This is a genomic window from Dokdonella immobilis, from assembly GCF_900115085.1.
GTDB classification, from domain to species: Bacteria; Pseudomonadota; Gammaproteobacteria; order Xanthomonadales; family Rhodanobacteraceae; genus Dokdonella; species Dokdonella immobilis.
In genome coordinates this window covers 1-57,318 of sequence record NZ_FOVF01000016.1, presented here as the reverse complement: position 1 = coordinate 57,318, position 57,318 = coordinate 1, and the positions used below count along the sequence as shown (strand labels likewise).

Annotated in this window: 51 protein-coding genes, 3 tRNA genes and 1 pseudogene (1 of these 55 only partly in view); 31 read left to right on the top strand and 24 right to left on the bottom strand. The window is 64.5% G+C overall.

Translation table 11 applies throughout. The features are described from left to right. Nucleotides 1-99, bottom strand: the 5' portion of a protein-coding gene (locus tag BM125_RS11785; RefSeq protein WP_092408185.1) for a Rid family detoxifying hydrolase. The gene continues 363 nt to the left of window position 1, outside the view; only the first 99 of its 462 coding nucleotides appear in the window; the start codon lies at nt 97-99; its stop codon lies beyond the left edge, outside the window. Nucleotides 100-157: 58 nt separating this feature from the next. Then, on the bottom strand, nt 158-3,538 hold the full coding sequence (locus tag BM125_RS11780; protein WP_092408183.1) for a mechanosensitive ion channel domain-containing protein: 3,381 nt from the start codon (nt 3,536-3,538) through the stop codon (nt 158-160). 436 nt (nt 3,539-3,974) lie between these two features. On the opposite strand from BM125_RS11780, the gene BM125_RS11775 reads away from it, so the two are divergent. Continuing rightward, nucleotides 3,975-4,319: a hypothetical protein gene (locus BM125_RS11775; protein ID WP_092408181.1), complete on the top strand. Its 345-nt coding sequence runs from the start codon at nt 3,975-3,977 to the stop codon at nt 4,317-4,319. A gap of 131 nt (nt 4,320-4,450) precedes the next feature. Next, a complete protein-coding gene (locus BM125_RS11770; protein WP_092408179.1) occupies nt 4,451-4,804 on the top strand; it encodes a YajD family HNH nuclease in 354 nt (117 codons plus the stop codon). Between the two features lie 141 nt (nt 4,805-4,945). Here BM125_RS11770 and BM125_RS11765 read toward each other — a convergent pair whose 3' ends face one another. From BM125_RS11765 to BM125_RS11745, 5 genes are all read right to left on the bottom strand, one after another. Then, nucleotides 4,946-5,851, bottom strand: a complete 906-nt coding sequence (locus BM125_RS11765) for an endonuclease/exonuclease/phosphatase family protein (protein ID WP_092408254.1) — start codon at nt 5,849-5,851, stop codon at nt 4,946-4,948. A 50-nt stretch (nt 5,852-5,901) separates the two neighbouring features. After that, a complete protein-coding gene (locus BM125_RS11760) occupies nt 5,902-6,624 on the bottom strand; it encodes a YebC/PmpR family DNA-binding transcriptional regulator (RefSeq protein WP_092408177.1) in 723 nt (240 codons plus the stop codon). 130 nt (nt 6,625-6,754) lie between these two features. Next, nucleotides 6,755-7,657 carry an acyltransferase gene (locus BM125_RS11755; RefSeq protein WP_092408175.1) on the bottom strand — a complete coding sequence of 301 codons (903 nt, stop codon included), beginning with the start codon at nt 7,655-7,657 and terminating at the stop codon, nt 6,755-6,757. 151 nt (nt 7,658-7,808) lie between these two features. Beyond that, nucleotides 7,809-8,606 (bottom strand): aminotransferase class IV, encoded by a 798-nt coding sequence (locus tag BM125_RS11750; protein ID WP_092408173.1) that lies wholly within the window; start codon nt 8,604-8,606, stop codon nt 7,809-7,811. 16 nt (nt 8,607-8,622) lie between these two features. Then, nucleotides 8,623-9,012, bottom strand: a complete 390-nt coding sequence (locus BM125_RS11745) for an MAPEG family protein (RefSeq protein ID WP_092408171.1) — start codon at nt 9,010-9,012, stop codon at nt 8,623-8,625. A 184-nt stretch (nt 9,013-9,196) separates the two neighbouring features. Here BM125_RS11745 and BM125_RS11740 point away from each other — a divergent pair, with 184 nt between their 5' ends. Together BM125_RS11740 and BM125_RS11735 are read left to right on the top strand one after the other, a co-directional pair. Further along, nucleotides 9,197-10,114 (top strand): DMT family transporter, encoded by a 918-nt coding sequence (locus tag BM125_RS11740; protein WP_245778902.1) that lies wholly within the window; start codon nt 9,197-9,199, stop codon nt 10,112-10,114. Between the two features lie 19 nt (nt 10,115-10,133). Then, nucleotides 10,134-10,592, top strand: coding sequence for a YaiI/YqxD family protein (locus tag BM125_RS11735; protein WP_092408169.1), 459 nt, complete (start codon nt 10,134-10,136; stop codon nt 10,590-10,592). Between the two features lie 10 nt (nt 10,593-10,602). On the opposite strand, the gene BM125_RS11730 is transcribed toward BM125_RS11735, so the two are convergent. Continuing rightward, on the bottom strand, nt 10,603-11,856 hold the full coding sequence (locus tag BM125_RS11730; RefSeq protein WP_092408167.1) for a threonine synthase: 1,254 nt from the start codon (nt 11,854-11,856) through the stop codon (nt 10,603-10,605). Next, a complete protein-coding gene (locus tag BM125_RS11725) occupies nt 11,856-12,260 on the bottom strand; it encodes a VOC family protein (RefSeq protein ID WP_092408165.1) in 405 nt (134 codons plus the stop codon). Before BM125_RS11725 ends, BM125_RS11730 begins: the two co-directional genes overlap by 1 nt. A gap of 267 nt (nt 12,261-12,527) precedes the next feature. Here BM125_RS11725 and BM125_RS11720 point away from each other — a divergent pair, with 267 nt between their 5' ends. The 5 genes from BM125_RS11720 (at nt 12,528) to BM125_RS11700 (ending at nt 16,964) form a co-directional block, all read left to right on the top strand. Next, entirely contained in the window at nt 12,528-12,878 is a 351-nt protein-coding gene (locus BM125_RS11720; RefSeq protein WP_092408163.1) for a helix-turn-helix transcriptional regulator, read from the top strand. Continuing rightward, nucleotides 12,875-14,200 (top strand): type II toxin-antitoxin system HipA family toxin, encoded by a 1,326-nt coding sequence (locus BM125_RS11715; RefSeq protein WP_092408161.1) that lies wholly within the window; start codon nt 12,875-12,877, stop codon nt 14,198-14,200. The genes BM125_RS11720 and BM125_RS11715 overlap by 4 nt, the downstream gene beginning before the upstream one ends. Nucleotides 14,201-14,324: 124 nt before the next feature. Beyond that, nucleotides 14,325-14,720 (top strand): MAPEG family protein, encoded by a 396-nt coding sequence (locus BM125_RS11710; RefSeq protein ID WP_092408159.1) that lies wholly within the window; start codon nt 14,325-14,327, stop codon nt 14,718-14,720. A gap of 131 nt (nt 14,721-14,851) precedes the next feature. Continuing rightward, nucleotides 14,852-16,168, top strand: coding sequence for an amidohydrolase family protein (locus BM125_RS11705; protein ID WP_092408157.1), 1,317 nt, complete (start codon nt 14,852-14,854; stop codon nt 16,166-16,168). A gap of 253 nt (nt 16,169-16,421) precedes the next feature. Further along, nucleotides 16,422-16,964, top strand: coding sequence for a DinB family protein (locus BM125_RS11700; RefSeq protein ID WP_092408155.1), 543 nt, complete (start codon nt 16,422-16,424; stop codon nt 16,962-16,964). 40 nt (nt 16,965-17,004) lie between these two features. On the opposite strand, the gene BM125_RS11695 is transcribed toward BM125_RS11700, so the two are convergent. Beyond that, complete coding sequence (locus BM125_RS11695) at nt 17,005-17,712, bottom strand: glutathione S-transferase N-terminal domain-containing protein (RefSeq protein WP_092408153.1); 708 nt, start codon at nt 17,710-17,712, stop codon at nt 17,005-17,007. A gap of 254 nt (nt 17,713-17,966) precedes the next feature. On the opposite strand from BM125_RS11695, the gene otsB reads away from it, so the two are divergent. The 7 genes from otsB to BM125_RS11655 all read left to right on the top strand — a co-directional run bounded on the left by otsB (nt 17,967) and on the right by BM125_RS11655 (nt 26,110). Further along, on the top strand, nt 17,967-18,746 hold the full coding sequence (otsB, locus tag BM125_RS11685) for a trehalose-phosphatase (RefSeq protein ID WP_092408149.1): 780 nt from the start codon (nt 17,967-17,969) through the stop codon (nt 18,744-18,746). Further along, complete coding sequence (locus BM125_RS11680; protein WP_092408147.1) at nt 18,743-20,530, top strand: glycoside hydrolase family 15 protein; 1,788 nt, start codon at nt 18,743-18,745, stop codon at nt 20,528-20,530. Before otsB ends, BM125_RS11680 begins: the two co-directional genes overlap by 4 nt. 40 nt (nt 20,531-20,570) lie before the next feature. Beyond that, nucleotides 20,571-21,938 carry an alpha,alpha-trehalose-phosphate synthase (UDP-forming) gene (locus BM125_RS11675; RefSeq protein ID WP_092408145.1) on the top strand — a complete coding sequence of 456 codons (1,368 nt, stop codon included), beginning with the start codon at nt 20,571-20,573 and terminating at the stop codon, nt 21,936-21,938. Between the two features lie 166 nt (nt 21,939-22,104). Next, nucleotides 22,105-22,896, top strand: coding sequence for an endonuclease/exonuclease/phosphatase family protein (locus BM125_RS11670; protein WP_092408143.1), 792 nt, complete (start codon nt 22,105-22,107; stop codon nt 22,894-22,896). After that, nucleotides 22,893-24,209, top strand: coding sequence for a cardiolipin synthase ClsB (gene clsB / locus BM125_RS11665; protein ID WP_092408141.1), 1,317 nt, complete (start codon nt 22,893-22,895; stop codon nt 24,207-24,209). Before BM125_RS11670 ends, clsB begins: the two co-directional genes overlap by 4 nt. Next, entirely contained in the window at nt 24,202-25,149 is a 948-nt protein-coding gene (locus BM125_RS11660; RefSeq protein ID WP_092408139.1) for a lysylphosphatidylglycerol synthase transmembrane domain-containing protein, read from the top strand. Before clsB ends, BM125_RS11660 begins: the two co-directional genes overlap by 8 nt. 49 nt (nt 25,150-25,198) lie before the next feature. Then, a complete protein-coding gene (locus BM125_RS11655; RefSeq protein ID WP_175498048.1) occupies nt 25,199-26,110 on the top strand; it encodes an alpha/beta fold hydrolase in 912 nt (303 codons plus the stop codon). Here BM125_RS11655 and BM125_RS11650 read toward each other — a convergent pair. From BM125_RS11650 to BM125_RS11635, 4 genes are all read right to left on the bottom strand, one after another. Beyond that, the gene (locus BM125_RS11650; protein ID WP_092408137.1) at nt 26,085-27,308 is read right to left on the bottom strand and encodes a hypothetical protein; all 1,224 of its coding nucleotides are present in this window, start codon (nt 27,306-27,308) and stop codon (nt 26,085-26,087) included. The two genes, BM125_RS11655 and BM125_RS11650, sit on opposite strands and share 26 nt — an antisense overlap. A 207-nt stretch (nt 27,309-27,515) precedes the next feature. Continuing rightward, on the bottom strand, nt 27,516-29,189 hold the full coding sequence (gene hutU, locus BM125_RS11645) for a urocanate hydratase (RefSeq protein ID WP_092408250.1): 1,674 nt from the start codon (nt 29,187-29,189) through the stop codon (nt 27,516-27,518). A 242-nt stretch (nt 29,190-29,431) separates the two neighbouring features. After that, nucleotides 29,432-30,199, bottom strand: coding sequence for a hypothetical protein (locus tag BM125_RS11640; protein ID WP_092408135.1), 768 nt, complete (start codon nt 30,197-30,199; stop codon nt 29,432-29,434). Continuing rightward, complete coding sequence (locus tag BM125_RS11635) at nt 30,196-31,023, bottom strand: DUF2167 domain-containing protein (RefSeq protein WP_092408133.1); 828 nt, start codon at nt 31,021-31,023, stop codon at nt 30,196-30,198. Before BM125_RS11635 ends, BM125_RS11640 begins: the two co-directional genes overlap by 4 nt. 526 nt (nt 31,024-31,549) lie before the next feature. Here BM125_RS11635 and BM125_RS11630 point away from each other — a divergent pair. Together BM125_RS11630 and BM125_RS11625 are read left to right on the top strand one after the other, a co-directional pair. Continuing rightward, a complete protein-coding gene (locus BM125_RS11630; RefSeq protein WP_092408131.1) occupies nt 31,550-32,605 on the top strand; it encodes a hypothetical protein in 1,056 nt (351 codons plus the stop codon). A gap of 109 nt (nt 32,606-32,714) precedes the next feature. Beyond that, nucleotides 32,715-33,998 carry an alkaline phosphatase family protein gene (locus tag BM125_RS11625; protein ID WP_092408129.1) on the top strand — a complete coding sequence of 428 codons (1,284 nt, stop codon included), beginning with the start codon at nt 32,715-32,717 and terminating at the stop codon, nt 33,996-33,998. Here BM125_RS11625 and BM125_RS11620 read toward each other — a convergent pair. Continuing rightward, nucleotides 33,976-35,409, bottom strand: a complete 1,434-nt coding sequence (locus BM125_RS11620) for a formimidoylglutamate deiminase (RefSeq protein WP_092408127.1) — start codon at nt 35,407-35,409, stop codon at nt 33,976-33,978. The genes BM125_RS11625 and BM125_RS11620 overlap by 23 nt on opposite strands. 131 nt (nt 35,410-35,540) lie before the next feature. Between BM125_RS11620 and hutI the strand changes: the two genes are divergently transcribed. Both hutI and BM125_RS11610 read left to right on the top strand, forming a co-directional pair. Then, complete coding sequence (gene hutI / locus BM125_RS11615) at nt 35,541-36,785, top strand: imidazolonepropionase (protein WP_092408125.1); 1,245 nt, start codon at nt 35,541-35,543, stop codon at nt 36,783-36,785. A gap of 5 nt (nt 36,786-36,790) precedes the next feature. Then, nucleotides 36,791-37,816, top strand: coding sequence for a patatin-like phospholipase family protein (locus BM125_RS11610; protein WP_092408124.1), 1,026 nt, complete (start codon nt 36,791-36,793; stop codon nt 37,814-37,816). A 73-nt stretch (nt 37,817-37,889) separates the two neighbouring features. On the opposite strand, the gene BM125_RS11605 is transcribed toward BM125_RS11610, so the two are convergent. The 6 genes from BM125_RS11605 to gltX all read right to left on the bottom strand — a co-directional run bounded on the left by BM125_RS11605 (nt 37,890) and on the right by gltX (nt 42,280). Further along, nucleotides 37,890-38,096, bottom strand: a complete 207-nt coding sequence (locus BM125_RS11605; RefSeq protein ID WP_092408122.1) for a 30S ribosomal protein THX — start codon at nt 38,094-38,096, stop codon at nt 37,890-37,892. Between the two features lie 74 nt (nt 38,097-38,170). Then, nucleotides 38,171-39,034: a cation diffusion facilitator family transporter gene (locus BM125_RS11600; RefSeq protein ID WP_092408121.1), complete on the bottom strand. Its 864-nt coding sequence runs from the start codon at nt 39,032-39,034 to the stop codon at nt 38,171-38,173. A 188-nt stretch (nt 39,035-39,222) separates the two neighbouring features. Beyond that, nucleotides 39,223-39,669 (bottom strand): MerC domain-containing protein, encoded by a 447-nt coding sequence (locus BM125_RS11595; protein WP_245778900.1) that lies wholly within the window; start codon nt 39,667-39,669, stop codon nt 39,223-39,225. A 257-nt stretch (nt 39,670-39,926) separates the two neighbouring features. After that, nucleotides 39,927-40,406 (bottom strand): transcriptional repressor, encoded by a 480-nt coding sequence (locus tag BM125_RS11590; protein ID WP_092408119.1) that lies wholly within the window; start codon nt 40,404-40,406, stop codon nt 39,927-39,929. Nucleotides 40,407-40,470: 64 nt separating this feature from the next. Continuing rightward, nucleotides 40,471-40,872, bottom strand: a complete 402-nt coding sequence (locus BM125_RS11585) for a hypothetical protein (RefSeq protein ID WP_092408117.1) — start codon at nt 40,870-40,872, stop codon at nt 40,471-40,473. Nucleotides 40,873-40,876: 4 nt separating this feature from the next. Continuing rightward, complete coding sequence (gene gltX / locus BM125_RS11580) at nt 40,877-42,280, bottom strand: glutamate--tRNA ligase (protein ID WP_092408116.1); 1,404 nt, start codon at nt 42,278-42,280, stop codon at nt 40,877-40,879. A 202-nt stretch (nt 42,281-42,482) separates the two neighbouring features. Between gltX and BM125_RS11575 the strand changes: the two genes are divergently transcribed. Continuing rightward, on the top strand, nt 42,483-44,495 hold the full coding sequence (locus BM125_RS11575) for a bifunctional 2',3'-cyclic-nucleotide 2'-phosphodiesterase/3'-nucleotidase (protein ID WP_092408114.1): 2,013 nt from the start codon (nt 42,483-42,485) through the stop codon (nt 44,493-44,495). A gap of 74 nt (nt 44,496-44,569) precedes the next feature. After that, nucleotides 44,570-46,135: a right-handed parallel beta-helix repeat-containing protein gene (locus tag BM125_RS11570; RefSeq protein WP_092408112.1), complete on the top strand. Its 1,566-nt coding sequence runs from the start codon at nt 44,570-44,572 to the stop codon at nt 46,133-46,135. 15 nt (nt 46,136-46,150) lie between these two features. Here the strand turns inward: BM125_RS11570 and BM125_RS11565 are convergent, their stop codons facing one another. After that, entirely contained in the window at nt 46,151-46,609 is a 459-nt protein-coding gene (locus BM125_RS11565) for a DUF4399 domain-containing protein (RefSeq protein ID WP_175498047.1), read from the bottom strand. Between the two features lie 208 nt (nt 46,610-46,817). Between BM125_RS11565 and BM125_RS11560 the strand changes: the two genes are divergently transcribed. The 3 genes from BM125_RS11560 to BM125_RS11550 all read left to right on the top strand — a co-directional run bounded on the left by BM125_RS11560 (nt 46,818) and on the right by BM125_RS11550 (nt 47,145). Further along, nucleotides 46,818-46,893, top strand: a tRNA-Ala gene (locus BM125_RS11560). Nucleotides 46,894-46,915: 22 nt separating this feature from the next. Next, nucleotides 46,916-46,991 (top strand) — tRNA-Glu (locus tag BM125_RS11555). 77 nt (nt 46,992-47,068) lie between these two features. Further along, nucleotides 47,069-47,145 (top strand) — tRNA-Asp (locus BM125_RS11550). 64 nt (nt 47,146-47,209) lie between these two features. Here BM125_RS11550 and BM125_RS11545 read toward each other — a convergent pair. Together BM125_RS11545 and ppsR are read right to left on the bottom strand one after the other, a co-directional pair. After that, nucleotides 47,210-47,704: a DUF1249 domain-containing protein gene (locus BM125_RS11545; protein WP_092408110.1), complete on the bottom strand. Its 495-nt coding sequence runs from the start codon at nt 47,702-47,704 to the stop codon at nt 47,210-47,212. Nucleotides 47,705-47,811: 107 nt separating this feature from the next. After that, nucleotides 47,812-48,627 (bottom strand): posphoenolpyruvate synthetase regulatory kinase/phosphorylase PpsR, encoded by an 816-nt coding sequence (gene ppsR, locus BM125_RS11540; protein ID WP_092408108.1) that lies wholly within the window; start codon nt 48,625-48,627, stop codon nt 47,812-47,814. Between the two features lie 867 nt (nt 48,628-49,494). Between ppsR and ppsA the strand changes: the two genes are divergently transcribed. From ppsA to BM125_RS19850, 6 genes and pseudogenes are all read left to right on the top strand, one after another. After that, nucleotides 49,495-51,867, top strand: a complete 2,373-nt coding sequence (gene ppsA, locus BM125_RS11535; protein WP_092408106.1) for a phosphoenolpyruvate synthase — start codon at nt 49,495-49,497, stop codon at nt 51,865-51,867. Nucleotides 51,868-51,877: 10 nt separating this feature from the next. After that, the gene (locus BM125_RS11530) at nt 51,878-53,068 is read left to right on the top strand and encodes a serine hydrolase domain-containing protein (protein ID WP_092408104.1); all 1,191 of its coding nucleotides are present in this window, start codon (nt 51,878-51,880) and stop codon (nt 53,066-53,068) included. Nucleotides 53,069-53,164: 96 nt separating this feature from the next. Beyond that, a pseudogene (locus BM125_RS11525) lies at nt 53,165-53,461 on the top strand (putative PEP-binding protein); the annotation flags it as partial. Nucleotides 53,462-53,657: 196 nt separating this feature from the next. Further along, a complete protein-coding gene (locus BM125_RS11520) occupies nt 53,658-54,812 on the top strand; it encodes a DUF262 domain-containing protein (protein WP_092408102.1) in 1,155 nt (384 codons plus the stop codon). Then, nucleotides 54,809-55,909, top strand: coding sequence for an AAA family ATPase (locus BM125_RS11515; RefSeq protein ID WP_092408100.1), 1,101 nt, complete (start codon nt 54,809-54,811; stop codon nt 55,907-55,909). Before BM125_RS11520 ends, BM125_RS11515 begins: the two co-directional genes overlap by 4 nt. Nucleotides 55,910-56,044: 135 nt before the next feature. Beyond that, entirely contained in the window at nt 56,045-56,821 is a 777-nt protein-coding gene (locus tag BM125_RS19850; RefSeq protein WP_139224972.1) for a hypothetical protein, read from the top strand. Nucleotides 56,822-57,318 lie beyond the last annotated feature (497 nt).

Here is a 57,318-nt window from a genome sequence, read left to right as displayed (position 1 = left end):
GGAATTGATGAATTCGACCTTGGGCTTGCCAGCGGCCTGGGCCAGCAAAGGCAGACACAACGCGGCGCTGATCAGGACATTTCGAAGCAGAGGATTCATGCGATTCTCCTGGCTGGATTGAAAACGGCGAGCCGCGTGCGGCGAGCGCGTAGCGGACTCATTCTTTCGCCCTTCCTGAATCTGACACCGTAGCCGATTCTTCAGGATCCGTCGCTGCGGCAGTGCCCTTCCCGATTGCGGAAAGCCCGTGCAGGTGCACATCGCGTTGCGGAAACGGAATCTCGATGCCGGCCTCCCTGAAGGCCTTGTCGATGGCCAGATGCAGATTGTTCACGGTCGACAGACGATGCTCGATGCGGCCGACGAACACGCGCAGCTCGAGATCCAGCGCACTGTCGCCGAAGCCGAGGAACAGCACGACCGGCGCTGGCGACTCCACGACCTGTTCATTGGCCTCGGCGACATCGAGCATCAGCTGCTGGGCACGGGCGACGTCGCTGCCGTAGGCGACCCCGACCTTGATCACGAGCCGGGTGATCTGGCTGGTCAGCGACCAGTTCTTGACCGTGCCGGTGATGAACGCCTTGTTCGGGACGAGTACTTCGAAGTTGTCCGGATCGGTGATCGTGATCGCGCGGATCTTTATCCTGGAGACCGTGCCGACCGTGTCGCCAATAGTGATCAGGTCGCCGACGCGGACCGGTCGTTCGAACAGGATGATGATACCCGATACGAAGTTGGCGACGATTTCCTGCAGGCCGAAACCGAGTCCGACACCGAGCGCGGCGATGATCCACTGCAGCTTGGACCAGTCCGCGCCGATATGACTGAAGGCGAACACGAGGCCGATCGCGAGAATGCCGTAGCGCGTGATCGTGACGTAGGCATAGCGCGTGCCGGCATCGATATCGAAGCGGTGCAGCACGACCACCTCGAGGAAACCGGGCAGGTTGCGCGCGGCGAAGAAGGTGAGCCCGAGCAGGACCACGCTCAGCAGCACATGTCCCAGGGTGATCGCGCCGACCACCTGGCCCGATGCGGTCGTGGTCACGCTCGACCAGAGCACGATGTCGTTGAAGATGCCGAGGGCTGGAATCAGGCCGCTCCAGATTCCCCACAGCAACAACACGAGCAGCACGATGCCGGCTGCGCGCAACAGTCCACGTGTCTGCTGGCTGACCGTGACCACATCGATGTCAGGATCATCCGGCAGTACCGGCGCACCTTCACCGCCGGTGTCCGCGGCGGCATCGGCCAGCGCTTCTTCCCGCTGCTTGATCCGGCGCGATTCGGCCTGCCGGTAGGCCGCCTGGCGGCCCGCCACGACGACTCCGCGCATGGCGATCTGGAACGCGATGACGATGGCCAGCAACACCCAGCCCGAGGTGATCATGCGGGCCTGCAGTTCGCCGGCACTGACCGAATAGCCGGCCATGGCGATGCCGGCCAGGATCAAGGGCGTCGCGACCAGGGCCCAGTACCAGAAATGCCGGGTCCGCCAGAGCAGACTGTTGCGGTCGAGGCTGGTCGTCATGGCGCCACCGCTGGGCCGGAACACGCGATGGGTGAAGACCGCCAGGGCCAGCGAAATGATCAGGACGCCGAGGCGCCCGAGTCCGTCGTTGAGGACCGGATCGCCACTGGTGTGTGCCACGCCGCTCAGCCCGACCGCGGGCACGAGCGCCAGGCTCACCACCCACAAGGCCTTGCCGAGGCGTCGCACCGCACGGGCATCCCAGCGGAAGTGGGCGATGAAGAGCCCGTGTTTCCGGCACATGTTGCGAAACAGGCCGAGAATGAACAGCACGATACCGATATTGATCAGCCCGGAACCCACCGCGCTGGCAAACGAGTTGGGATTGAACGGCTGGACGAACAGCAGGCCGGCACTGGCGAAGGCGAGCGGAACCGGAATGGCCAGCAGGATCGTGACCAGGAGCGTGCCGAGGGTCAGGCCGAAGCGGTCCGATCGGGTTCCAACCGGCTGCGCCAGCCATGCCAGACGATCGAGCAGGCGCCTGCGCAGGAACAGCAGGACCAACACCCCCATGCCCAGCATGATCGGCCTGACCGGCCGGCTCGACCACGACTCGCGCAGTGCCGGCCACAGCGTGGCGAGATTGCCGGCGGCCACGAGCTTGCCGAAGCCGGCCACGACCTGTTGTGCCCAGGCCTTGCCAATCGGTGTCGAACTCGGCAACCACAACAGACGCTGGTCGAGCATCGAACGCAGCTGGTTGCTGCGCTGCTGCAGCTCCGTCTCGAGCTGGTTCAGTTCGTCGAGTGCCTCGACCTGTCGTCCCTGGATCGCGCGCAGATCGGTCAATGCGTCGCGTCGCTGCCCGAGCAGCGCCCGGGTGGCGGCAATGACCTCGGGCGACTCGGCCAGGTCATGGGTGGCCAGGAATCGACTGACCGCCTCCGCGCCGGTACCGGCCTGGGCCAGTTGCTGCTCGCTGCGAAAGCGATCCACGCGCGCATCGATGATCGCACTCCTGCGCTCGGCGATGCGACGCTCCAGCGACGCCTGTCCCGGCAGCTTCTTGGCCACCTCACGCAGCAGGCGGCCGCATTCCTCGTCGATCCGTCCGAAGGCGAGGATCTGATCGGCGCTCTTGCGTGAGGTCGCGACTTCCTCGAGTTGCCCATAGAGCCGATCCTTGGTCGACCACAGCTTGCGCAGCTCGTTTGCAATCTCGAACATCGACTGGCGCAGCGCCCGATTTTCGTTGGCCAGTGCCATGACCGCCTCGGGCTTGCCGGCCATCTCGCGAACCACGGCGTCGGCGCGCTCGAGTTTGCTGTGCACCTCCTCCTGTTCACGCGCATCCATGCGCCGGCCGAGCTCGGACATGTCGGCCATGACGATGTCGAGCTCACGTCCGAGCAGACGTTGCTGCGCCGAGGCGATCGACTCGCGCGTCGGCAGGCTGAGGATTTCCTGTTCGGTCTTCTCGATGCGTGCCGAGAAGTCCTGGCGCACGGCATCGTCCTTGATCTGGTTCGAATCGACCAGCAATTGCGAGGCGTCGACTGGTAGCGGATCAGATCGCTTTTCGAGTTGCGCGCGAAGCTCGGACAGCTCCTGGCGCGCCTCGAGCTCGCGCGAGGCCATCGACCGCAGGGACTCGTCGAGCGCACGACGTTGCGTGCGCAAGGACACTGCCTTGATCTGCAGCGCGGCCATGCGCAGCGGTGCGGTAGCCGGATCGGTATCGTTCGCCTGCGCGCGAGGTCCGGATTCCTGCGGCCTGGCCAGTTCGGACTGCAGTTCAGCGATTTTTTCCGGTGCCTGCTTGAGCGCTTCGGCGTATTCGCCAGCCAGCTTGCGGGCCGCCTGCGCACTCTCGAGGCGAGCCAGCGCGGTCTGCAGGTTTTCGAGGGTCAATTGCTTGTCGCCAGCGACGATGTCGGTCCGCGTCTGCAAGGTGTCGATGCGGGCACGTATCGAATCCGCATCGAGGCCATTGGCGGTTGCGGCCCCCTCGGGAACCTGTGCATGGACTGACGGAAGCCCCAACAGCAGGGCGGTGCACATGCCAAGCGCCCGCCAGCGGAGCACCGTTGCAGCGACTGATCCCAATGAACGCCTCGCAGGTCGAAGGGCCACCACCGATTATGGGCGCTGGCCCTCGACAAGGCCATGCATGCGATCCCCGCGCAAGCCATGGATGCCTATTCCGCCCCGCGATCCACGACAGCGCGCTGCTGCTTGCGCAAACCTTGATCACGCCGAAAACAGCGCGCAGCCATTGTCAGAACCTGTCGCAGGTGCACCCGCATCGTGATGCATTCGGACGGACGGCGCAGTGATGCCGTGGCCAGCCATCAATCGGGGCTTGGCCCCGTTCTTGCTTCGCGCAGACGCCGGGCCCGGGCGATCTCGCGTGACCTTGATGAACGGTCGCCGAGCGTCCTGGCCCATCCAGCCCGTCCCTGCGACGGCGTCCCCAGCCCTGTACCACGAGGTATCAATGACCCTCTCCACCTGTTTCCGCACTTCCCTGCTTTGCGCAGCATTCGGTTTCACGGCCGTGCAGGCCAGCGCCGCCGACGAATGGCATTTCGTGGTCGCGAACAACACCCAATCCAGGATCGTCAACCTGCAGGTTTCCGAGGACAAGTCCGAATGGGGCGATTTTGATGTCGGCAGCGGCATCGGGCCGGGCAAGACCGCCACCATGATCTGGGACCACAGCACCGATGGCGAAGGATGCGTGCAGTGGATGCGTGCGGAGTTTGCCGATGGCAGCGTCAGCGAAGCCAGCAAGCAGAACTTCTGCGAAGATCTCGATTCGCCAATCGAGTTCGAGGAATAGGTTTGCCCGGGGCCTCCTGCGGCAACCGTTCATGGCGGCCCGCAGGGGGCCCTTCCTTCCCCACCAGGCTCCCGGCCATAGGCAGGCATCTGCAATCCTGAGACCATTCCGCTCCGGCCGCGGAGAGGAAGATGGACAGCAACAAGCTCGATCGCATCGTCGCAGACGCACGTCGCAACGCGGCCCAGCGCGATGCAGGCTACCGCGAACGCGCGTTGAAGATGTATCCATGGGTCTGTGGCCGCTGCGCGCGCGAATTCACCCGCGCCAACCTGCAGGAGCTGACCGTGCATCATCGCAACCACGATCACGATTTCAATCCGCCGGATGGCAGCAACTGGGAGCTGCTCTGCGTCTATTGCCACGACAACGAGCACTCACGCTACATCGACCATACCGGCGGCAGCGCATCGAGTGCGGAAACGCCCACGGCCGCGGCAACGAGCAATCCGTTTGCCGGACTCAAGGATCTGCTCAAGCGCTGAAAGTACGGGATTCGGGATTAGGGATTCGGGACTCGCAAAAGCTGAGAAGCGCCTCAGCCTGGATCAGCTCTTGGCTTTGGCTCTAACGAATCTCGAATCCCGAATCCCGGCTCCAACCAATCTCGAATCCCGGCTTCCAAGCTACTCGAGCGTCACCGCGACCGGGCAATGGTCCGAAGGATGCTGGTCCTCGGGCACACCATAGGTGAACTCCTCGAAGGAATCCTTGACCAGGCGCGCGGCGGCGGCCGGACTCATGACGATGTGGTCGATGAAGTCCGGATAGCGCGCGACGCAGGTGGCGCCGCGACCATTGGCCGCGTCGACCAACATGGCATCCGGCGGCAAGCCGTCGGTGAGCTGCTTCCAGAACAGGTCGTCGGGCAATGCCAGGCGACGGTTCCAGTCGCCGAGCATGACGAAATCGGTGCCCTCGTCATGGCGCGCGGCTATCCACTGCCGCAGCACCGGTACCTGGTCGAACAGCACCGGGCAAGGCTCACGTTCGGAGCCGGCCGAACAGCCGCTCTTCAAATGCAGGGCCAGCAGGCGCAGCGGCCGCGAGCCGGTCAAGGTGACATCGACACCCCAGCGCAAGTCGGGATTTCCCAGCCCCAGTTGGCTGAGATCCGGATGGCGCACGTAGCGGATTCCCTTGCGGATGGCGAAACCGGTGTTCTGGGTGCGAATGTGCGGACCGTCCGTGCTGTCGTGCCCGCAGAAACCGTTGCGACCGCTGTCCGGCCGCGTCGACATCACGATGTCATAGCGATCCGGCGCAAAGACCCGCTGCGCCGCAGCGAGGTTTTCGACTTCCTCGAACGCCACCACATCGGCGCCGAGCCGGGTCGCGTAGTCACGCAGGCCGGCATAGTCGGCGTCGTTGCGCGGGCGGCAACCAAGGCCATTGGCTTCAGCCAGGTGCTCGAGATTCCAGGTCGCGATCTTGAATGAACGCGCCAGATCGGATTGGCGCGTCGACTGCGGGGCGCACCCCGCCAGCAGGACCAGCAGACACAGACCCGCCCAACTCCATGCACACGCCATCGGATGCTTCCCGTGTTTGCTCGTCGGCGACGAATCCATCCCGACCTGCATCATGCCGATTCCGGCAAGGCGGCGTTATGGTAGACATGCTGCACATCATCGAGCTCATCGAGCCAGTCGAGCAGATCGGCCAGGGTTTCGGCGATCTCACCGGAAACCGCAACCCGGTTCGCCGGTCGCATGACGACCGCATCGCTGAGCGGCTCGAATCCGGCCGCGACCAGACCCTGCTTGACCGTCTCGAAACTCTCGGGCGCACAGAGGACGGTCGTGCGACCGTCTTCACTGACCACGTCGTCGGCTCCTGCTTCAAGCGCGGCCTCGAGCACCTTCTCCTCGCGCTCGGGCGTGGCCGTTTCGAAAACCAGTTCGCCGACCCGGGCAAACTGGAAGGCCACCGATCCGCTGGTGCCGAGGTTGCCGCCATGCTTGGACAGGGCATGGCGCACATCGGCCACGGTGCGCACCGAATTGTCGGTCATGGCATCGATGATCAGGGCGACACCACCCGGGCCATAGCCCTCGTAGCGCAGCTCCTCCATGCCGTCGGCGCCATCGGCGCCCGAGCCACGCTTGATCGCGCGTTCGATCGTGTCCTTGGTCATGTTGGCCGAAAGGGCCTTCTCGATGCCGATGCGCAGGCGCGCATTGGTTGCCGGGTCGCCGCCGTTGCGCGCCGCCACGGTGATCTCGCGGATCAGCTTGGTGAAAATCTTGCCGCGTTTCGCGTCCTCGGCGTTCTTGCGACCTTCGATGCTGGGGCCTCTGCCCATGGGAATACCTGCGCCTTTGATGGAGTCAGTTCGGCGGCTGCGCACGCGGGTGCGAGACGCCAGTCAAGCCGCCTATTCTATCAGGACCCGGGCCCGTGGCTGTCCGGTCCGCGTGGTCGATTTGCCCTGTTCATGCCTCGTCCGGCCGGGCCGCCAGGCTCATGGCCGTGTCCTTTTCCGTCCACAGTGCATTCAGCCACGCCTGGAAGCGCTCGCGAAAGACCGGGTCGTTTTCATAGTCGCCGCCGAGCAGGTCGGCCGGAATCGGAATTTCCCGGACCTGGACCCTGACCTCGCGAATGCGTCCGGCCAGCAGGTCGGCGATCCCGGGGCGACCGGCAGGATAGATCAGGGTGACATCGACGACCGCCTTCATCATGTCGCCCATCGCGTCGAGCACGAAGGCAATGCCACCGGCGCGTGGACTCAGCAGGTGGACGAAGGGCGAACCCTGGCGATCATGCTTGGCCTCGGTGAATCGCGTGCCTTCGACGAAGTTCATCACCGACACCGGCAGCTTGCGGTATTTCTCGCAGGCCCGTCGGGTCGATTCGATGTCCTTGCCGCGTAGCTCGGGATGCTGCGCGAGCTGTTCCCTCGAGTAGCGCTTCATGAACGGAAAGTCGAGCGCCCACCAGGCCAGGCCGAGGACCGGCACCCAGATCAACTGGCTTTTCAGGAAGAACTTGAGGAACGGAATGCGTCGGTTGAAGACCTGCTGCAGGACCGGGATATCGACCCAGCTCTGGTGGTTGCAGATCACCAGGTACCAGCCACGGCGCTGCAGCCCCTGCAGGCCTTCCACTTCGATGCGCACGCGGCCGAGGGTCGTCATGAGCCAGCTGTTGACCGCGATCCAGCTCTCGGCGATGCGCACGAGCAGGCGCGAAATGACATCCCTGAAGCCGGTGATCGGCACCAGCAGCTTGACCATCGCCAGCAGCAACAGCGGGGTGGCGTGAATCACGGTATTGACGGCGATCAGCGTCGCGCTGAAGGCAATCCGCGGCAGCGACAGCAGCGACGATGTCATGCGGTGGGAAACTGAATCGGAAGGCAGCCTCGCACACTAGCAGCGAAGCTCATCGCTTTGCACCTGCCAATGAGCGAGTATCGAAGGTCCTGCGGCGACCGGGCCACCGGCACGGCAGGCGCGGCCCAGTGGTCCGGCTCCGCAGCTGCCATCAGATCGGCTCCAGGGGCTGCGACAAATAGGCCGAACGCAAGCGTTGCGGCAAGTCCGCATCGATTTCGAAACCGTGCGCGTCGATGCTGGCAACCAGCGGACCGGTTAATCCGGTATTGACGATGAAGGCCGCACGGAAGCGGTCGAGCTCGGCCAACGCCACCGGCGTGGTCACGGATTCGAAGCCGACCTGGGCCAGCCCGGCCGAAAGAATCTGCCGGGTGATACCGGCCAGGGCCGGCGCACTCGGCCAGGTCACCCGGGACCCGTCCCAGAAGCCGATGTTCCAGGTCGAACCCTCGGACACCTCGCCTTCGCGCGTGCAGAACAGCACGTCGTCGAAGCCCTCGAGGCGGGCCTGGCGACGCTGATGCCAGAGATCGAAGGTGCCGACGTGCTTGATCCGGGGCAGCACGCGTTCGTGTACCCGGCTGCGAAGGCGCACGGGCGTGGTCGGCGGGGTGGCCGGCGCGCCGACCGCGACCAGGATGTCGACCTCGACCGGGCTTTCGAGTCGGCTGCGATCGAGCTGGCGCGAGAACACGGTGATGCGCACGGTCGCCGGCTGGTCACTGAGCAGGTGGCGCACGTGCGCGCGCACCCGGTCGAGATCCAGTTCCGTGCCGAACAGCTCGCGCGTCGCATTGGCGAGGCGCTGCAGGTGCAGGCGAAAGCCGCGCGCGCCGCCCTGCTGCACCTGCAGGGTGGTGAAATGACCGTAGTTGACCTGGGCCAACGAGGCCAGCGCCGGCGGATCCGGCTTGCCTCCGTTCAGTTCGATGCGTTGCGCCGACATGTGCGCGAAGCCTCGATCAGAACAGGGCCAGCAGCACCATCAGCAAGCCCGCCATCGACACGCCCCAGATCAGGGTCCGCAGGAACGGGATGCCGGCGGCGTATACGGGCAGATAGGCCAGGCGCGCCCAGAAATAGATCTGCGCGCCGAGCGCGGTCTGCGAACCGCTCTTTCCGGCGAGCAAAACCGCGATCACTGCGGCGGCAAAGAACACGAAGGTCTCGCGGAAATTGTGATTGGCACGTTCGAGCCGCCCGGCCACGCCGGTCAGCGGTTCCGGCACGCCATCGCGCGCGCTGGCATTCCATTTCAACCCGCGCTGCATCGTTCCCAAGGTCGCCCCGAGGAGGATGTGGAGGAGACCGAGCACGATGGACCAGGCCAGCATCTGCAGTTCTATCGACATGACGATCCCCCAAGGCGTGGAATCGGAGTGTGCCGAAATTCGGCCTCCCGCGCACGCCATGCCGGTCAATCGCAACGGTCGCTGTGGCATGCTTGCCGGCCCCGCCCGCCCCGTGCGAGGCCTCCGTCCAATCCACGCCGAGTCCGCCACCCTGAGTACTCTGTCCGCCACCACAAAGGCCCAGATGCAGATCCACTTCTGCGTCCTGCTCTGGGGCTTCACGCCGATTATCGGCAAGTTGATCTCATTGCCCGCCCTGCCCCTGGTCTGGTGGCGCATGCTGCTGGTCGTTGCCGTGCTGACGCTGATCCCGCGAGCCTGGCGCGGTCTGCGCAAAATGTCGCTGAAACTGGTCCTGGCCTATGCCGGCATCGGCGTGCTGGTCGCCCTGCATTGGCTGACCTTCTACGGCGCGATCAAGCTTTCGAACGCCTCGGTAGCAGCCACCTGCATCGCCCTGGCCACAGCCTTCACAGCGCTGATCGAACCCAAGCTTGCCCATCGCCGCTTTTCCCGGCGCGAGTTGGTGCTCGGCCTCTCGGTGTTGCCCGGCGTCGCCCTGGTTGTTGGCGGCGTGCCCGATTCGTTCCGGCTCGGCATCGTGGTCGGTGCGCTGTCGGCCCTGCTCGTCGCGATCTTCGGATCATTGAACAAGCGCCTGGTAGAGCATGGCGACGCCCTGACCGTCACCGGCATCGAACTCGGCGCTGGCACGCTGGCCCTGACCGTGCTCGCACCGGTCATGCCGTGGCTGTTCCCGGCCTTTGCCGGCTCCATATTCGAAGTGCCGGGTGGCCACGACCTGATCCTGCTGCTTTGCCTTTCGATCGCCTGCACCCTGCTACCCTTCGCCCTGTCGCTGGTCGCCCTGCGCCACATGACCGCTTTCAGCGCCCAGCTTGCGGTCAACCTCGAACCGGTCTATGCGATTGTGCTCGCGGCGGTCCTGTTCGGCGAACAGCGCGAACTGACGCCGCTGTTCTATCTCGGCGTGGTCATCATCCTCGGCGCCGTCTTCATCCATCCGCTGATCAATCGTGCGGGCGAGACCGTGCAGCCGGAAATCCTCGCCGTGGCGGAGGCCAAGAACATCCTTGAGTGAGCAGGCGCCAGCACCGGCGATGGCCCGGATCTGGGTCGATGCCGATGCCTGTCCGAACGTGATCAAGGAAATCCTCTTCCGCGCCGCCGAACGCGCCCGCCTGCCGGTCACCCTGGTCGCCAACCAGTGGATCCGGACGCCGCCTTCGCGATACATCCAGTCGATCCAGGTCGGCGCCGGCATCGATGTCGCCGACAGCGAGATCGTCCGCCGCGTCGGCCCGCTCGATCTCGTCGTCACTGCCGACATCCCGCTGGCCGCGCTGGTCCTCGAAAAGGGGGCCCTCGCGCTGAATCCGCGCGGCGAGCTGTATACCGCCGACACGATCGCCCAGCGCCTGTCGATGCGCAACTTCATGGACGAGCTGCGCGGCGCCGGAGTCAATACGGGCGGCCCGCCGACCCTGCATGCGCGCGATCGCCAAGCCTTTGCCAATCAGCTCGACCGCTGGATCGCGCGCCGCAGCGGAACATCCTGAGCAGGCCCGCTCAGTCCAGCAGGTGACGCAGGGCCGGCAGGTATTTCTCGGCCGACCCGGTATTGACGGCGATGACGCGCTCGTCGCGCCGGAGCAAGCCGCGCTCGAGCAACTCCGGCAGCGCGGCCAGGCAGGCGGCACCTTCCGGACTGATCCACCAGTGCGTCTCGTGCCAGACCCGATGCAGTTCGGCGGCGATGTCGGATTCAGCCACGGCAACTGCCGCGCCGCCGCTGGCCCGAATGATTTCGAGAACGCGGAAGTGACCGACTCCGGCGGGCACGTTGAGGCCGAAGGCCAGGGTGCCCTTGCCGACCTGCGCCGTAGTGTCTGCCAACCCGGCATCGAAGGCGCGCACCAGCGGCGGCATCGCATCGCTTTGCACGCAGATCATGCGCGGACGGCGGCTATCGATCAGGCCGAGGGCCTCGAGTTCCTGCCAGGCTTTCCACATGCCGAGTACACCGGTACCGCCGCCGGTTGGGTAGATGACCGCATCGGGAAGACTCCAGCGCATCGAGCCCGGCGCCGGTTCGGCCAGTTCGAGGCCGAGCGACTTCTTGCCCTCGATGCGCCAGCCCGGTTCCTGGAACGTCGCCACGGAAAAGTAGCCTTGTGGGATGTACTTTTCCTTGAGCAGGGCTCCGGCCTCGCGAATGGTTGGACCGGCGAGTTCGAGCAGGACCTGTTGCGGGTGGCGGTGCGCGGCCGCGGCGACGTTGCCGAGGATTGGCGCGGGCGTGTCGCCGGGCATTGCCACGACCACCGACAGCCCTGCCGCCAGCGCGTAATGGACCAGCGAATCGCCGGCATTGCCCTGGGTCGGCACCGCAAGCTTTTCGATGCCGAGCCGGCGCGCCTGGGCGACCACCATGGCCATGCCGCGGTCCTTGAAACTCTGGGTCGGGTTGGCGCCGAATCCGGCGTGGGCCTTGCCCTCCTCCTTGATCGCAAGTGCGAGTCCGGCCTTGCGGGCAACGGGATGGCGGGCGTAGTCGAGCAGCGGAGTCGCCCCTTCGCCGAGCGCGATGATGTGCGCGGCATCGACCGGATCGTCGATATCGAGCGCCATCAATGCACCGAAGCGCCAGATGTCCTTGCGCCGGGGCTTGTACCAGGATTGCCCGGGCCTTTCGGCGGCGAGTCGCTCGAGGTCGAGGACCATCTCGACCGGCCGCCCGTCCAGCGGATCCAGATTCATCGGCCGGTCGGCCGCATACTCGGCGCCCGACGCGATGCCCCGCAGGCAACGCACGAAGGCCATCAGGGCGTTCCCGCGGACTTCGGTTCGATCAGGTCCCAGCGATTGCCGTACAGGTCCTCGAAGACGACCACCGTGCCGTACTCCTCGTAGCGGGGCTCTTCGCAGAACTTCACCCGGTGTTCCTGCATGCGCGCGTAATCGCGGGCAAAATCGTCGGTGTGCAGGAACAGGAAGACGCGGCCGCCGGTCTGGTTGCCGATACGTGCCGCCTGTTCCGCATTGGCCGCGCGCGCCAGCAGCAGGCAGGCGCCATGCGAGCCGGTCGGCGCCATCCGGACCCAGCGCTTGCCCGGTTCGCGCGGCGTGTCCTCGAGCAGCTCGAAGCCGAGCACCCTCGCGTACCAGTCGATCGCCTCGTCATAGTCACGCACGACGAGGGCCATGGCATGGAACTGTTGGGTCATGGCTCGCTCCAGCGGATTCACGGACCCGACGCAGGGTACTCGATCGGACAGCCCGGTCGGGCACGAAGGGCTCCCATGGCACGCTCCGTCACGCATTGACCACCAATTATTTCGACATATTTCGCCATCTTTGGCTACTAAATGTGACTTTAACCATGTTATTCGTCGCTTTCTACGAATTGCCATGGCGGGATAAGAGGTGTATAAATCGTCACCATGGGCGAATTCCGATGATTCCGCCCATTGCTCTGTCCCAGGAGGTGACTCATGTCCTTCACCGCGAGCCTGTCGGATTCCCGTGTTCTCGAATCGATCGGAGAGCGAATCAGCCGTCACCGACTTGACCGCAACCTGACCCAGGCCGATCTGGCAACCGCTGCGGGTGTCTCCAAACGCACGATCGAGCGGCTCGAGGCTGGCGAATCCACCCAGCTCTCCAACTTCATCCGCATCCTGCGCGCCCTGGAGCTGCTGCCTGGCCTCGATGCGCTGATTCCCGCTGCCCCGCCGAGTCCGCTCGACCAGCTCAAGCTGCAGGGCCGGCAGCGTCAGCGCGCTTCCTCGGCACGTGAAACCCCGAACCCCGGCAAGAGCTGGTCATGGAATGACGAGCGATGACGACAGTCGCCGAGGTCAGGCTGTGGGGTCGATCGATCGGTGCAGTGTCGGTCGACGGTCCCGAGGCCACGGCCGCGTTCCAGTACACCCCGGGCTTCACCCGCAGCGGCATCGAAATTGCGCCGCTGATGATGCCATTGTCCGAGCTGGTGTATACGTTTCCGCATCTTGCCCGAATCTCGTTCCATGGTCTTCCGGGCCTGCTCGCCGACTCCCTGCCCGATCGCTTCGGCAACGCGCTGATCGATGCCTGGCTGGCGACCCAGGGACGCACGCCGGAAAGCTTCGATGCGGTCGAGCGACTCTGCTACATCGGCGCGCGCGGCATGGGTGCGCTGGAATTCGCGCCGGCCAGCGGCCCAAGGGCGAGAACCTCGCGGAAGGTGCAGATCGATGCCCTCGTCGAACTCGCCTCCGATGTGCTGACCCAGCGCGACCGCCTGCATCGTTCCTTCGCCGACGACGACAAGGCTGACGCCCTGCGCGACATCCTGCGCGTGGGCACCTCGGCCGGCGGCGCCCGGGCCAAGGCCGTGATCGCGTGGAATCCGGAAAACGACGAGGTGCGTTCCGGCCAGGTCGCGGCCGGTCCAGGCTTCGGCTACTGGATCCTCAAGTTCGACGGGGTCAGCGGCAACAAGGACAAGGAACTCGAGGATCCCAAGGGCTATGGTGCGATCGAATACGCCTATTCGCTGATGGCCCGCGCCGCCGGCATCGACATCAGCGAATGCCGGTTGCTCGAGGAGAATGGCCGCCGCCACTTCATGACCCGGCGCTTCGACCGACTCGAAGGAGGCGCCAAACTGCACATGCAATCACTGGCCGCCCTCGCCCACTACGATTTCAACCAGGCCGGCGCATACAGCTACGAGCAGGCCCTGCTGGCGATCCGGCAACTCGGCCTGCCGATGACGGCCACCGAAGAGCAGTTCCGGCGCATGGCCTTCAACATCGTCGCCCGCAACCAGGACGACCACGTCAAGAACATCGCCTTCCTGATGGACAAGGACGGACGCTGGTCGCTGTCGCCGGCCTTCGACGTGACCTACAGCTACAACCCCGCCGGGGTCTGGACATCGATGCACCAGATGTCGATGAACGGCAAGCGCGAGCACTTCGGAATCGAGGATTTCCGCGAATGCGCGCGCGGCGCATCGATGAAACGCGGTCGGGCCGAAGCGATCCTCGCCGACGTGATCGACGCCGTTCGCCGCTGGGACGAATTCGCCGGCGAGGCTGGAGTCCTCGATGCCTGGGGCGACACCATCCGCTCCAACCTCAGGCTCGGCATCCTCGATCGCCAGCAAAGCGACCACTGAAGAGGCTCGCGGCGAGGTCGGAACATCAGTCCACGCGCCAAGACGCGGTGTTTGCCGCTAACCTGTAGCGGAGCGCCGCCCGCCGTCCAACCGAACCGACTCAACTTCATCAGGAAGATCATCCATGGCCCTAGTCAACCTGCTCCTCATACTCGCCGTTGCCCAGTTCATCGTCTTTGCCATGCTGGTTGCTTCGGCCCGCGGCCGTTATGGCGTTTCCGCGCCGGCGACCACGGGACACGAGATGTTCGAGCGCTACTATCGGATCCACATGAATACGCTGGAAATGCTGATCGTGCTGATTCCGGCGGTCTGGATCGCCTCCACCTATTGGAATGCGTACTTCGTCGCCACCATGATCGCCATCTACCTGGTCGGGCGCATCCTCTACTTCCGCGCCTATCTGGCCAATCCGAAATCGCGCACGATCGGCTTCTCGGTCAGCTTCCTTCCCATCCTGGCCCTGCTGTTGGCCGGTGCCGGTGGCGCGATCTGGAGCATGCTGCAAACCGGCATCTAGTGTCGCGTGTCGTGTCCCGCAAATGGCACACACATCTCGCTGGGTCTTCGCCCCCGTGCCGGCATGGGCCCACTTGCACGCCACCCGGGCCCGCGCAAGACTCGTAACCAGTCGAATCCTGGAGCGCGCACGTGAACGGTTCATATGTCGTGGCATCCCTGGCGACCCTGCTGGCAGTCGCAACGCCAGCACCGGTCGTGGCCACCGAATATCTCGAGCTGGTCGATTTCCGTCTGATCGACGGCACCGGCGCCGCCGAACACCCCGTACAACGGCTGATCGCACGCGACGGTGTCATCGTCATGATCGATTCAACGGGGCAGGCGCCTACGCCGGAAGCCACCGCAACCTGGACCCGGATCGGCCTCGACGGTGCCTGGGTGATCCCGGGCCTGATCGACACGCACGTCCACGTTGCCAGATTCCCCGACGCTCACCGCGAAGCCGAGCGCTTCCTCCTGCGTGCGGTCAAGGCCGGAATCACCGGCGTCCGTGATCTCGGGGGCGACGCCCGCGCCCTGGCCGAAATCGAACGCGCCGGTGGGCGTGGCGAGCTGCTGGTGCCGAACCTGGTCTTCAGCGCCATGTTCGGCGGACCCGACATCTTCAAGCAGGGGCCGACTGCCGAATTGGCGCCCGATCGCCAACCCGGCGAGGCCGCCTGGGCGCATGTGGTTACCGAACAAAGCGATCTGCGCCAGATCATCGCCGAGGCCAAAGGCAGCGGAGCAACCAATGCCAAGATCTATGGCGACCTCTCACCCGAACTCGCCACTCGGCTGATTCGCGAAGCGACCCGCCAGGGCATGCTGAGTACCGCGCACGCCACCGTGTTTCCGGCACGACCGAGCGATCTCGTCGAGGCCGGCGTTGGCTCGCTCGCGCATGCGCCGTACCTGGTCTGGGAAGCGGTCGATGACGTGCCTGGCGACTACCAGATGCGCACCAAAGGACCTTGGAAAGCGGTGGCGCCCGACCATCCGCGCCTGCTTGCCCTGTACCGTAAAATGGCCGCGCGCGGTACCACCCTCGACGCCACGCTGTATGCCTACAAGGCCATGCAGTCCTACCCCGGGGTGCCGAAGATGGACTGGACCGAGACCGCGTTCGAGTGGGGCGCCCAGGCCACGCGCCTCGCCCGCGAGGCAGGCGTGCGCGTCACCACCGGTACCGACTGGTTCGAACCGCGCGACGATTTCGAACTGCCGCACACCCACGAGGAACTGGCCTTGCTGGTCGAGGCCGCGGGCTTCACGCCGATGCAGGCGATCGTTGCAGCGACGCAGAACGGCGCGATCGCGCTTGGTCGCGGAAAGACCCACGGCACCCTCGAGATCGGCAAGGTCGCTGACCTCGTCGTCCTCGACGCCGACCCGCTCGCCGACATCCATAACACCAGCCATATCCGTTTCACCGTACGCGCTGGCAAGATCGTGCAGCCGCAATAGGCTGTCGCCAGCACCACCCGTCGACCGCGCGGGCGACGTCGACAGCGGTCGGATGTCGTCTCTTCGCCCCCCGAAATTTCACCGCCCTCCACACCTGCCTGGCGAGCGACCCCGCAACGCGTGTCAAAATGAATCCAATGGAAACGAATGGCTCCGAGGTCGCTCGAAAAGGCGACCGGCCCTTGCGCGCATCGTGTACGGAAACACGCAAGTGCGATCTCGAACCCCATACCCGACTTGCAGGCAGAGCACGATGACGATCAGCAGCTACTTCAGGCGCATGGCGCGCTACAACCAGTGGATGAACGCCAAGATCTACGCCGCCGCGTCACGGCTCGACGAGGCGGCGCTGTTCGAGGACCGTGGAGCGTTCTTTGGTTCGGTGTTCGGCACGCTCAACCACATCATGGTCGCCGACACGATCTGGCTGAAGCGCTTCGCCGGTCATCCACGCCGCTTCCCTTCGCTGGTGCCGGTGAAATCGCTAGCCGCTCCAGAGTCGCTGAGGCAGACGCTGCATGACGACATGGGGAGCCTGGAGGCGGCCCGCCGCTCCATCGATGCCATCATCATCGATTTCGCCGAGGAGCTGAGCGACGACGTTTGTGCCTCGAGCCTGGGCTACTCGACGATGGCCGGCCAGGCCTTCGAAAACGAACTCGGCTTGCTGATCGCACACTTCTTCAACCACCAGACCCACCACCGCGGGCAGGTCACGACCCTGCTCAGCCAGGCCGGCATCGACGTCGGCGTCACCGATCTCGTCGCGATGGCTCGCGAAGCGGGAATGCAATGAGCCTTGCCTACCGGCGCAACTCGATTGGACGATGCTGGAATCAGGCCTTGCGGCTCGGGATCATCAGGCCGCGCTGCACCGCCGGCCTTTCCAGTGCGCGCTCGAGCCAACGCCCGACATGGACGAATCGATCGAACCCGACCAGGTCACGTGCATCGTAGAAGGTGATGAGATTTCGCACCGGTCCGATCATGGCGATGTCGGCGATCGTGTAGTCGTCGCCCATGATCCATTGGCGCGTCGCGAGGCGGTCGTCGAGCAGGCCGAGCAGGCGCTTTGTTTCGGCCACGTAGCGTTCGAGCGGGCGCTTGTCCTCGAACTCCTTCCCCTCGAACTTGTGGAAGAATCCGAGCTGGCCGAACATCGGGCCGATAGCGGCCATCTGGAAGAACACCCACTGAACCGTCTCCCAACGCTTGACGGAATCGGCAGGTACGAACTGGCCGGTCTTTTCCGCGAGATAGACGAGGATCGCTCCGGATTCGAATAGCGCCAACGGCTCACCGCACGGTCCGTCGGGATCGATGATGGCGGGAATCTTTCCATTTGGATTAAGGCTCAGGAATTCCGGTGAACGTTGATCACCGATGGCGAAATCGACCAGATGCGGCTCGTAGGCGAGTCCGGTCTCCTCGAGCATGATCGACACCTTCACCCCGTTCGGCGTGTTCAAACTGTACAGCTGCAGGCGCTCGGGATGGCGCGCGGGCCATCGCGCAGTTATTGGAAAACGAGAGGGATCGAACAAGGTGTCCTCACTGATTGCCTGATGCACCAGCGGGGGACATGGTGTTCGCGCCGAGGGAACTCAACCCGGCCAAAGCCGGAACGCCGCGCCGCGATGATGGGCGCTGTGTCGGTGCGAACAGGCACACCATTCAAACGACGGGCGTTTGCATCGGACCGCAGAATCAGATCGCCGTCACTGCCTTCGTCAATACACGGGCGCGCGTGCACGGCCTGTCCATTCGAGGTTCAGGGCGCTGACGGAACAATGCAGCAATGGATGATCAGACCCTGTCCAAGCCCGCCCTGCCGGGACGTAACGCCGCCCTGCTGTTCGACCTTGATGGAACGCTCGTTCCATTTGCAGACGATCCGTCGCTCGTGTGCCTGCCTGACGGCCTGCGCCGCATGCTGCTGCGCATTCGCCACCTGCTCGATGGCGCGCTCGGAATCATCAGCGGACGCGGCATCGCGGATCTCGATGCCATCGTGCGGATCCCGGAAATCGCGGCGGCGGGTTTGCACGGGGGCGAATGGCGCACCGCCGACGGGCAACGCGCGCAACTTCCGGTCCACCGGCCGATCGTCGATGCCGCCGTGCGTCATGCGCTTCATCGCCTTGGCGATCGCGAGGGGCTGCTGGTCGAGGACAAGGGGTCTTCGGTCGCCCTGCACTTTCGCAAGCGTCCGGAAAGGCGCGAGGAAGTCGAACAGATTGCCTACGATCTGCAGCGTATCGCCGGCTCCGGGTTCGGATTGCAGAAAGGTAATTGCGTGATCGAGCTGAAACCGGCCGGTATCGACAAGGGAACTGCCGTGCAGCGACTGATGGAGTCTGCCCCGTTTCGCGGTCGCAAACCCTGGTTTATCGGCGACGACTACACCGACGAACATGCGTTCGAGTACGTCAATCGTCTCGGCGGCTCGAGCGTCGTGGTCGGAGGCCGGAGGCCTACCGCGGCACGCGCTGCGCTGGCCGATCCGAAGGCGGTTCGGCGCTGGCTTGGGCGGATGATCGTCAGCCTCGAAACGACTCCGGGAAACACGCCGTCATGAAATCGGAAAACCGCAATCTCAATCTCGGCCTGGTCGGCAATGGCACCGTCAGCGCGCTGATCGACGAGCGCGCCGCGATGGTCTGGGCCTGCTTCCCCACGTTCGATGGCGACCCCGCGTTCTGCAGCCTGCTCGAACCGAAGATCGCCGATTCCGGGATGTTCGACGTCTGCCTCGAAGGATACACACGCAGCACGCAGGCCTACGTCGACAATAGCGCCGTACTCTCTACGCGACTGTTCGCCGAGGATGGCAGCTGCCTAGAGGTGCGTGACCTAGCCCCTCGATACAAGCAGTTCGGCCGGGTGTTCCATCCCATGGGCTTCGTGCGCAGCCTGCGCCCGATCTCAGGTTCTCCGCGCATCCGGGTCCGGTTGCGACCGTTGTGCGGCTATGGCGAGCGGGTCCCGGAACGCAGCTCGGGATCCAACCATATCCGCTACCTGCTCGGCGACACGGTGTTGCGCATCACCACGGATGCCTCCCTGCCGATGCTGCTCGAGGAAGTCCCCTTCCTGCTCGACCGGGAGATCCATTTCATCATGGGCCAGGACGAACCGGTCACCGAGCAGCCGGCGCAACTGGCCGGGCAGATGACGCGTTCGACACTTGAATACTGGCATGAGTGGGTGCGCTATCTGTCGATCCCGGCGGAATGGCAGGACGCGGTGATCCGCGCCGCGATCACCCTCAAGCTTTGCCAGCATGAAGGCACCGGCGCCATCGTTGCGGCGATGACGACATCGATTCCCGAAGCGCCGCACACCGTGCGCAACTGGGACTACCGCTATTGCTGGTTGCGCGACGCGGCCTTTGTCGTGCGCGCGCTGAACCGGCTTGGCGCGACGCGCAGCATGGAGGAATACGCGCGCTACCTGTTCAACCTGGCCGCCTCGGATACAGCGCTGACGCCCGTGTATGGAATCCACTTCGAGCGCGAGTTGCTCGAGTCCGAGGCGACGGCGCTGTCCGGCTATCGTGGCATGGGCCCGGTGCGGGTCGGCAATGATGCCTGGCGGCAGGTCCAGCACGACGTCCATGGCAGCGTTGTCCTCGCCGTTACCCAGCTCTTTTTCGATCGGCGCCTGGCCCGTCCCGGCGATGCGGCGGCGTTTCACTGGCTCGAGCCGGCCGGCGAATCGGCCTGGCTGGCCCACGACAAGCCTGATGCCGGCATCTGGGAGTTCCGCGGTCGTGAAGCGGTGCACACCTACTCGAGCGCCATGTGCTGGGCGACCTGCGACCGCCTGGCACGCATCGCCGCACAACTGAAGCTTGGCGATCGCGCGGAATTCTGGCGCCAGCGCGCGCAGACGATCCGCGAAACAATCCTGGCCCGCTGCGTCGACCCGCAACGCGGACACTTCGTCGATGCCTTCGGCGGCGAGCACCTCGATGCCAGCCTGCTGCTCCTCTCGGAACTGGGCTTCGTCTCCGCCAACGACCCACGCTACGTGGCCACCGTCGATGCGATCGGCCGCGAGCTGTCGCGCAGCGGCCGCCTGTATCGATACATCGCGCCGGACGACTTCGGCGTCCCCGAAACGAGCTTCACCGTATGCAATTTCTGGTACGTCGATGCGCTCGCCGCAACGGGCCGCGTCGAACAGGCACGCGAACTGTTCGAGGGCCTGCTCGCGCACCGGAATCCGCTCGGCCTGCTCTCAGAGGACATTGCCACCGAAACCGGCGAGCTGTGGGGAAACTATCCCCAGACCTACTCGATGGTCGGCCTGATCAATTCCGCCATGCGACTTTCCCGAAGCTGGGAGGAACTGCTTTGATCGCCGCCAGGCCACCGGTACAGAGACGGATCGACCGGCCATGACCCGACTCGTCATCGTCTCCAATCGCGTGTCGAAACCGCGCGAGACGCGCGCCGGCGGGCTTGCCTCCGCGCTCAATTCGGCACTCAACGAACACGGTGGTCTCTGGTTCGGCTGGAGTGGCAACGTGGTTTCCGACGTGCCGGCCGGGGTCTCGCGCGAACGCATCGGAGAAATCGACTACGCGTTGACCGATCTCTCGGAATCGGAGTATTCGACCTACTACCAGGGATTTTCCAACCGCACGCTCTGGCCGCTGCTCCATTATCGCCCCGACCTGCTCGATTTCAGGCGCGAGAACCTCAGCGGATACCGGGCCGTGAACCGCCGCTTCGCCGAACTGCTGGCGCCGCAATTGCGCAGCGACGATACGATCTGGGTGCATGACTACCATCTGATCCCGCTCGGCCAGGAACTGCGCGCCCTCGGCATCAAGGCCCGGATCGGCTTCTTCCTGCATGTGCCCTTTCCATCGCCCGAGGTGCTGATGATGCTGCCCGGCCATCGGCCACTGCTGAAGACCCTTTGCGCCTATGATCTCGTCGGCACGCAGACCGATTCCGACCAGCGCGCACTCTGCGAATACAGCGGACGCGAGTGGGGCGCGACCTGCGACGATTCGGGCATGGTCTCGCTCTCCGATGGCCACCGGTTCCGCTGCATGGCGTTCCCGATCAGCATCGATCCCGGGCTGATTTCGCGCAACGCCGACCTGGCCAGGACCAGCAAGGCGCACCGGAGCCTGGTCGACAGCCTGAGCGGGCGCGAATTGGCCATCAGTGTCGACCGACTCGACTATTCGAAAGGCCTGCCCGAACGCTTCGAGGCGTTCGCCCACTTTCTCGATAGCTACCCGCAACACCGCGGCCAGCTTTCAATGATGCAGATCGCGCCGGTGACGCGCGGTGACGTCCCCGAATACCAGGAGTTGCGCGCACGGCTCGAACAACTGGCCGGGGCCATCAATGGCCGCTATGCGGAGCCGGACTGGATGCCGATCCGCTACATCAATCGCAGCTTCCACCAGGCCAATCTGGCCGGTTTCTATCGCAGTGCACGCGTAGGCTTGGTCACACCGCTGCGCGACGGCATGAACCTGGTAGCCAAGGAATATGTTGCTGCACAATCCGCCGAGGACCCCGGCGTGCTCGTGCTGTCCCGGTTTGCAGGGGCTGCCCGCGAACTGACGGATGCATTGCTGGTGAATCCATACGATGCGGACGACACGTCGAACGCGATCCACGCCGCGCTCGAGATGCCGATCGAGGAGCGCAGGCGGCGCTGGCAAGCGATGAGTGCCCACCTGCGACAGCATACGATCGTCGACTGGCGGGAGTCCTTCCTCGACGTGCTGCTCGATTCGTGAAGGCTCGCTGACTGCGCATTAACGGCTTGCTGCGCCTTCACCATGCTTGCATGCGTACGGAAATCGAGCGCGCCCCGGGTCTGCTCCGCTCGATGTTGCCTGCGATATGCACGGACCTCGCCATCGAGACACGGTGAATTCATCATCGATCGGCAACACTGTAGCGATGATTTCCGCAGCTCCCGAAACGCATCCCGATGCGCACATCGACGCGCGCCACACCCTGCGCGTTTTGACGATCAACACGCACAAGGGCTTCACCGCCTTCAATCGCGCGTTCGTGCTCCCCGAACTGAGGGACGCCGTTCGCAGCACCCGGGCCGACCTCGTATTCCTCCAGGAAGTCCACGGTGAACACGAAGGACACGCCCGTCGTTGGGCGCATTGGCCCGAACGTCCGCAGTACGAATACCTAGCCGACTCGATGTGGCCGCAATTCGCCTACGGACGCAACGCCGTCTACCAGGATGGCGACCACGGCAACGCGTTGCTGTCGAAGTATCCGATCGTCGAGCATGAGAACATCGATGTCTCGGTACGCAAGGTGGAGCGACGCGGCATTCTCTACTGCCGCATCCAGGTGCCGCCCGTCGATCGCGATGTCTATGCCTACTGCGTTCATCTCGGCCTGACCGAAAGGGATCGCAGCGCGCAGCTTCGGCAACTTTCCGAGCACGTGAACTCACGCGTTCCGGATGATGCGGCGCTGATCATCGCTGGAGATTTCAATGACTGGCGCGAACGTGCGACCGGCATCCTGGAACCGATCGGCACCCGCGATGTGTTCAAGGAGCACACCCGGGCCAGCGCCAGGACCTTTCCCGGGCGCCTGCCCCTGCTCAAGCTCGACCGCATCTACGTGCGCGGAGTTCGCATCGAACAGGCGCACGTGCTCAAGACCGCACCGTGGCCGCACCTTTCCGACCATGTGCCCCTCTTTTCCCAGGTGAGCCTGTGAAGACGCGGTGGCGCGAAGGCAACGCGGTCCGACTCCTCGAGAATGGCGAGGAATACTATCCGCGCGCATTCGAAACGATTCGGAATGCGCGCAGATCCGTCATCGTCGAGACCTTCATCCTGTTCGAGGATCCCGTCGGCGAGCAACTGCGCCGTGCGCTGATCGAAGCCGCCGACGCCGGCGCCTTGGTCGACCTGCTCGTCGACGGCTACGGGTCACCCTCGTTCTCGGCGGAGTTCCTGGGCTCGCTGGTCGAGGCCGGTGTCCGCGTCCACGTCTTCGATCCGCGCCGGCGACTGCTGGGTTTCCGCACCAATCTGTTTCGGCGCCTGCATCGCAAGATCGTCATCGTCGACGAGCGCGTCGCGTACGTCGGCGGCATCAACTTCTCGGAGGATCATCTGGCCGACTCCGGCGCCGATGCCAAACAGGATTATGCGGTCGAAGTGACCGGACCCGTGGTCGCCGACATCCTGCGCTCATCCCGCGCGTTGCTCTCGAAAAAACCGGAAAATGATCCGCCGCCTGGCGACGCCGCGGCCGACGGCGACGCCTGCGTCGCGTTCATCGAGCGCGACAACCGAAGCCATCGCCACGACATCGAGCGCCACTATCGCGAAGCCATCCGCAACGCACGCAAGCGCATCGTGATTGCCAATGCCTATTTCCTGCCCGGCTACCGGCTGCTCAGGGAGCTGCGCAATGCCGCACGACGCGGCGTTTCGGTGCGCCTGATCATGCAGGGCCAGCCCGACATGCCGAGCGTCGCCGCAGGGACCCGTTCTCTGTATCGCTACCTGCTTCCCGCCGGCGTCGAGGTCTTCGAGTACTGCGCTCGCCCGTTCCACGGAAAGGTCGCGCTGGTCGATGACGAATGGGTCACGATTGGCTCGAGCAATCTCGATCCGCTGAGCCTGTGGTTGAACCTCGAGGCCAATATCGTCGCCAGGGACCGAGCCCTGAACAAGGCGCTGCACGAAAAACTGCAAGGGCTGGCGGACGGGCAATGCCGGCCCGTGGGTGACGAAGCCATGTCTGCCGGCCGGTGGTTCCGGCCGCTGCTCGGCGTCGTCCTGTTTCACTTCCTTCGCTATTTCCCACGCTTCGCCCGATCATTCAGTGCAGGCGAGGCGAGCATCCTCCGAGTCTCGCGCAACTCGCGGGAACTGGCCGAGGACTACCCGATGCCCGGATCCGTTGCGGAATCGCCCGAGGCGGCACGCCGGGACGAGCCCGCGCAAGAAGCGGACCAGGACACGGCGCCGACGACTGCAGTCGAAACCGATCGGCACAGGCAGGGTCAGCATGCCTGAACACGCGAGGTCGCGACGCCGGCAATGGTTGATCCGGGCGGGCGTGGCCGCTCTGTATATCGCCGTCGGCGTGCTGCTCATCCTGATTGCGCGCGATCTGGATTGGGCCGACGCGCGCAAGTCGCTGCTGGCCCTGTCGCCGTCGCGGCTGGCGACGGCCACGGCCTGCAGCCTCGCGACCTACGCACTGTACGCAGGCTTTGAATGGCTGGCGGCGCGCCAGGTGGGAATTTCGCTGCCTCGCCGGACAGTCTGCGCGATCGGATTTGCCAGCTATGCCTGCAACCTGACCCTCGGTGCGACCATCGGCGCGCTCGCCTTGAGGGTGCGTCTCTATGCGGCCCGCAGCATAGCGCCCGCCCGGGCCGCTTCGGCCGTCGCCTTCAACCTGCTGACGAACTGGTCGGGTTATTTGCTGGTCCTTGGCACAGCCCTCGTCGTGTGGCCCGGATCAGTACCCGCAGCCTGGCCAGTCGGACCCGGCGCCGCGCGCGCGATCGGCGTCGCTGCGGTTTGCTGCTGGCTGTTCTATCTCGGCATCTGCTGGCGCGGCTCCGGCCGGAGCTGGCGCATCCGGGGTGCCGAGCTGCACCTGCCCAAGGCACGCATCGCCGGACTGCAGGCGGTCCTGGCCACACCGGTGTGGCTCCTTTCAGCCGCCTCGCTGGCGCTGCTGATGGGCGATGCGGACTACCGCGTCGTCCTCGTTTCGCTGCTGGTGTCGGCGGTGGCCGGACTGATCGTCCGCATCCCGGCCGGACTCGGCGTTACCGAGGCAGTCATGCTGTCCTCGCTCGGTTCGACGCTCGGCCAGGGCCATGTGCTTGCGGCCCTGCTCGCCTACCGCTGCGTCCACTACCTGCTGCCACTGCTGCTCGGCCTGGGCGTCGCGCTCGTCCTTGAGTGGCGCGGCAAGCACGGGACAGGCGTACGCTCATGACCCAACCCGAACCGGCTCACCAGGGCCGCGGCGATTGCCCTGCAGGTGTTTGCCGATCACCATCGGCACAGGCCGGGGTTTGCGGCCGACGCCGAGGATTCCCATGACTGCAAGAATCACTCCGTTTCTCCTGGGCACGCTGCTGGTTCTGGTCCTTGGCGGCTGCGCGGCCGGTGGCGACGTGAGTCGTCCGATCCCGACCGCGACGGTCGCGGCGCCGTCAGCTGCCCATCGCGCCGTGATCGTGCTGCCCGGTCGCGGTGACGACCTCGACTCGCTACAACGCCGCAACCTGGCCGCCGTGATCCAGCGGCACTGGCCCGAGGCCGACGTGATCCTTACCGGGCTGACCATGCCGTTCTACAAAGAGGGTCGCGCGACGACACGATTGCACGACGAGGTCGTCGCCCCGATGCGTGAGCGAGGCTACCGTGAGATCTGGCTGCTGGGCATCTCGCTGGGCGGAATGGGCGCGATTCTCTACGAGCACGAACACCCTGGCGAGACCGACGGCATCCTGCTGCTTTCTCCTTACCTCGGCGAGGCAGCGCTGCAGGACGAAATCCGCAATGCCGGCGGACTCGCGAAGTGGAAACCGGGCCCGCACCAGGCGCTTGGGCCCGACACCTTCCAACGTGAACTCTGGCGCACACTCAAAAGTTGGCAGGACCACGCGGTCCGCGCGCAGGCGATCTGGCTCAGCTACGGGACCGAGGAACCATTTCGCACGCCGATCGGGTTGATGGCTCCGGCCCTGCCCGCCGATCACGTCCTGGCATTGCCTGGTCGTCACGATTGGGACCTGTGGCTTCGTGCTGCGGGCACGCTGCTCGACCGCGCCGCGGGCGCGCGCGTCGACGCAGCGCGAGGGGCACGCGAGCCGTCACGAACCTTTGCGCCGCTCAACTCATCCGTCGAGCCATCGACGGATGCCACTAACGGATCAGGGACGAGGCGCTGATCTCCGGCATCAGCACCATCAGGTCGTAGCTGAATACGATGCGCTTCCAGTCGGGCGGCATGTCGATGTGGCGAAAGCGCAATTTCCTCAGGTCGTAGAGGGTCAGCGTCGTCCCCGCGCCCTTTTCCTGGTCGGCCAGCATCCCGGCCACCGCCGGCTCCATCCAGCGATATTCGGGATAATCGGTGATCGCGAATGGCTCGTCCTTGAGTGGCCTGTCGTAACCGGCGAACGCGCCGTGCTTGCCGCGCGCGCCAAACACCATGATGTGCAGGGAGCCGGCTTTTTCGCCGTCCGCAAACTCGGCCACGAAGTTGCCGATATCGCGGACCTGCAGCGGACTGAAACCCTTGCCCGAATGGTTGTCACCGAACTTGAACAGAATGCGTGGCTGCGCGATCTTCTTCGCCGTCTCTGCATACTCGGCCAGGAAGTGCTGCTTGAAGAGTTGCGCTCGGTCGCTGTTCGAGTCCGGTGATCCCTCGGCATTGAGTCGATAGATCCGGCGCGAAACGAGCAGTTCATCGAGCAGTCGGCGCGTTGCGTCGTTGCCGTCGGTCGTTATGGCGTCGGCCAATGGTTTCAGGTCCGCCTCCGTCGCACTGAGCAGCAACAGCTGCCCGGGGTCGCCGCTCTGTCGGGACTGCTCGACGATGCGTGTGTCGCGCGCCATCAGGTCGGCGATCGCGGCAAGCGCGGCCGGACCGGGCCGGGTCGCGCGCATCGCCTCGAGCAGGGTCCCGGTCGCGCCGAGGAACTCCTGGTCGAGCCCCCAGAGCGCAAAGCGCGGATTTCGCGACACCCCGGCGCAATGTGCAGCGGCATCGTTTTCCTCGACGACGTCGAGGAACGCAATGCTGTTGGGCCAGGTACGCGCATGCTCCGCGATCTGCTTCCTGCGGGTCGGGCTGCGCAGTACCGAAGTCACGAACCGTGCTGCTTCCGGACCGGCCTCGACGGCGTAGGCGTCGGGTTTCATGATGTCGCACAGGTTCGCCGTGAAGCGTGGAATCTCGCGCGAGAAATGATCCTCGCCGAGCAGCACGAAGCGCGACTGGCGAACCGCGCTGTCGAGGATGGCGGCACCCTCCCCCGAAAATCCCTGGTCGGACATGACCAGGTCCGCGCGCACCTCGGTCAACGCATCCTTCAGTGCGGGGGGTACCTGCTTTTCCGCGGACGCGGCATGAGCGGCCACCAGCAGGAATGCCAGCGCACACCCGCAACGAATGAGGGGGTGGCGAGACCTTGATCGAATGTGCATGACGTTCCCCGTGCATGGATGGCCCGAAGCACATGGATGCGGCGCGGCGGAAAATCGTTTAGCCAGTCCGGCGCTGTAATCGTGCACGGCGAAAGAGCCAGCTGCCAGGGCCGGCGCGCTTGCGCCTCATTGGACCCGCGGTCATGCCATCGGCAGCTTGAGACCCTGTTCCTTTGCGCACGCCTTGGCGATCTCGTAACCGGCATCTGCATGGCGCATGACCCCGGTGCCCGGATCGTTCCAGAGCACGCGGGCAAGACGCCGGTCCGCCGCTTCGGTCCCGTCGCAAACGATGACGACGCCGGAATGCTGCGAATACCCCATGCCGACGCCGCCGCCATGATGCAGCGAGACCCAGGTCGCGCCACCGGCCACGTTGAGCATGGCGTTGAGCAGCGGCCAGTCGCTGACCGCATCGCTGCCGTCCCGCATGGCCTCGGTTTCGCGATTGGGACTGGCCACGCTGCCGGAGTCGAGATGGTCGCGTCCGATCACGACCGGGGCCTTCAGTTCGCCGTTGCGGACCATCTCGTTGAACGCCAGGCCGAGCTTGTGGCGCTGGCCGAGGCCGACCCAGCAGATACGTGCCGGCAGGCCCTGGAAGCTGATGCGCTCGCGCGCCATGTCGAGCCAGTTGTGCAGGTGCGCATCGTCGGGAATCAATTCCTTGACCTTGGCGTCGGTCTTGTAGATGTCCTCGGGGTCGCCGCTCAGCGCCACCCAGCGGAACGGGCCGATGCCGCGGCAGAATAGCGGACGCACATAGGCCGGCACGAATCCGGGGAAATCGAAGGCATTGGCACAGCCTTCGTCCTTGGCCATCTGGCGGATGTTGTTTCCGTAGTCGAAAGTCGGAATGCCCCGCGCCGCGAATGCGAGCATGGCTTCCACGTGCACGCGCATCGATTTCTTGGCCGCGTCGCGCACCTTGTCGGGATTGACCTTCTGTTCGTCGAGCCACTGCTCGACGCTCCAGCCGATCGGCAGATAGCCGTGGACGGGATCATGGGCGCTGGTCTGGTCGGTTACCGCGTCCGGCCTGACGCCGCGACGGACCAGTTCGGGCAGGATTTCGGCCGCGTTGCCGAGCAGGGCGATCGACTTGGCCTGGCCCGATTTCGTGTAGCGGGCGATCCGTGCCAGCGCGTCGTCGAGGTCGGAGGCCTGCTCGTCGACGTAGCGCGTGCGCAGGCGGAAATCGATGCAGCGCTGCTGGCACTCGATGTTGAGCGAACTGGCGCCAGCCAGGCTTGCGGCCAGGGGCTGCGCGCCGCCCATGCCGCCGAGTCCCGCGGTCAGGATCCACTTGCCCGTCAGATCGCCGGCGTAGTGCTGTCGGCCCATCTCGACGAAGGTTTCGTAGGTGCCCTGGACGATGCCCTGGGAGCCGATGTAGATCCACGAACCAGCCGTCATCTGGCCGTACATCATGAGGCCCTTGCGATCGAGCTCGTTGAAATGCTCCCAGGTCGCCCAATGCGGCACGAGGTTCGAATTGGCGATCAGCACGCGCGGCGCATCGGCATGGGTCGGGAACACGCCGACCGGCTTGCCGGACTGGACCAGCAGGGTCTCGTCGTCGCCGAGTTCGCGCAGTGCAGCGAGGATCGCGTCATAGCACTCCCAGTTGCGCGCTGCCCGGCCGATGCCGCCATAGACGACCAGTTCGGCCGGGTTCTCGGCCACCTCGGGGTCGAGATTGTTCTGCAGCATGCGAAACGGGGCTTCGGTCAGCCAGCTGCGGCAATGAAGTTCGGAACCGCGCGGGGCGCGAATGGTCCGGCTCGAGTCCTTTCGCGAGGTGGCCGTCGACATCGTGTTCTCCAGAATCGGTGAAGACGCTGATTTTGCCTGATCCGGCGTTCCGATTTCTCGGTGATCCGGCGGTACATCCGTTCCGGTATCCGACTCGAGGCTCTCGTCCAGGCGATCGCGCCAGGCGCCGGCGGCCTCGGACTTGCCCGCGCGCGGCGGCTGCTTCGGCCCCTGCATGTACTTGCTGCCGATCCAGTAGCCGATGCCGAGGCAGAGCAGGATCATCACCACTTCCTGTGCACTCATGCGGATCCTCCGGCGCCTTCGGCCAGGCCTGCGAGGTGCTCATCGAGTAGCGCCCGATAACGGACCGTGCGCGCATGCGCAGGGTCGTCTTCGTCCATGCCGGCCAGCCGCGCATCGACGTCCTCGCGGATGCGCGACCAGGCGCGACAGGCATCCTCCGGCGTCGAGCCCTGAAGGAATGCGACGAGGTCCTCGCCGACCTGCACGCGCAGGGACAGCTTGCGCACGAGATTGATCGCGCACGGCGGGCACGCGATGCACTCGAAGGCCAGCAGGATGAAATCGCCCCTGCCGATTCCGATCCCCTTGCTCAGGCGAGCGAAGCGGACCACGAGCGCAGCGGCGGAGACCCAGGCCAGGGCGAAACCGGCAAGGACGCCCAGCGCGCCCCAGAACAGGATGCCGAGCGGCAGCAGCACGAGCACGACCAGCGCCGTTGTGCGGACCCATGGATCGAGCAGACGCGTATCCGGGGCGCCGGCTGGCAGCGGCGGCGCGCCCTCCTCGCGCGCAGTGCCGCCGGTCCGCGCATCATCGACACGCCAGCTCGCTCTATAGCAGCGTTGCAATGGAGCAAACGGATTCAGCAGATGAATCCGACGCCCGCGTATCCAGGTCTGGCGCGTGCCGAACTGTACTCGCCAGACGTCACCGTTCGCCTCGACCACGGCCTCGTTGACGTAAAGGAGGACCAGACCATCGAGCAGGTAGATCAGGCCAATCGCGAGAACCAGCAGCGGATAGGTCGGATCCAGCGCGGTCAACGCTTGCCGGTCCTGCCGAACAGTCGCTTGATCACGCCGCCGAGGGCGACGAAACCGACCACGATCAGCTTCCAGAATTTCGCCAGCAGGCCGGTTTTCGCAGCCACGGCCGTGGCCCCGCCAACGACCAGGGCAGCGAGACCGTATTCGGCGACGCGGTCGCCTTCACGGAATTCCGCGTAGCGTTGGCCGGAGTTGAACTCGAAGCCAGCCAGGGAGGCCTTGAACGACTTCACGTCGGCCTGCAGCGTTTCCGGATCGGCGACCAGGGTCGCATTCATGACGCCCTTGCGGCCCAGGATGCGCACCGTGTAGTTGACCACGGGCTGTCCCTCGGTGCGCAGGCGAAGCCCCCATTCCAGTCGCTTCGAACCGGCATCGTAGTGCGGCGGCACCGCCCATCCGTCGGTGTACAGGGCCGGAATGCCGAGACGCTTGCGCTCGCGGTTCGAGTCCTCGTCGCTGCTCTTGAGCGAGGCGAGCAATTCATCGGCATCGATCTTCTCGTCGTCCTTGACGAAGCCCATCGGGTCGAATGCAAACGTCGCCCACCAGTCTTCCTTCTGCGAGGCGACGATATAGAGATCGTCCTGTGGAATGTTTCCGGTCAATTCGAGGAAGCGTCGGCTGTTTGCTTCGTCGAGGAAGGCGAGGTCTTCACCGGTCTTCAGCGTGGCTTCCGCGCCAACGCGTTCCTGGGCCGGCCCCACATGCCAGGGCAAGGAGGCGATCGGACTGCTGCCCTCGTCTTCGGCCTGGGCCAATGCGAGGGGGGACAGGGTGAGGCTGATGAGCGCGAGTGCGGAGAGAATCGGATTCTTCATCGGTCAACTTCCTATGTCGTTGGCGGGTCCGGGAACGCACGCGAAACAGCAGCGCACGGAGTCGCACTGGTGTCACGAAATCCGAGGTTCCCCGCAGCCGAGAATAGCAATCGCATGGCGCCCTGTCTTCATCCAGGCCGCGGCGCCCGGCAGGCACGGCGAGCCACCACCTGGGCAGCCTCCGGCGTGTCCCTGCAGCACCGGCTAGCCCCCCGGGCGGCCCCGGGCCGACCGCCGCCCATTGATCCGCGTGCCGCCCTGTGAATGCGGCCGCTTTGAGCGGACGCGGCTTGCCTGGACGGGTGCCGGTGTCAGCTTTCTCGCGATCAATCAACAGGATAGCCGGCCCCTGCAGCGTTGCGCTTTATCTTGCCTACCGCAAAAGTCCCGTCTGTCTGAGCATGCGCGTCGGGATCCGCAGGGAACCGGGTGTCGTGGCGATCGCGCGATCCGACCAGCGGCGGCTTAAGGTTTTTGGCACGGAATCTCGTATGGGAGAGCAATTCACGTTCATGGAGTCTGATCGATGCGCACCGCGCCTTTCATCGCACTGATCCTGGTTGGCGCTATCGCCTCCGCGCCGGCGCGGTCAGAGCTGGTCATCGGTGGCTATCCGCCGAATGGCGGTAGCCACTGGATCCGCCAGTTTGCCGCCAATGCCCAGGATCCGGCGACGCCGATCCGCGAGATCTCCGGTGCCGCCACGACCATCTCCGACTCGTCGTCCGCGAGCTACGAATCGGTCGAGGGGCTGGTCTATGTCTCGGACTTCTATGGGTCCGCGATCCGCGTATTCGACGCATTCGCCAGCGGCAACGTAGCGCCGTTGCGCGTGATCAATCCGCCCAGCCTCGGCCAGGCACGCGCCAACGTACCGATCCCGATCCACGACGAATTGATCGTGATCGGCAGCAACTGCTGCCTCTTCACCTACCCGCTGCACGGTGATGGCAATGCCGTACCGCAGCTGCGCCAGATCTTCTGGGGCGGCGGCGGGGGCCCCACGCAGCTGAACAATCCGTCCGGCCTGGTCTGGTTGCCCGACAGTGACGAACTGGCGGTCGTCGACTACGACATCAGCCCGCCTTACGCGGCCAAGATCGTGTTCCACGCACGCACGGCCAGCGGTGCGGCGACGCCGACGCGCGTGCTCAAGGGTGCCAATACCGCCAACGCTGCCGGCCTCGCCCACGACCCTGTCCAGCACAGGCTGTACGTCCTGACCTTCAGTACGAACGATGGCGGCCTCACCTACGACGGCCAGGTGCGCGTGTTTGCCGACAGCGCCGCGAACGACGATGCGCCGCTGGCCACGATCGAAGGGCCGGCGACCCAGCTCGGTTTCGATTCGGGCCAGTATCCGTCCGGTCTCGGCATCGATGCGGACCTGCAGCGGATCATGGTCGGCTACGCCGCGAACGGCAATCCGGCCACCAATCGAGTGATCTCGTTCGACCTCGCCGCGACCGGCAATGCGACGCCGGTCCAGGTACTGAGCGGCACGAGCCTCAGTCCGAACACGATCGGAACGCCATTCGCGATCCCGCTCGCCACGATCTTCGCCAACGGCTTCGACAACTGACCCCGATTACCTGTCCCCCGTGCGAACCCGGCCATTCCGGGCGCGCGGGTTGACGCACTGTCACGTGCATCGGCGACAATCGCGGGCTACGCCGACGCTCCCGAGCCCGATGACCCTTCATCGCTACGTTATTCTTCTTCTCGCGATCCTGCTCGGCGCCTGCAGCATGGCGCCACGGCGCGACGCAGCGCTGGCCAGGGCTCCCTTGATCCTCGTTTCGATCGACGGATTCCGCGCAGACTATCTCGATCGCGGCCTGACCCCGACCCTGCGCGCGCTGGCCGATTCGGGCGTGCACGCGACCTACATGCGCCCGTCGTTCCCGTCGCTGACCTTTCCGAACCACTATGCGCTGGTGACGGGATTGCGGCCCGACCGCAACGGCATCGTCGCCAACACGATGGAAGACGATCGCATACCCGGGCAGAAGTTCACCTCGTGGAACCGCGAGGCGGTCGAGAACGCGCGCTGGTGGAATGAAGGCGTTCCACTGTGGATCACGGCCAAGCGCAACGGCCTGCATTCGGGGATCATGTTCTGGCCGGGCTCCGAGGCGCCGGTGCATGGCAGCCATCCGGACTTCTGGTCGACCTATGACAAGAAGATGGCCGGCGTCTCGCGCGTCGACACCCTGCTGCAGTGGCTCGACCTGCCGCCCGGTCAGCGCCCCGCGTTCATGACCCTGTACCTCGATACGATCGACATCGTCGGCCACCACTACGGTCCCGATTCACCCGAACTCGATGCCGAACTGCGAATCGTCGACGCCACCGTGCGCCGCCTGCTCGATGGCCTGGTCGAACGCGGCCTCGACCATGCGGTCAACCTGGTCGTCGTCTCCGACCACGGCATGGGGGCCACTTCACCGCAGCGCGTCGTCTATCTCGACGAGATCCTTCCCGATCACTACGCAAGGGTGGTCAGCTACGGAGTGCTGACCGGCATCGTGCCGAAGCGCGGTCATGGCCGTGATACCGAAGCCATCCTGCTGGCTCCGCACGAACACATGCGCTGCTGGCGCAAATCGCAATTGCCGCGGCGCTTCCACTACGGCGGCAACCGCCGCGTGCCGCCCCTGCTTTGCCTGGCCAACCACGGCTGGACGATCTTCGACCACGCCACCATGGCCGCCAGGGAACACTTTTCGCGCGGCGAGCACGGATACGACATCGACGATCCCGACATGCGCGCCCTGTTCATCGCACACGGACCCGACCTGAAGAGCCAGGTCGTCCTGCCACCGTTCGACAATGTCGATGTCTATCCACTGCTGGCGCACCTGCTCGGCATTCCCGCCGAGCCCAACGATGGCGACCTTGGCCACGTCCGGGACGCGCTGATCGACGCATCGGCGCCGGTGGCCGCGCCGGTCAGACCCGCAGCCGCGCGATGACCGCCCGATAGCGGGCCGCGATCCGCGCCTCGTCGCGGTGCTGGAAATCCCGCACGACCCATTCGCCATTGACCATGACGTGCCGGACCAGGTTCGAATTGCCGGCGAAGATCCAGCTGTCGAGGACATGGGCATGGTCCCGCCCGGCCAGCAGCGCGGAACGTTCGTCGAGGACGAGAAGATCGGCGCGATTGCCCACCGAGGGCACGCTCGCATCGCCGCCCACGAAACTTCCGACCGGCATGCGCGTGGCCCGCGCACCGCCGGCCAGTGCGGCGGCGAAAAGCGCCGCGCCGGTACTCGGTTGCGTGGCACTGGCACTGATGTTGCGGTGCCGGCTGAGCAGGCGCTGGCCGTATTCGAGCCAGCGCAACTCTTCGACCGGCGAAACCGAGATATGGCTGTCGGAACCGATGCCGATTTCGCCCCCGGCATCGAACCACGCCTTGAGCGGAAACAGACCATCGCCGAGATTGGCCTCGGTGGTCGGGCACAGCCCGACCAGGGCGCCGGTGGCGGCAAGCCGCTGCAGTTCGCCCGCATCGATATGGGTCGCGTGCACCAGGGTCCAGTGCGTGTCGACCGGGGCGTGATCGAGCAGCCATTCGATCGGACGCGCGTTGCGCACGGCGAGGCAATCCTGGACCTCGCCGATCTGCTCGGCGATATGCATGTGGATCGGGATCATCGTGGCCGGCATGCCGCTGCGCGAGGGCGGCAGCGAAGCGATGCCATCGAGGACCGCGCGCATGGCATCCTCGGGAACCGCACGCAGCGAATGCAGGGCGACGCCGATGCGCAGATGCGAACTCTCGAGCATGCGCAAGCGCTCGACCAGGCGCAGGTAACCGTCGACGTCGTGGCTGAAGCGCCGTTGCCGCTCGACCAGCGCCCGACCGTCGAATCCGCCGGTCATGTACAAAGTCGGCAGCAGGGTCAGGCCGATGCCGGCTTCCTGCGCGGCATCGATCAGGGCCAGCGACATCGCCGCCGGATCGGCGTACGGGCGGCCATCCGGCTGATGGTGCAGGTAGTGGAACTCGCAGACCTGGGTGTACCCGGCCTTGAGCATCTCGACATAGAGCTGGGTGGCGATGGCACGCAGCTCATCGGGACCGATCAGACCGGCAAAGGCATACATCACCTCGCGCCAGCTCCAGAAACTATCCTGCGAGTCGCCGCGTGTTTCGGCCAGTCCGGCCATCGCGCGCTGGAAGGCGTGCGAGTGCAGGTTCGGCATGCCCGGCACGACCCAGCGGCCCAGGCTGTCCGCGACTTCGGTGTGGACGTCGCGTCCGACACCGAGCAATGCACCAGCCAGGTAGCGCCCGTCGTCGACATGAAATCGAACGTCCTGCTCCCAGCCTTCGGGCAGCCACGCGTTTTCGGCGTGGAAAAAGCGATTGCTCATGAACGGACTCCGGCAGGCAATGCATGGATTATCGATGTTGCGTCGCTCCGACGATAGCCAAGGGTGCACGGAAACGGATGTTTCGCCGGCCCCGCGCGCGACCTGTCCCTCGTGTCTGCAATAATCGGCGCATGACGACCAACACGATTGCCGCGCCGTGGGATGGCCTGCTCACCGATTGCCGGCTGGCGACGATGCGCGAGGGCTCCGCCGCCCTTGGCGCGATCACGGATGCGGCCCTCGGCTGGAAGGACGGCCGCATCGTGTTCGCGGACCGCATGGATGCCCTGCCCGCTGCAGCGGAGAGACTCTGCCGCGAGCCCGAGTCGATGGCCGGTGCCTGGATCACGCCGGGCCTGGTCGACTGCCATACCCATCTGGTCTTCGGCGGCAATCGCGCCGGCGAGTTCGATCAGCGCCTGAATGGGGTCAGCTACGAAGACATTGCCCGCGCCGGCGGCGGCATCGCTTCGACGGTCAAGGCGACGCGCGCGCTCGACGAGGACGCCCTGCTGGCTGCGTCGCTGCCGCGGGCCTCGGCCCTGCTTGCCGATGGCGCCACCACGATCGAGATCAAGTCCGGATACGGTCTCGATCTCGACAGCGAGCTGAAGATGCTGCGCGTCGCCCGGCGCATCGGCTCGCAACTCGGCATCGGCGTGCGCACGACGTTTCTCGGCGCGCACGCGCTGCCGCCCGAATTCCGCGATCGGCAAGGCGACTACGTCGATCATGTCTGCACGATGATGCTGCCGGCGATCGCGCGCAGTGGCCTGGCCGATGCGGTCGATGCCTTCTGCGAGAAGATCGCCTTCACGCCGGCCGAAACACGCCGCGTCTTCTCCACCGCGCGCGAGTACGGCCTGCCGGTAAAACTGCATGCCGACCAGTTGTCGGATCTGGCCGGGGCCGCGCTGAGCGCCGAATTCGGCGGGCTCTCGGCCGACCATATCGAACACACCAGCCTCGAAGGCGTGCGCGCAATGGCCGCGGCCGGGACCGTGGCCGTGCTCCTGCCGGGCGCCTTCTATGCCTTGCGCGATACCCAGCTGCCGCCGATTCCGGCGCTGCGCGAACATGCCGTGCCGATGGCCGTGGCCACCGACCTCAATCCGGGCACCTCGCCACTGCTGTCGCTGCGACTGGCCATGAACCTGGCTTGCACGCTGTTTCGCCTGACTCCCGAAGAGGCCCTGCGCGGTGCCACGGTGCATGCCGCGCGCGCCCTCGGCCTCGCCGACCGCGGCGCGCTCGAGATCGGCCGGCGCGCCGACTTCGTGGTCTGGAACATCGAGGATCCGGTCGACCTGTGCTACTGGATCGGCGGCTCGCTGGCACGCCGCGTCGTTGCCGGCGGCGTCCGGCTGCTCGGCTGAAGCCGATGCGTTTCCGGCGCACGGGGAGTCCCCCGGAAGATTCCGCCGCCGGGATCGGCCTCGCCCTGCAGGGGGGCGGCGCGCACGGCGCCTTCACCTGGGGCGTGCTCGATCGCCTGCTCGAACAACCCGACATCCGCTTCGAACGCATCAGTGGAACCAGCAGCGGCGCGATCAACGCGCTGGCCCTGGCCCAGGGCTGGATGGACGGCGGAGCCGAAGGCGCACGTGCCTGCCTCGACTCGGTGTGGACGCGGATCGCCGGACATACCCACGCCGCCGCCTGGATCTTCGGCACCCAGAGCAAGGTCGGGCAGAAGACCGCGCAGAGCCTGCACCGCTATTTCACCCCGCGCCAGATCAATCCGCTCGGCTTCAACCCGGTGCGCCAGATCGCCGAGGCCTCGTTCGATTTCGAGCGACTGCGCGAACGTGCCCCCTTTCCGCTGCATCTCGCCGCCACGCGCGTACGCGATGGTGCCCTGGTCATGTTCGGCCCCGAACAGCTCAGCATCGATGCCCTGCTCGCCTCGACCTGCCTGCCGCAGATGTTCGCGCCGGTCACGATCGACGGCGAGGTCTACTGGGACGGCGGCTGGGCCGGAAATCCGGTTCTCGAACCGCTGATCTACGCAGGCAGGTCGCGGATCATCATCGTCGTCCTCGTCCAGCCGCTGAACCGACCCGACGTTCCGTCGACGCCGGCGAAGATCGCCGAGCGCATGAGCGAACTGGGGTTTTCGAGCGCCTTCCTGCGCGAACTGCGGACCCTGGCGTTCGCCCAGAACTCGCTCGACGGAGCCCTGCCGCGCACCTGGCTCGGGCAGCGGATCAGGGACACGCGCATCCATCTGATCGAACCGGGCGAGCCGCTCGACGCGTTCCGCACGCGCTCGCATTTCGAAACCTCGATGAGCTTCCTCGCCGCCCTGCGCGAGCACGGCCGCCGTCGCGCCGAAATGTGGATCGGGAATCCCGACGCACACATCGTGACCGGGGAACTCCCGCTGCTTCGATCCGCCCCGCCCTGAAACGACAAACCCCCGCATGGCGGGGGTCTGCTGGACACCTGGCTGCCGGACCGCAAGCGGCCCGGCCGCGTAATCAGGCGGATTTCTTGGCGGCGGCCTTCTTCGCAGGGGCAGCCTTCTTGGCGGCCGGCTTTGCAGCAGGCTTGGCGGCGGCCGCCTTCGGCTTGGCCGCGGCTTTCGGCTTGGCCGCTACGGCGTTGCTGTCGGCGTGCGGACGCACGTTGCCATAACTGCGGATAGCGATTTTGCCCTTGCGGGTCTTGCGGTCACCACGGCCCATCGGAATTCCTCTAGGTAAATTCTGCAAACAAAGGGCGGGAAGGATAGCAGCGCGGCGGCAAAGCGCAAGTCGGATCACTTCAGCCGTGCTGCCGGGCCTGCATTGCAGCCGGCCTGGTCGCAGTGCTCGGTGTCGATCTGGACGGTCGCATGGGTGATCCGGAAGTGGCTCCTGAGCCCGGCCTGGATGCGCGCGATCGCGGCGTCGGGCGGCATGCCGTCTTCGAGTCGCGCATGCAGGGTGGCGACCCGCTGGCCGCCGCTCAGTTGCCAGACATGGACATGATGGATTTCACGGACGCCGTCGATGTCGCCTTCGAGGCGGCTCTTGACGACGTCTCCCTCGATGCCTTCGGGAACGCCTTCGAGGAGAATGTGGGCCGAGCGTCGCAGCAGCCGCCAGGCGCTGTTGAGGATCAGCAGCGAAACCAGGATCGATATCGCCGGATCGGCCCACAGCCAGTCGAACTGGCCGACCAGGACGGCCGCCGCGACTGCCCCGATCGAGCCGAGCAGGTCGCCGATCACGTGCAGCCGCGCCGCGGCGCTGTTCAGGTCGTCGTGGTCATGGCCGCCGAGCACCCTCAATACGAATACGTTGACGAGCAACCCGGCCATGGCCACCGCCAGCATCATGCCGGACAGGATCGGTGCCGGCTGCAGGAAGCGGCCGACTGCCTCGTAGATGATCCAGGCGACGAGCAGCATCTGGGTCAGCGCATTGGTATATCCGACCAGGACTTCCAGCCGGGCATAGCCGAAACTGCGCAAGGCGTCGGCCGGCCGCCGCGCGAAATAGGCGCCGAGCCAGGCGAACATCAGGGCGCCGGCGTCGACCAGCATGTGGCCGGCATCGGCCAGCAGGGCCAGCGACCCGGATATCCAGCCGCCGACCGCCTCGGCCACCAGGGTCACGAGGGTCAGCGCGAACGCGAACAGCAGTCGGCGTTCGCGCCTGGAGCCGCCATCGGCATGCGTCTGCGCAGGGTCGGCGTGGCCATGGCCGCAGGCGCCTGCCTGTGGCCCATGATGATGGTCGTGATGAAGGTTCAGTGGGGTTACCCGTGTTCGTCGCGTGTCCGGGCCATGCTAGGCAAGCGCGGCACGGTTACACAATCACAGGACGCTCAGTGTCGGCAGGCCGGACCGTGCACGTGGTTCAGACGCATGTTGATGACATGCGAAAGCGCGACGAGGGCACCGCCCAGGCTGACCATCGCCGCATGCCATCCATCGACATGCGAGCTACCGACCAGCAACCCGGCAATCAGCAGGCCGATGCCCGGTACGAGGAAGAAGAACGCGCGGTAGCTGCCGTGCTTGCGCAGACCGAAGACCAGGCTGATCGTCGCCAGCGCGATCGCAAAGGTGATGAATGCGCGCTCGATGCCATGGTCGGCCAGAAAACCCAGTCCGAGCGCAGGCAGCACGCCGAAAACCACCGGCAACAGTGCGCAGTGCACGGCACAGAGCAGCGACGCAAACGCACCGAAGCGGTCGACGGCGCCCCCCAGTCCGGCTTCAGGTCGTTCAGGGCGATCTTCATCCATGGCGATCTTGAGGGCTGGATTCATGGCGGGTCAAAGGGTCCGGTACGGAACAGGCCCAGGCTCCGACGCAGCCTCAACCCGTTGCACCGGGCGACCTGGTCAGGCCGAGCGGGTGTTACTATATAACATACGCGAGCCGATCACAATGGCCGATGCCCCGGGGGCCCTCCGTCCCGCATTCGGTCCGGCGCGGGACTCGTCAGCCCGATCGACCGACAGGGCCTTGTCCCAGGAAACGCAATCTGACCCGTAGCGCGGCATCCTGACCGTGCAAGCGCGGCTCAGCGCGAACAATCGGCGCACAGTCCATGGACTTCGAGGGTCTGCCCGGCCGGCGTGAATCCCCGGTCCCGCGCCTGTCGGGTCAGCAGATCGGCGACCCCCTCATCGCAGATCTCGATCGCGCTGGCGCAGCCGTCGCAGATCAGGAACGGCACCTGGTGAGATTCACCAGGGTGATGGCAGCCGACGAAGGCATTGATCGATTCGAGTTTGTGGATGAAGCCGTGCTCGAGCAGGAAATCGAGCGCCCGGTAGACCGTCGGCGGCGCCGCGGCGCCGGGTCCGTCCTTGAGATCGTCGAGCAGGTCGTAGGCCTTGACCGGAATCGTCGCCTCGGCCAGCAATTCGAGCACGCGCAGGCGGATCGGCGTCAGGCGCAGGCCGCGCTCCCCGCAAACGCGCGACACGTCGCGCACGAACGCCTTGGCGTCGTGGCGATGCTGATGCGCAGCAGGCGTTCGGGATGCGGTCGGTACCATGGTCGTCGGACAGAACTGGGGGCGCCCGCTGCAGTTTACCACCGGGCCGGACCGCTGCCGCCGGCTACCAGCTGCCGCCGCTGTCGGCGCCCTTGAGCCTGGAACGCGCGCTGCGTTCAGCCGACTGCTTGAGGTTCACGCCGCAATGCCGGCAAACCTTGGCGCTGGCCGGATTGCCCTTGGCGCATTCCGGGCAGGCCGGCAGTTTCGATGCGGACAGGGCCACGATGATCCAGCCGATCGGACCGAGTACCGCACCCCAGATGATGCCAGCCCGGACCCGGCCCTTGATCCAGCCGATCGCCGCGCCCCCGAGCACGCAGACCGCGCTGATGGCGGTCATCCAGACCCACAGGGTCGGATCGAGCAGCGTGTGCAGGCAGGCCTCGTTCATGCGCATCACGGCATCGATGTCGGCGGTGTCGAGACTCGCCAGTCCGCTCAGCGTGCACTCGAGGCTCGCCATGGCCTCAGCCGCCCGCCTTGGCGATCGCCGATTCGACGCGCTGCAGGGCTTCGTCGCGACCGGCCAGGAACACCGTATGGTCGATCGAAGGCGAGACCTGGGTGCCGGTGATGGCCACGCGCAACGGCTGGGCGACCTTGCCCATGCCCTCGCCGATCTCCTCGGCAGCCGCGGCGATCGCTGCATGCACGCGTTCGACCGACCAGTCCTCGAGCGCGGTCAGTTGCCCGTGCACGGCCTGCAGGGCCTTCAGCGCGGTCGGCGCCTTCAAGTGCTTGGCAACGGCGGCCTCATCGTAGTGTTCGAGCGGGGCATACCAGACCCGCGCCTTCTCGGCCATTTCCTTGAGCGTCTGCGCCCGCTCGCGCAAGGCCACGATCACGTCGAGCGGCTCCGGACCGCGCTCGGGATCGATGCCGGCGGCACGCAGTTGCCAGACGAAATGCGGGACCAGCTCGATCGGGTCGTCGTTCTTGATGTAGTGCTGGTTGATCCAGGACAGCTTCTCGAGGTCGAAGCGAGAGGCCGCGCGGTTGGCCTTGCCGATATCGAACAGGGCGATCATTTCCTCGCGCGAGAAGATCTCCTGGTCACCGTGCGACCAGCCGAGACGCACGAGATAGTTGAGCACCGCATGCGGCAGGAAGCCGTCATCGCGGTACTGCATGACGCCGACCGCGCCATGTCGCTTGCTGAGCTTCTGGCCATCTGGCCCGAGGATCATCGGCAGATGGGCGAACTCCGGCACGGCCGCGCCGAGCGCGTTGTAGACGTTGATCTGGCGCGGCGTGTTGTTGACATGGTCATCGCCCCGGATGACCTCGCTGATGCGCATGTCGATGTCGTCGACGACGACGGCGAAGTTGTAGGTCGGGAAGCCGTCCGAGCGGAACAGCACGAGATCGTCGAGCTCCTCGTTGCTCCATTCGATGCGGCCCTTGACCTTGTCCTCGAAAACGACGCTTCCCGACTGCGGGTTCTTGAACCGGATCACCCGGTTCGGATCGTCGCGATACGGTTCGTTGCGGTCACGGTAGTAGCCGTTGTAGCGCGGCTTGAGGCCCTTATCCATGGCTTCGGCGCGCATCGCCTCGATCTCTTCCTTCGACTCGTAGGCGTAATAGGCCTTGCCGGCCTTGAGCAGGTCCTCGGCGACCTGCCGATAGCGATCCATGCGCAGGGTCTGGTAGAACGGGCCTTCGTCGTGCTCGAGGCCGAGCCAGTTCATGCCGTCGAGGATGGCCTGCACGGCCTCCTGGGTCGAACGCTCGCGATCGGTATCCTCGATGCGCAGGATGAACTCGCCGCCGCGATGGCGCGCCTCGAGCCAGCAGTAGAGGGCCGTGCGGGCCCCGCCGATATGCAGGAATCCGGTCGGGCTGGGGGCAAAGCGGGTACGTACGGTCATGAATGGCAACGGGGCAGATTGCGAAGCCGCAAAGCGTAGCAGATCGCGCGTGCATCGCCTTTCCCCCGCATGCGCGGGGCGCCTCGGCGGCCGAAATCAGGTCCGGCCGCAGGCACGCTTCGTCGCTTCCGCGCACCGGCACCGAACAAATGAAACCTCGAACGCGGCAGAATCGAATCATGCCATCCCGGACAAGCACTCCATGTCGCATCGACTGACCGCACTCGCCCTCTTCTTCGCTGCCCTGACCATGGGAGGCTGCGCCAGTCGGCCGATATCGCCTGCGCCGCCACCCGCGGGCACGCGGGCGACGCTGGCCATCCTCGAATCGACCGACCTCCACTCGAATGTCCTGAGCTATGACTACTACAAGCTCAGCGAGGATCCGTCGCTGGGCCTTGAACGCATGGCGACCCTGGTCCATGCGGCGCGCAAGGAATTCGACAACAGCCTGCTGTTCGATGCCGGCGACACGATCCAGGGCACTGCGTTGGCCGACTGGCAGGCGCGCGGCCAGCCGCTGCCCTGCGATCGCGAACTGGCCATCTACAAGGCCATGGACCGGCTCGGCTACGACGGCGCGACGATCGGCAACCACGAGTTCAACTACGGACTGCCGTACCTGCTGCAAGTGACCGGACAGCCGCTCGCCAGCGCCGGCGACGCACCCCGTCGATGCAGCGGGCCGGCTTTTCCGCTGGTCCTTGCCAACGTCATCGACATCGCGACGAACCAGCCTCTGTATCCACCGACCGCCCTGCTCGAACGATCGATAAAGGCACGCACAGTCGACGGCGCGCGGGTCGACGTGCCGATCCGAATCGGCATCATCGGCTTCACGCCGCCGCCGATCCTGCTCTGGGACCGCAACCAGCTCGAAGGGAAGGTGCGCACCCTCGGCATCGTCGAGGCGGCGCGAAAATACGCACCGGCGCTGCGTGCGCAGGGCGCCGACCTGATCGTCGCGCTGTCGCATGGCGGCATCGACACACGCGCCTATTCGGACACGATGGAGAACGCCAACTGGCACCTCGCCCGCGAGCCCGACATCGACGTGCTGCTGCTCGGCCACTCGCACCAGGCCTTTCCCGATCCGGGCAATCCGAAGGCGCGTTACAACGACCTGCCCGACGTCGACAACGAACGCGGCTTCATCAACGGCAAGCCGGCCGTGATGGCCAACATGTGGGGCAAGAGCCTCGGCGTGATCGAACTGGCCCTCGAATGGCGCGACGGGCACTGGCGGATCGACCCCCAGGGTACTCATTCCGAAGTCCGTGACATCCGCGCTGCGGATGGAACGCCGGTCGCGGCCGATCCGGCCATCGCCGAAGCGGTGCGCAGCGAACACGAAGCGACCGTCGCCTATGTTTCCGCGCCAATCGGCGACAGCGACTTCCCGATGACGACCTACTTCGCCGCAGTCGGCGATGTCTCTGCGCTGCAGCCGATCAACATGGCCCAGCGCGACTACGTGCGGCGCTATATCGCCGAAAACCTGCCGGCCCTGAAGGACCTGCCGGTACTTTCCGCCGCCGCCCCGTTCAAGCTCGGCTTCGGCGGCGCAACCGACTTCACGGCCATCGAGGCCGGACCGCTGGCCATCCGCAGCGCCGCCGACCTGTATCTCTATCCGAACACCCTGACCGCCGTGAAACTCGACGGCACCGACCTCAAGGCCTGGCTCGAGAAATCGGCGAGCTACTTCAACCAAATCGATCCAAGCCTCGCGACACCGCAGGAACTGGTCAACCGCAAGGTGCCGAGTTTCAACTTCGACGTGATCCAGGGCGACATTCGCTACGTGATCGACATCAGCAAACCGGTCGGCGAGCGCATCGTCGACCTGCGCTTCGGGGGTCGTGCCGTGCAGCCCGAACAGGTCTTCATCCTCGCCACCAACAATTATCGCGGCAGTGGCGGTGGCGGCTTCCCGGGCACCGGCAGCGACCACATCGTCTTCAATGCCCCCGACATGAATCGCAGCATCCTGGTCGACTGGGTCCGGCAACGCGGGCATCTGGGCTTCAGCGAGGACGGCAATGATCGTCCGTGGCGTTTTGCTCCGCTGGCGATGGCCGGCCCACTGGTTTTCCATTCGGCCAGCGGCGAGCTCGATCTGGCCCGACGCGCCGGGCTCGCCGGCGTTCAGTTGGTCGCCGACGATGGCGACGGCCTGTCGACCTATTCGATCGACCTCGGTCGGCCACAGTGATGCGCGGCCGGTACTGAGGCCGTCGTCACAGGCGGGCTTGAACACCCTGCCCCCGAATCGGCGAGAATGACGGGATGAATGCTGGCCCCGCCTGCCCGACCTGCGCCGCACGCACCGCCCTCGCGGCGAGCCTGCTGATCGCCATGGCCCATGCGGGTGCCGTCGAGCGATCCGCTCCGGATTACCCGGCTATTCCGCTCGAATGGCCACTGCCCCACGCCCGCGCCGAGCAGACCACGCCGCTATGGGCACGCATCGAGGCGATGCGCCTGCCGCCCTCACCGGTCGTGCCCGGCCGCACGCCCGCCACCCTGCTGGTCAGCAGCTGCGAGGACGACGACTCGGCCGGAAGCCTGCGCACGCGGATCGGCGAGGCCCTCAGCGGCGACACCATCGATCTGTCGACCCTGACCTGCAGCCGCATCAGCCTGAACCAGGGCGCGCTCAAGATCGAACTCGACAGCCTGACCCTGCGTGGCCCGGGTGCCGATGCCCTGGTCCTCGACGGCCTCGACCAGGACCGCATCCTGTTCCACCCCGGTTCCGGAACCCTGACCCTCGAGGACCTGACTGTCGCGAACGGTCGCTTCGAAGCGGTCGGCACCAACATAGGCTTCGGTGGCTGCGTCGCCACCGCGGCGTCGCTGACCCTGCACAATGCGGTGATCCGCGACTGCACGGCGGTCGGCGTCGGCGCCTATGGCGGCGGCGTCCTGTCCGGCTTCCTGACCATGGTCGACAGCACGATTTCCGGAAACACGGCATTTGGCGACCACCCGACCAACGGCACGGCCGCCTACGGAGGCGGCGCCTTTTCCTACGGCGTGGACATCCTCGACAGCACGATCTCGGGGAATTCGGCGATCGGCACGGACAATGCGCCGCTGTCGCATTGGGAAATCGGCGGCGGCCTGTTCATCGCCCGCAATGGCGGCACGATCGAGCGCTCGACCTTCAGCGACAACTTCGCCATCCGCTTTGCCGGCGGGCTGACCCAGGAAGGCGACCTGATCCTGCGCAATTCGACCGTCTCGGGAAATTCGACCGAACAGGACGACGGCGGCGGAATCCGGGTCCGCCAGGACACCGCGGTGCTGATCGAAAATTCGACCATCGCCGGCAACCATGCCGGTTCGACGGGCGGCGGCATTTCCTTCATTCTGAACGCCCTGCCCTCGACCCTGCAGAGCACGATCGTGTCCGGCAACACCGCCGCATTCGGCGGCGCCGACTTGGACAGCCAGAGTCCGCTGTCGATTTCGGGTGGACACAACCTCGTCGTCAGCCGCGGCGACACACTCGATCTGCCTGCGGACACCCTGGACACCGATCCCGGGCTATTGCCGCTGGCCAACAATGGCGGCCCGACCCGGACCCACGCCCTCGGTACCGGCAGCATCGCCATCGACAGCGGTGCCAATCCGCAAGGTCTGGCCACGGACCAGCGTGGCAACGGCTTCGCCAGGGTGTTCAACGGAGCCGCCGACATTGGTGCGTTCGAGACCCAGGGCGCGCTCAGCCCACCGATCGCGGTACCGGGGATCGGACCCTGGGCCGCGACGCTGCTCGCCAGCCTGCTCGCCTTGCTGGGCGGCTGGCGACAACGCCTTGGCGGCGCGCGACAGGGTCGCGCGCCCTGACCACGGTGGCCCGCGTTATTTCACGTTGATCGTGATCTTCTTCGAGACGATCGGCGGATCGAACTGCATGTGCAGCGCATCGGCAAGGTCGAGCTGGAGCGTGTGCTTGCCCGGCGTCAGCTTGACCGTCGTTTCGGTCTGCCCACCACCGAAGTGGACGTGGTTGGCGTCGGCCGGGATCGGCCGGTCGAGCGGCGGCAAGCCCTCGACATCGATCAGCAGGTGGTGGTGACCGGTCTTTTCCTTTTGCATGCCGGCGGGCGACACGCCCATGCCCCGCAACCCGAAGCGAACGACGACGTCCTCGCCCACGGTGTCACCATCCTTTGGCGTGATGAAATAGAGCTCGACGCCGGCCGGCGCCTCGCTGCGCGGCAAGGCAGCCGCCTTGGTTTCATCCGCACGGGCGACGCCCGCAACGGTAATGCCGGCCGCGATGAGCGCGGCCACGATCAGCCCATTGAGTTCGCGCATGTTCCAAATCTCCATGTCAGGGAATGGATTTCCATGATAGCTCGCGGCGCATGAATACCGCGGTTTGTGGCCATACGGCTGACGCCGGCATGCGCTCGGCGAGTGCACGGAAAGGCGCTTCGGGATGCAACCGGCGTGTCGAAATGTCGCCGGGTGCAGAATAAGTGTTGACGCTGGCCCCCACACTCCTTATTCTCTCGCGCCTCCCGGGGCCATAGCTCAGCTGGGAGAGCGCTACAATGGCATTGTAGAGGTCGGCGGTTCGATCCCGCCTGGCTCCACCAGGTTTCTCAGGTTTCTCTATGCGTCCCCATCGTCTAGAGGCCCAGGACACCGCCCTTTCACGGCAGTAACAGGGGTTCGAATCCCCTTGGGGACGCCAGTGACGAGAAGGCTCGCGAAATCGGGTCCGATCGGTGAGAATAGCGGATTGCGCAGGACGCGCGTCTCGAAAAATGTGGAGCGGTAGTTCAGCTGGTTAGAATGCTGGCCTGTCACGCCGGAGGTCGCGGGTTCGAGTCCCGTCCGCTCCGCCACTTTTCACAAAAAAACCCGCGCAAGCGGGTTTTTTTGTGCCTGCCGTTCGCGCAACGAGCGTGCTCAGGCGATCGCTTCGAGCGGCTTCGCCGCAACCCCCGGTGCAGGGACCAGCGTGCCGATCGAGTGGCCCTGCTCGGCCAGGTACTCGAGCCAGCGGTTCAGGAACGAGCTCCTGCGCACGCGTCGCTCGAAGATCGTGCGTGCCGGCGGCAACGGGCCGAGCGCCTGCTCGAGGCGCAGGTCGGCATGGTAGTGGAGCACTTCGGCCATGCGCGCATCTCGGTACATGCGGATGCGTGCGGACGGCACCAGCCCACCCGTCTCGCTATCGCGCAGGCAGTAGGTCAGTTCGAGATCGATCGTGTACGGATGGTGCTCGATGATCTCGAGGCGCACGTCGAGCTGGTCGTCGACCGAGGACAGATAGAAGCCGGCATTCAGGCGCTGCGGCGCGAACAGGTGCGCGAGCCGATGGAAGTTTTCGCCGTGCATGCCCATGAGCCAGGAAAACCGGCTGGGCAGAACCGCCTTGCGATGGGCGACCAGGGTGGACATGGATCGATCATAGCATCGGCCGTTTTTTCGACCAGACTGTTGCTGCGCCGCCGCCGGGGGTACCATGAGGGCCTCGCCCGAACCGCATCTCGCGGTTCCGCGCCGGCTCAGAACATGTGCTTCTCGATGCCGAGCTGGGACAATATCTTGCTGGCGATTTCCTCGATCGACGTATTCGTCGTGCTCTGCATCGGAATGCCGTCGCGGCGGAAGAGCTTCTCGGCCAGGTCCAGTTCGCGCCGGCATTGCGCCAGGGTCGCGTACTGGCTGCCCGGGCGGCGCGCCTCGCGCACCTGGGCCAGGCGCTGGGCATCGATGCTCAAGGCGTACAGGCGCGACTTGTACGGCCGCAGCCGCGCCGGCAACTCGAGCTTCTCGAGATCTTCCTCGGTCAGCGGATAGTTGGCCGCCTTCACCCCGTAATGTAGCGCCATGTACAGGCAGGTCGGCGTCTTGCCGACCCGCGACACGCCGACCAGGATGACCTCGGCGTCGTCGTAGCGCACGTCGATGCCGTCGTCGTGCGACAGCGCATAGTTGGTCGCATTGATGCGCGCCTCGTACTCGGCGAAATTGGTCAGGCCGTGGGCCTTGCCGACGCGTGAGGAACGCGGCATCCCGAGTTCGTCCTGCAGCGGCCCGATGAACGGCGCGAACACATCGAGCATGAGGCCGCCGCCGTCCGCCACGATATCGCTGAGTCGCTGGTCCATGATCGTGTTGACGACGATCGGACGCATACCGGTTCGTTCATGGCAGGCCCTGATCCTGTTCGCCGCCACTTCGGCCTTGTCGTCGGAATCGACGAACGGCACCCGAAACGTCTCGAAGTCAATGCCCTCGAACTGGGTCAGCACGCTGTGGCCGATGGTCTCGGCGGTGATTCCGGTGCCATCGGAGATGTAAAAGACGGTACGGCGCATGCAGATTCCAGCGGTCGGCGGCCCCACAGTCTATTCAATCCCCTAGCCCAGGCGAACCTCGGCAACCCGTCCCCGCGCGTCCGCTTCGTTGTAGGAAGCGGCTTCAGCCGCGATGCCCTTCCCCACACCCCGCAACAAACCATCGAGCCTGAAGGCTCTTCCTACACAGAGCCCGCGCCACCCGACGCGGGCTTCGACCACCGCCGTCGCGTCCCCGCGTCCCCGCTCCGTTGTAGGAAGCGGCTTCAGCCGCGATGCCCTTCCCCCCACCAGAAACCATCGAGCCTGAAGGCACTTCCTACGAAAAGCCTTCGTCACCCGGCGCGGGCTTCGATGACCGTCCTCCCGTTTCGGCTCCGTTGTAGGAAGCGGCTTCAGCCGCGAAGCTCTCCCCCCACCCCACCACAAACCATCGAGCCTGAAGGCACTTCCTACGAAAAGCCTTCGCCACCCGGCGCGGGCTTCGATGACCGTCCTCGCGTTACCGCTTCGTTGTAGGAAGCGGCTTCAGCCGCGATGCCCTTCCAACACCCCACCACAAACCATCGAGCCTGAAGGCTCTTCCTACGAAAAGCCGGCGCCACCCGACGCGGGCTTCGACCACCGCCCTCGCGTCCCCGCTCCGTCGTAGGAAGCGGCTTCAGCCGCGATGCCCTTCCAACACCCCACCACAAACCATCGAGCCTGAAGGCTCTTCCTACGAAAAGCCTTCGTCACCCGGCGCGGACTTCGACAACCGTCCCCGCGTCCCCGCTCCGTTGTAGGAGCGGCTTCAGCCGCGATGCCCTCCCCCACACCCCAACAGTGTTGCCCACCCGCCATAGCCGGTAGAATGATGCGCTGCGATAAATTCCCCGGAGATGACCCTTGAGCGACCTGGTTCTTTGGCTCGACGCGCTGCGCTTGTCCGATCTCGGCAAGGTCGGTGGCAAGAACTCCTCGCTCGGCGAGATGATCGGCAACCTGTCCAGGCTCGGCGTCTCGGTGCCGGGCGGCTATGCGACCACGGCCGACGCCTTCCAGCAATTCATCGCCCAGAGCGGCCTCGCCCAGCGCATCCAGGATCGCCTCGCCACGCTCGATGTCGATGACGTCTCCGCGCTGACCACGGCCGGCGCCGAAATCCGCCGCTGGGTCATCGACACCCCACTGATCCCCGAATTGGACAAGGCCGTGCGCGAGGCCTACGCGGAACTGTGCAAGCGCGCCGGCGGCGACAACGTCGCCGTGGCCGTGCGCTCCTCGGCCACCGCCGAAGACCTGCCCGATGCCTCGTTCGCCGGCCAGCAGGAAACCTTCCTCAACGTGAGCGGCGCCGACGACGTCATCCACACGCTCAAGGAAGTCTTCGCCTCGCTCTACAACGACCGCGCCATCGCCTACCGCGTCCACCACGGCTTCCGGCACGAGGACGTCTCGCTCTCGGCCGGCGTGCAGCTCATGGTGCGCTCGGACATCGGCGCCTCGGGCGTGCTGTTCACCCTTGACACCGAATCGGGCTTCCGCGACGCCGTCTTCGTCACCGGCAGCTACGGCCTCGGCGAGATGGTCGTCCAGGGCGCAGTCAACCCCGACGAGTTCTACGTCTACAAGCCCACGCTGAAGGCCGGCAAGCCGGCCATCCTGCGCCGCCAGATCGGCGCCAAGCAGCAGCGCATGGTCTATTCGGACAAGCCCGGCGAGCGCGTGCGCATCGAGGAAACGCCGCTGGCCGACCGCGCGAAGTTCTGCCTCAGCGACGAGGAAGTCCATGAACTCTCGCGCCAGGCCCTGACCATCGAGGCCCACTACGGCCGCCCGATGGACATCGAATGGGCGAAGGACGGCAACACCGGCAAGCTCTACATCGTGCAGGCGCGCCCGGAAACGGTGAAGTCGCGCGGCACCGCCACCCAGATCGAACGTTTCCACCTCAGCGAGCGCGGCAAGATCCTCGCCGAGGGCCGCTCGGTCGGCCAGAAGATCGGCAGCGGCATCGCCCGCGTCGTGCGCTCGATCAAGGACATGGACCATGTCAAACCGGGCGACGTGCTGATCGCCGACATGACCGACCCCGATTGGGAACCGGTCATGAAGCGCGCCTCGGCCATCGTCACCAATCGCGGCGGGCGCACCTGCCACGCCGCGATCATCGCGCGCGAACTCGGCGTACCGGCCATCGTCGGCACCGGCAACGGCCTCGACGTGATCCCGGACGGTGCCGAAGTCACGATCTCCTGCGCCGAGGGCGACACCGGTTTCATCTACGAAGGCCGGCTCAAGTTCGAGCGCATCACCGCCGATCTCGGCCAGATGCCGCCGGCCCCGCTCAAGATCATGATGAACGTGGCCAACCCCGAGCGCGCCTTCGATTTCGCGATGCTGCCGAACGCCGGCGTCGGCCTGGCCCGCCTCGAAATGATCATCGCCAGCCACATCGGCGTGCATCCGAAGGCCCTGCTCGAATACGACAGCCAGGACGCCGAGACCCGACGCAAGATCGACGAGCGCATGGCCGGCTACTCGAGCCCGGTCGATTTCTACGTCGACCGCCTCGCCGAAGGCATCGCCACGATCACCGCCGCGTTCGCGCCCGAGCCGGTCATCGTGCGCCTCTCGGACTTCAAGTCGAACGAATACGCCAACCTGATCGGCGGCACGAACTACGAGCCGCACGAAGAAAACCCGATGATCGGCTTCCGCGGCGCCAGCCGCTACGTCGACCCGAGCTTCTCGGCCGCGTTCGCGCTGGAATGCCGCGCGATGAAGAAGGTCCGCGAGGAGATGGGCCTGACCAATGCCTGGGTCATGATCCCGTTCGTGCGCACCCTCGGCGAAGGCCGCAAGGTGGTCGAGGTGCTCGAAAAGAACGGCCTCAAGCAGGGCCAGGACGGCCTCAAGATCATCATGATGTGCGAAGTGCCCTCGAATGCCCTGCTCGCCGAGGAATTCCTCGACATCTTCGACGGCTTCTCGATCGGCTCAAATGACCTGACCCAGCTCACCCTGGGCCTGGACCGCGATTCGAGCATCGTCGCCCACCTGTTCGACGAGCGCGATGCGGCGGTCAAGAAGCTTCTCTCGATGGCGATCAAGGCGGCCAAGTTGAAGGGCAAGTACGTCGGGATCTGTGGGCAGGGGCCGAGTGATCATCCGGACCTGGCGGAGTGGTTGATGGATGAGGGGATTGAGTCGGTTTCTTTGAATCCGGATACGGTTGTCGACACTTGGCTCAAGCTGGCCAGGCACAAGGTCGGCTGATCCCGGCCCAATGATCCACGACCGATCGCGCCGCCGACTCGCCGGCGGCCTGCCGCTCGTCCTCGCCGCACTGCTCGCCGCCTCGCCCGCGCCCGCCACGGAAGGCGTCGCGGCTGGGTTCGACGCATCGTTCAATGCAGTTCTCGACGATGCCGGCGTGCCCGGCGGTGCGTGGGCGATCATCGACGGCGGCGAGTTGCTCGACGCCGGGGCCCACGGTGTGCGCGCGCTCGACGATCCACGCACAGTGGGTACCAGTACCGTGTTCCGCATCGCCTCGCTGTCGAAGACCTTTGCAGCCGGGCTCGCCGCGATCCTCGTCGACGACGGCGTGTTGCGCTGGGACGAACCGATCGACGCCTTCGCTCCGCAGTTGCGCCTGAAGAACGATGCGCAGCGTGGGCTGCAACTGCAGCACCTGCTCGGACAATCAACCGGCCTCGTGCCGAACGCGTTCGACAACCTGGTCGACGACGGCCAGTCGCCCGCGCGCATCATGCCGAACTTCCGCACGCTCGCGCCGGGCTGCGCACCGGGCCGCTGCTACGGCTACCAGAACATCGTATTCGCGTTCGCCGCAAATGCCATCGAGAAAGCCGGCGGCAAGGACTACGCCAGCCTTGTCGACGAACGGATCTTCACGCCGCTGGCGATGCACACGGCGTCGTTCGGTCGCGATCGATTGCTCGCTTCGGCCGATCATGCGCTGCCACACGTGAGGCAAGCTGGCCACTGGCGCCGCGTAGAAGTCGACGAGAACTATTACCGGCTTCCCGCAGCCGCAGGCATCAACGCCAGCGTGCTCGATCTCGCCGAGTGGCTGCGCGCGCAGATGGGCCGGCACCCCGATGTCGTCAGCCCCGAACAAGTCGCCGTGCTGACCCGGGAGCGTGTGGCGACGCCGAAGGACCTGGGCCATCGCTACTGGAAAGAGGTTCTCTCGAGCGCCCACTACGGCCTCGGCTGGCGCATCTACCGGATCGGCGCAGAACCGCTCGTGCTGCACTCCGGATGGGTGAAGGGCTACGTCGGCGCGATCAGCTACTCGCCACGATTGCAACGCGGACTGGTCGTCCTCCTCAATGGCGAAACGAGCCGTGTGAACGAAATCGTCAGCACGTTCTGGGTGCGCCAATTCGGAGGAATGGCGCTACCAGATGAGGCCGCGATCACGGCGCAAGCCCCCGCCGCGAGCCGCTGAGCGCGACCGCCTCAATCAGGGGGAACTTGGATCAAAGTAGTCAGAACCTTTGATTTCAGAGCGCCGAGAGTCGATGATTCTGACCCTATCGATCCCGACGGCTTCTCGATCGGCTCAAATGACCTGACCCAGCTGACCCTGGGCCTCGACCGCGATTCGAGCATCGTTGCGCACCTGTTCGACGAGCGCGATGCGGCGGTCAAGAAGCTTCTCTCGATGGCGATCAAGGCGGCCAAGAAGAAGGGCAAGTACGTCGGGATCTGTGGGCAGGGGCCTAGTGATCACCCGGATCTGGCGGAGTGGTTGATGGATGAGGGGATTGAGTCGGTTTCTCTCAACCCTGACACTGTTGTGGATACTTGGTTGAAGTTGGCTAAGAGGAAGGGTGGCTGAGCAGCGACAAATTGGAGAAACCGAACGCCGCCAAGACTTTGGCCCTCGCCTGGCCTTGGCGAATCACCCAACTGTGATCGCGTGAATTACCGACCGGAGCCGGACTTGCGCTGCTGATTACCCTGGTTTTACTTGGTTCGGTGAACCTACTAGAGTCCAAAATGCAAACAGGCAAGCACATTTTGAAGGAAGCGCCGTGCACCCAGACCCCTCAAGCCAAGAGCTCAATTCAACTGGCGAAGCCAGCGGAATAGAGCAAGAATCAACATCGGACGGTAACGCAATCGCTCAACCGTTTGATCCTGAGCGAATCGAAGTCGGCACCCGCTCAATGACTGTTGATCTTCTGATGTCGCGCATCCGCTCTGGTGCGATCGACCTTGCACCGGATTTTCAGCGACGCGCCGGCATATGGACTGATGAGCGCCAGAGCCGACTAATCGAGTCGCTCTTACTCCGAATTCCGTTGCCCACTCTATACGCGGCTGAAGACGAGGTAGAGACTTGGGCCATCGTGGACGGAATTCAGCGCCTTACGACAATTGCGCGATTCATTGATCCCGATGCAATCCGAGAATCACGCCTCAAATTGAAGGGACTGGAGTATCTTTCAAAGGACTTCGACGGATCCGAATTCACAGACTTGCCCCCGAGACTTCAGCGGCGGCTTCGAGAGACTGAGTTGGTAGTGCATGTAATTCGGTACGGCACACCGGATGAGGTGAAGTTCAATATATTTGCGCGTATCAACACCGGCGGAATGCCTCTCTCTAGCCAGGAGCTGAGACATGCACTCGTCCCCGGGAACGCGCGACAGGTTCTCAAGCAATGGGCAGCAACAGATCAATTTAAGGGCGCTACGGACAACAGTATCAAAGATGATCGCATGGCCGACAGGGAGCTTGTGCTTCGATACATCGCGTTCGCTAATACCTCATACGAGAAATATACTTTTAAGGACTTCGACGATTTTCTGCGACGCGCAATGAAGGACATCAATGCATGGAATGACGCCCGCCTGAGAGCTATGAGGGCGAACTTTATTGAGGCGATGGAGACGGCCAAAGATATTTTCGGTAAACATGCCTTTCGTAAACTATACACACTAAAGTCAAGTAGATTTCCAATTAATAAGGCACTCTTCGAAGCGGTCGCGGTCGCTCTTGGATCTCTTACACCCGACGAACAAAAGCAACTTTGCATTAGAAAGAAGACAGTCCTAGAGCGCTTCATGAAACTCATGGCGGATCAGAAGTTTGACTCCTCGATTTCCCAAGGCACCGGCGATCCAAGTAAGGTTCGCTACAGATTCTCGGCAATTGACGAGCTATTCAGAGGAGTCTTGGCATGATCAGGAAATTGTCACTACAAAATTTTAAGTCATTTCGCGAGTCAGAAATCTCATTTGGAATGCTGACTCTACTTTCAGGGATCAATGGATCCGGGAAAAGCACCATTCTCCAATCACTGGGGGCGCTGAAGCAGTCATTTGATGCCGGTAGCCTAGGATTGCGAGGAGGGCTACTGCTTAATGGGGAGTATGTGGAACTGGGAGTCGGGAAAGACGTGTTATGCGAATATTCCGACGCCCCAAACGTCGGAATATCAGTCGAGACTGACGATACAACACATTCATGGACTTTCGCATACGCCGAGAGCGATGATATGTTGTTGATGACCGCCGCCCCCCCTCCCTCCGCTGGCACACCGCGCTGGCTCAGCAGCGGATTTCAATTCCTACGCGCAGATCGAATCGCACCGGCTGTCGTGTACCCAAAGTCGTACAACGAGTCTGTCAGACGACGATTTTTGGGGATTCATGGTCAGTACGCCCCTTACTTCTTGTCCGTTCACCAAGATGAACAGATTGGTGACGGACGCCTCCGTCAGGATGGCACAAGTTCAAGACTTCTCGATCAGGTCAACGCTTGGTTATCCGAAATATCCCCTGGGGTTTCAGTCTCCGCAGTAGAAATTGGAGGCGCAGATCTGGCGCAACTTTTATTCAGATATGGTGGCTCCGCTGGGCTAGATTCCTCAAATGACTACAGACCAACAAATGTCGGATTCGGTCTCTCTCATGTACTACCGATCATTACTGCGTGTTTGGCTGCACGGACTGGCGACATCGTCATACTTGAGAATCCGGAAGCACACTTGCACCCTCGCGGGCAGGTAGTAATGGGTGAACTCTTATCTCGCGCAGCAAATGATGGCGTCCAAGTTATCGTCGAAAGCCACAGCGATCATTTGCTAAACGGCATGCGACTCGCTGTCAAGAATTCTCTAATCAGAAGCGAGTATGTGAAATTGCATTTCTGCAGACGAAAGAAAGATGGCAGGGGATCGGAACTAACTTCGCCGAATGTCGATAGTGGCGGGCGTGTTAGCGAGTGGCCACCTGGATTTTTCGACGAGTGGGAGCGAACGCTTATGGATTTGGTGTGAACGATGACTGTCCCCCTCGTTCTCAATGAGCTCTCGTGCGTAGGCTGGCCAGATTCTCCACGCGAGCGCGCGGAATGCGTTCAAAATTTGGCTGCCACACTTTCAGCACTTAGTAGGCTTCGACGAAGATCGTTCTTGCTATCCGAGACGAAAATTGGGTCGTTATCTTTTGGAACTTTCACATTTAACAGCTTCTTTAACGAGCCGACTTGCAGGGATGCAGTACGCCAGATATTGGCATTCGCAAACAGATCGCCCCTAAGCAGCTTCGGCGAAATCGATAGTGACATCGGTGAGTGCTTTGTTGGGGAACAATCATCGCGAGGAATCTACTTTGCACTGCTAATTGGCACAGCCGCTATCAGTTTTCCCACCAGTGAGCAATGGCGTAATTCGACAATCAGCGTCCATATTCAAGAGCTCGGGAAAGAGGCAGCGATTGTCGATAGAAGCGACCTTGCTCCGAATATGTCGTTACCAGAGCATGTCAATACGCATTTCGATCTGATTTCTGGATTCAGAGACTTGGATGTATTTGATGGGGGGGAAGTTTGGTCAAAGAGATCTGATTGGTTCCCAAGCTTGGACTTTTTGACCAGGGTGGAGGGAGACCTTAGATCTCTAAAGACCAATTCGCTCCAGCTAATGCAGGTAGTAAATAGGCTATTTGAAATTGAATGCGCCATTGCATCTTGGGATCCGCAGATTGGACTACCTGAATGGAAATCCAAGGTGACATCTGAGGGCGAGCAGCGACGACACTACTGCCAATTCAATTCATCTGCCGGCCAGTCAGAGGTTTATGACTGGCACGCTAGATTCACGCCAGGTGCAGGAAGAATTCACTTTCGGATGGTCCCAAATGCGCGGCGGGCTGAGGTGGCATACATCGGTCCAAAACTTGGGGCTTGATCCGCGTTCCTTTCAGCAATCTGAGAAAACGCGCTTGCGCTTCGGAACATACATGGACGCCTGCTCCAGGCCCGGACAGCGCGATGAAGATCAACGCGATCTGGAACATCTACAATCTGGCAAATCGCCGATTACACCTTAGAACGCAATCCGGGACATATATGGACGCCTCCTCCAGGTCAAGCCATCGCGATGAAGAGGATCGGTGCTCGGACATATATTCGGCGTCGTGGTTGAGGCTGGATTTGCCTCGCGCCGTGATGAGCTTCGATCCTGAGTGGCCCAAACACCCACGCGTGCTCATGGCACTTGTCCCGGTAGGGCTCTTCTCAGGAACGGTGACCGTTTCATTCATCAGGTTGGCCGGACTCGGTTGAACGAATTCCTCTGTGTTTGATTGCGCGTGATGTCTAACGAGCAGGTTGCGGACGGAATGCTTTGCGTTGATCGAAAGAAGCTTCACCGGCAAGCACGGCCCAGACGATTCGAATCATCTT

What these genes read in the sequence shown, in the direction of transcription:
- BM125_RS11675 (WP_092408145.1), top strand. Translation starts at nt 20,571, where the DNA reads ATGACCCGACTCGTCATCGTCTCCAATCGCGTGTCGAAACCGCGCGAG.
- BM125_RS11595 (WP_245778900.1), bottom strand. Translation starts at nt 39,669, where the DNA reads ATGAATCCAGCCCTCAAGATCGCCATGGATGAAGATCGCCCTGAACGA.
- hutI (WP_092408125.1), top strand. Translation starts at nt 35,541, where the DNA reads ATGACGACCAACACGATTGCCGCGCCGTGGGATGGCCTGCTCACCGAT.
- BM125_RS11635 (WP_092408133.1), bottom strand. Translation starts at nt 31,023, where the DNA reads ATGAAGAATCCGATTCTCTCCGCACTCGCGCTCATCAGCCTCACCCTG.
- BM125_RS11630 (WP_092408131.1), top strand. Translation starts at nt 31,550, where the DNA reads ATGCGCACCGCGCCTTTCATCGCACTGATCCTGGTTGGCGCTATCGCC.
- BM125_RS11765 (WP_092408254.1), bottom strand. Translation starts at nt 5,851, where the DNA reads ATGGCGTGTGCATGGAGTTGGGCGGGTCTGTGTCTGCTGGTCCTGCTG.
- otsB (WP_092408149.1), top strand. Translation starts at nt 17,967, where the DNA reads ATGGATGATCAGACCCTGTCCAAGCCCGCCCTGCCGGGACGTAACGCC.
- BM125_RS11680 (WP_092408147.1), top strand. Translation starts at nt 18,743, where the DNA reads ATGAAATCGGAAAACCGCAATCTCAATCTCGGCCTGGTCGGCAATGGC.
- BM125_RS11770 (WP_092408179.1), top strand. Translation starts at nt 4,451, where the DNA reads ATGGACAGCAACAAGCTCGATCGCATCGTCGCAGACGCACGTCGCAAC.
- BM125_RS11760 (WP_092408177.1), bottom strand. Translation starts at nt 6,624, where the DNA reads ATGGGCAGAGGCCCCAGCATCGAAGGTCGCAAGAACGCCGAGGACGCG.
- BM125_RS11605 (WP_092408122.1), bottom strand. Translation starts at nt 38,096, where the DNA reads ATGGGCCGTGGTGACCGCAAGACCCGCAAGGGCAAAATCGCTATCCGC.
- hutU (WP_092408250.1), bottom strand. Translation starts at nt 29,189, where the DNA reads ATGTCGACGGCCACCTCGCGAAAGGACTCGAGCCGGACCATTCGCGCC.
- BM125_RS11750 (WP_092408173.1), bottom strand. Translation starts at nt 8,606, where the DNA reads ATGTCGGCGCAACGCATCGAACTGAACGGAGGCAAGCCGGATCCGCCG.
- BM125_RS11715 (WP_092408161.1), top strand. Translation starts at nt 12,875, where the DNA reads ATGACGACAGTCGCCGAGGTCAGGCTGTGGGGTCGATCGATCGGTGCA.
- gltX (WP_092408116.1), bottom strand. Translation starts at nt 42,280, where the DNA reads ATGACCGTACGTACCCGCTTTGCCCCCAGCCCGACCGGATTCCTGCAT.
- BM125_RS11585 (WP_092408117.1), bottom strand. Translation starts at nt 40,872, where the DNA reads ATGGCGAGCCTCGAGTGCACGCTGAGCGGACTGGCGAGTCTCGACACC.
- BM125_RS11745 (WP_092408171.1), bottom strand. Translation starts at nt 9,012, where the DNA reads ATGTCGATAGAACTGCAGATGCTGGCCTGGTCCATCGTGCTCGGTCTC.
- BM125_RS11620 (WP_092408127.1), bottom strand. Translation starts at nt 35,409, where the DNA reads ATGAGCAATCGCTTTTTCCACGCCGAAAACGCGTGGCTGCCCGAAGGC.
- BM125_RS11565 (WP_175498047.1), bottom strand. Translation starts at nt 46,609, where the DNA reads ATGCGCGAACTCAATGGGCTGATCGTGGCCGCGCTCATCGCGGCCGGC.
- BM125_RS11570 (WP_092408112.1), top strand. Translation starts at nt 44,570, where the DNA reads ATGAATGCTGGCCCCGCCTGCCCGACCTGCGCCGCACGCACCGCCCTC.
- BM125_RS11590 (WP_092408119.1), bottom strand. Translation starts at nt 40,406, where the DNA reads ATGGTACCGACCGCATCCCGAACGCCTGCTGCGCATCAGCATCGCCAC.
- BM125_RS11775 (WP_092408181.1), top strand. Translation starts at nt 3,975, where the DNA reads ATGACCCTCTCCACCTGTTTCCGCACTTCCCTGCTTTGCGCAGCATTC.
- BM125_RS11545 (WP_092408110.1), bottom strand. Translation starts at nt 47,704, where the DNA reads ATGTCCACCCTGGTCGCCCATCGCAAGGCGGTTCTGCCCAGCCGGTTT.
- BM125_RS11720 (WP_092408163.1), top strand. Translation starts at nt 12,528, where the DNA reads ATGTCCTTCACCGCGAGCCTGTCGGATTCCCGTGTTCTCGAATCGATC.
- BM125_RS11740 (WP_245778902.1), top strand. Translation starts at nt 9,197, where the DNA reads ATGCAGATCCACTTCTGCGTCCTGCTCTGGGGCTTCACGCCGATTATC.
- BM125_RS11730 (WP_092408167.1), bottom strand. Translation starts at nt 11,856, where the DNA reads ATGGCCTTCGTGCGTTGCCTGCGGGGCATCGCGTCGGGCGCCGAGTAT.
- BM125_RS11530 (WP_092408104.1), top strand. Translation starts at nt 51,878, where the DNA reads ATGATCCACGACCGATCGCGCCGCCGACTCGCCGGCGGCCTGCCGCTC.
- BM125_RS11625 (WP_092408129.1), top strand. Translation starts at nt 32,715, where the DNA reads ATGACCCTTCATCGCTACGTTATTCTTCTTCTCGCGATCCTGCTCGGC.
- BM125_RS11735 (WP_092408169.1), top strand. Translation starts at nt 10,134, where the DNA reads ATGGCCCGGATCTGGGTCGATGCCGATGCCTGTCCGAACGTGATCAAG.
- BM125_RS11660 (WP_092408139.1), top strand. Translation starts at nt 24,202, where the DNA reads ATGCCTGAACACGCGAGGTCGCGACGCCGGCAATGGTTGATCCGGGCG.
- BM125_RS11515 (WP_092408100.1), top strand. Translation starts at nt 54,809, where the DNA reads ATGATCAGGAAATTGTCACTACAAAATTTTAAGTCATTTCGCGAGTCA.
- BM125_RS11725 (WP_092408165.1), bottom strand. Translation starts at nt 12,260, where the DNA reads ATGACCCAACAGTTCCATGCCATGGCCCTCGTCGTGCGTGACTATGAC.
- BM125_RS11670 (WP_092408143.1), top strand. Translation starts at nt 22,105, where the DNA reads ATGATTTCCGCAGCTCCCGAAACGCATCCCGATGCGCACATCGACGCG.
- BM125_RS11575 (WP_092408114.1), top strand. Translation starts at nt 42,483, where the DNA reads ATGTCGCATCGACTGACCGCACTCGCCCTCTTCTTCGCTGCCCTGACC.
- ppsR (WP_092408108.1), bottom strand. Translation starts at nt 48,627, where the DNA reads ATGCGCCGTACCGTCTTTTACATCTCCGATGGCACCGGAATCACCGCC.
- BM125_RS11710 (WP_092408159.1), top strand. Translation starts at nt 14,325, where the DNA reads ATGGCCCTAGTCAACCTGCTCCTCATACTCGCCGTTGCCCAGTTCATC.
- BM125_RS11610 (WP_092408124.1), top strand. Translation starts at nt 36,791, where the DNA reads ATGCGTTTCCGGCGCACGGGGAGTCCCCCGGAAGATTCCGCCGCCGGG.
- BM125_RS11700 (WP_092408155.1), top strand. Translation starts at nt 16,422, where the DNA reads ATGACGATCAGCAGCTACTTCAGGCGCATGGCGCGCTACAACCAGTGG.
- BM125_RS11755 (WP_092408175.1), bottom strand. Translation starts at nt 7,657, where the DNA reads ATGACATCGTCGCTGCTGTCGCTGCCGCGGATTGCCTTCAGCGCGACG.
- BM125_RS11780 (WP_092408183.1), bottom strand. Translation starts at nt 3,538, where the DNA reads ATGTGCACCGCCCTGCTGTTGGGGCTTCCGTCAGTCCATGCACAGGTT.